This window comes from Legionella sp. JM-2024, from assembly GCF_055389095.1.
In genome coordinates this window covers 115,344-173,014 of sequence record NZ_AP039388.1, presented here as the reverse complement: position 1 = coordinate 173,014, position 57,671 = coordinate 115,344, and the positions used below count along the sequence as shown (strand labels likewise).

The window sequence follows — 57,671 nt, the reverse complement described above, 5'->3', positions numbered from 1 at the left end:
AAACTGGCCAGTCTTTGCGATGTTTTTGTAATGGATGCCTTTGGTACCGCACATAGAGCACAAGCTTCCACCTATGGTGTGGCTCAGTACGCTCCAATCGCAGTAGCAGGTCCCTTGTTAGTGAGAGAGCTTGACGCTTTAAATCAGGTTCTTAAAGAGCCTAAAAAACCTATCGTTGCTATTGTCGGAGGAGCCAAAGTGTCCTCCAAACTGAGTTTATTAAAGCAATTAGTTGGCATGGTAGACTTCCTGATTCCCGGAGGAGGCATTGCCAATACTTTTCTCAAAGCTCAAGGATTTGAAATTGGTGTTTCTCTTTACGAACCAGATTTATTAGATGAAGCACGTTATATTCTTAGCCTGGCAAAAGAAAAAGGTTGCCAAATTCCACTACCCATTGACGTAGTGGTGGGCAAAACCTTTAGTGAAACATGTCCAGCTTTCAACAAATCCCTCTCTAATGTTGCGGGGGACGATATGATCCTTGATATTGGTCCAGATACGATAGGAAATTATGTAGACATCATTAATGTGGCCAATACCATCATCTGGAATGGCCCAGTTGGTGTATTTGAGTTTCCGCAGTTTGCTTATGGCACAAGAGCGCTTGCTATTGCAATCGCAGAGAGTGACGCGTTTTCAGTTGCGGGAGGCGGCGATACATTGGCAGCCGTTGATCTCTATGATTTGAACCAACAAATTTCTTATATTTCCACAGGAGGTGGGGCATTTCTGGAATGTCTGGAAGGGAAAACCTTGCCTGCTGTTGCTATTTTGCAGGAGCGCGCAAAACATGTTACGACGAACTAAGATTGTTGCTACATTAGGACCAGCCAGTAATGAACCTGATATTTTACGTTCTTTGCTGACTGCTGGTGTCAATGTAGTACGTATTAACTTTTCTCATGCAGATTCTTCTGCTCAACAACTCATTTCCACAGTTCGCAAGATTGCCGAGGAATTAAATCATCCAATTGCTGTCATGGCAGACTTGCAAGGACCCAAAATAAGAGTTGGTCGTTTTCAAAACAAATCCATCACTTTAATTGATGGACAAAATTTTACTTTGGATTGTATGGCTCCAGATCTCCTGGGCGATATTAATGGAGTTTCAGTCGCTTATCCTGATTTGGCTAATGAGCTCAGCATTGGCGATCATTTGCTGATTAACGATGGGTTAATTGAATTGGAAGTCATCGAAATTTCAGGCTCAAAAATTCATTGTAAAGTCCTGGAAGGAGGAGTACTAAGTGATTTGAAGGGTTTAAATCGCAAAGGTGGTGGATTAGCTGCCAGAACTCTGACCGAAAAAGACAGAAATGATTTGCGCACTGCAATTGAAGCCGAAGTCGATTACATCAGCTTGTCTTTTGTAAAAGATGCTGAAGACATCCGACACGCACGTTCATTAATGAAAGAATATGGGGCAAAAATAACTCCTATTATCGCTAAAATTGAGCGCATGGAAGCGTTGGAGCATTTAAGCGATATTATTCAGGAAGCAGATGCCATAATGGTTGCCAGAGGGGATTTAGGTGTTGAGGTCGGTGCTGCTGAAGTACCTGCCATTCAAAAGCACATCATAGAGCAAACCCGTCTACTAGATAAAGTAGTGATTACTGCAACACAAATGATGGAATCCATGATAAACAACCCTCAGCCTACTCGAGCGGAAGTATCTGATGTCGCTAATGCCATTCTTGATGGAACCGACGCCGTCATGCTGTCTGCTGAGACAGCAAGTGGTCTATTCCCAGTTAAAGTTGTCACGATGGTCAATAAAATTTGCTTAAGCGCTGAGAAACACGCCAGCTTTTTTTATCCTGCCGATCCTGAAACTTGCCACTACCGACGTGCTGACCAGGCAATCGCTATGGCTACTATGCACGCTGCGAACCATTTTCCAATACAAGCGATTATCGCCTTGACAGAATCCGGGGATACCGCTTTGTGGATATCAAGACAACACAGTACCGTTCCTATTTTCGCCATATCTGCCAATAAACGGACCATAGGGCGCTTAAGCTTGGTAAACAATGTCTTTCCAATATATATTGATTTTCATCAATTCAACCCCGAAGGATTAAATCAACAAATTTTGCATGAATTAGTCCAATCAGGGCATCTTGAAAAGAAGGGCTATGTGTTATTAACACGTGGAACCAAAATCGGGATGCCTGGAGGCACCAACTGCATGGAAATTATACCTGTCGTCTGATAATCAGACGAGGAACTGTTGACGTTTCTTCTATCGTGGCTAAAGTCCTTAACCGCTGAAATGTCAACAGAATCAATGCATTATCCCCTTTGAATAACCTTCTGTTAACAAAGGCTCGTCTATTTTGTCTTCCACAGTTGGAAACAGCTTTTGATAGATATTTTTCCCACTTCCAACTCCCTTTTTTTGTGAAGACAATCTAGACTGGGTCATTTGGTGTTGCGGTCCAGATTCAATCCCTGGTTGTTCAGGAGTAGAAGTTTTGTTATCCAGAGGAATTCGTTCTTCTTTTTGTACGTCTGAGTTATCACACCAACTACTCAAAAGAAAACCACTTACACTACCAATAACAATGCCGGATAGTACAACGGCAAAAGGCACAGCAATATTAATAAATAACGGCCAGAAAATAATGCCAAGCGCAATACCTCCTAAAAGACCTGCCAGTCCACCAATTAAGCTCCCCCCAATGGATATTGAGCTTTTTTTGACATCACTCGATAGCAGGTTATTACTAATTTCCTCTCCACGCCCTTCAACAGGATCAGATTGTTTTAAAATGTCAGGAGCCGGTAAAGTAGTACTCTCAATAGTCACCTGTGGTGTTTCTTTTATATTAGGGAGTGTTTTTTTGCTTAAACTCTTAAATGAGTTATGCCTATGCCACTGCAATTTACGTAATATTTTGGCTGTGTCGTCTACCGCTAGCTCAACAGGCTTTGTTTCCGCAAACTCAGGCTCAGAGTTTACGGACAAAAACCCAACCCTCAAATTGCGAACACCATTTTTTCGCTGTAACGGAGGGCGAGTTATATTACTTAAAAGATCAATTTTGGAGGAATGTAACAATAGATCCTCAGCCTCCTTAATTTTTTTAGATTTATTGCCTTTGATAGAGGGGGTTAATTGATAACCGTAATCAATCCATTGTTTGAACTTCTGGAAATTGACCAGTTCCCTACCCTTTAGGGATTTTTCAGATGCCTTTTTCAGGAAATGATGCCAGCGAATAAAAAATTCTTCAGCCACATCGCAAATTTGTGCCAATTCGCGTTTATCGATCATACCCAAATCATAAGTACGCTTGGCATCAATAACTTGCTGTAAGGTGTCTCTTGCTTTTATAGTATGTCTTGGATAATCCAGCCCTTCTAAGGGTATTGTCATTTCATTCTTTCTGGGTTTTGTAGCCTTAAATGGATCCTTTTCCAATACTGATTTATAACCAGATACTTTGTCATGGGTAGTATAATTCTTGCCAACATGACGAACTGAACTATAAAACCCTATCAAGCGATCACTTTTATCAACAATTCCAGGCCTAATACCCGCTTCTAATAATGATGACTCAATCTCTTCCACAAGCTTATTGTATTCCTTTTCTTTTTCTTCAGGGATATAGATCGTTATTTGCATACCATGATGAACACGCAATATATCCTGAATTGCCTGTACTTTATCTTGTTTGAGCAGATGGTGTCCTAACAAAAATTCATCAGTAGTTCTTTCCATTCCTTGCAACAAAATTTTAGAAATTAATAACCTGCTTACTTTAAAATTTGGCACCTGAACTTTCAGTAAAATGGGATAAACTATATTCCAAGCCTTTCCAAGATCTTCGGGATGAATACTTAAGTGGATTTTCCAAGGGGACTCTTTGTAATTCATGTTTTTAGCAACAGGCGATAAAAAATTAGCGAACAGCACTGAATCAACAATGTGCTGGGGTGGCATTTCATTGCCGCTGATTTTCATATCATTTAAATCACTCCATGGTTTAGAGACACCTCCGATATAAGCCTCATGTTCATCTACCGAAACTTTTATTGAATCGGGATAAATCTGATTTAAATTTTCGTAAGATACACCTATCGTGTTACCCATTGGTTAACCTCCAAAGGTTTACAACCTCATACCAAATGAAATTACATTAGAATAAAAGAAAATCAATTGTATATTATTTGACTTAAATGATAAAGATTGGAACCTGATGGATGTCTATTAATTATCAAACTTAAAATGGTTGTTTAAATCTGTCACTGCTTTAAAACCATAAAATAGGCCTCGACATAATCCGGTAAATTGCGGGTCGCTTTATATAAAGCCCTTTGACCTGGGAAGCTGCCAGCCAAATAATCTATTTGATACAAATTAGTATTAAATGCTCCACCTGTATCGGCGAAGATACCCATTCGGGTCACTTTATTTCCCGATTTATCTTGGTATTGAATCATGAGTAATTTACCCAAACCAAACTGGTCTAAATCAGCTGCAAAGGTTACATTGGGATTAATTGTAATTTTGTATTCAGCATCCTTTCCATAGCCTTTAATCCCATCAACCTCCTTAAAATACCAGAAACGTTCTTGTTCATAAGGAGACTTCGTTCGATCGTAAGCTATGTTATTGCAACGATGCACATTAAATATTTTTTTACCAATAGTCGGCCCAAAGTCGGCAACAATAGTACCTTGTAGTAATGCCGCCTCCAGATCATCTCTGCTTAAGTAGGCCAATTTGGTGATAGGTTGATTTTTAAGGGCACCGGATAAAATGGCTTGTTTACCGTATTTGAAACGAGTTAACTCTGGTTTATTGTTTGCTTCTTCCAAAGTCAAATTCTTCTCATCATCAGGAAGAGCATACAAAGCATAGCGCATAGCGGAAGCAGGTTTTGTACTGGCTTTCGCCAGATGAACAAAATATTTAGTCATCAAAACCTTGTCCTTAGGTATATTTTGTAATAGTGGTTTATTGGCAGATAATTGTTTTGCCTTCTGTAAGTCAGGATACCAACGAATAAAATCAAAGTGTTGTTTTACAAAAGCAGGATCGTTTAATTTTTTTTGATTTTGGCAAATAAACCTTAATGTTTTTTTTATCCTGTCTAAAGAAATTTTAATTACTTTCCCATCATGAATAACAAGGGGATCATAATTTTTACCCTTATTTAAGTAGGCTAAAGTATGTTCTGCAGTGTTACATAATTTACTGCTCTTAATATCATATACTCCATAAAAAGCAGGTTGGGATACTATAAAATTTGGCGCAGCCCATGTTTGATAATTAAATAGTAGTCCTAAAAATAATATTGCGAGTCGCATTTATTCGGCCGTTTCTTTTTTATCTTCTGTTTTTCGAGACAACCCTAATTTTTCTTTCAAACGAGCTACGGCGTCAGGATCATACTGTTTTGATATTTTATGCTTAACAACTACGGGTTGCGATTTGACTGTCGGTGTTGCTGCATTTTGTGATGCGTAGGCTGAACTTCTAAGCGGATACACAGGCAAAAAATTCTCATTATGAGATTCAGTCGAATTCATCGACTTAATACCGGAAGACGTCATTTGCTGATTATTTGAGCTGGATTTCGCTGTTTTTCCACTTACTTGTTTACGAGCATTTTTGACACTTTTTTCTACCCGTTTTTTAATTTTGATGGAGGCATGTTCTGCCTCTTCCTCAGTAACTCCTGATACTGGTTTTCCTTGCAGATCAACCCGCATTTCACGAGCTTTCAAACAAGTCAGATAATCAAGGCGACGAGTAAAAAGAACAACTGCCTCTCTTAGTTTGCTTTTGGAAATTCCAACTTGCTCTGCTTTTTCTGCATGCTGCAATATATCAGACATAATACCAATCTTTAAAGGTCGAATACGTAATGAATTATCGAAGGCATCAGGGAAATTTGCAGCAAGCCACAATAGCGCATCAGAACGTGCTCGCTTGGATTGATTTTTTTGGGATCTATTGATAACAGCAGTTCGTGGGTGCAGCTCCTGTTTTCTCATTCTGGTGCCCTTATTGTATTTATTATAGTAGTGTGAAAATCATCAAAATTAGTTGATTTGAAAAAGTCTGTCGACCTTGAGTGTTTGATAGTCATATCCTGAAATTAGATAATATTATGCTATTAGTTACTCGAGAAATGAGCGCACAATGTACAATGTTTATTGGTTGTTTGCAAGCTTTCTCTAGTATTTCCCTTAGTTATTCTCACCCTGATTTGTATCCAATTAGCAAAATACATTATGATAAGCCTATAATTAACATGAGTTCGATAAAAATGAGCAGGCAATGCGTTTTACCTTGAACTGAATGAACTTTATCCTGTAACAAGGATCAGCCTTTTATACGAGCTTCGATTCAAAATAATTAAATTATGAGTGATCGCAAAATGAAACTGAAATTAAAAAGGACACTACTTTCAATTATCGCTATATTCATACCGTGGTTAGTTCTATTGATTAAAGATAATCCTGGAGGTGCTGTAGTCGCCTTAATTATGCAAGCTACCTTAATAGGATGGCCTTTTGCTTCAGTTTGGGCCTGGCGTACAGTCAATCCACTTGCGCATGCACATAAAACCAGACAATAATTATCCCAATCATATCTTCTATCCAATTTATAACTAATACTCTGGAGTATCAATGCAAACACGTGTCATTGTTAATGGCGCCAATGGAAAAATGGGCTCCCTTGCTTGTGAAACCTTGGACAACCATAGCCAATTTGAATTAGTTGCAAAACTAACAAAGCAGGATATTCTCGGTCAAAGTATATTGGATACCAAAGCGGAGATAGTGATTGATCTGACCCGAGCCGATTGCGTATATGAAAATTCCTTAACCATCATTAATCACGGAGCTCGGCCCGTTATTGGAACTTCAGGGCTACTTGAAACACAAATAAAGGAATTAACCAAGCTTTGTGAAATAAAGCAAATGGGGGGAATTATTGCACCCAATTTTTCGATTGGCGCTGTTTTAATGATGATGTTTGCTGCCAAAACGGCTGAATATTTTTCAGAGGTTGAAATTATTGAAGGTCATCATCAGCAGAAATTGGATGCTCCATCAGGCACCGCATTAAAAACAGCAGAAATGATCGCAGCGGCTCGGAAAAACCCTAAAAACAAACTTCCACTAAAAGAGTTAACCCCAGGGGCACGAGGAGGATCTCATCATGATGTTAATATCCATTCTCTGCGCTTGCCTGGTCTGCTGGCGCGGCAAGAAATAATGTTCGGTAATGTAGGTGAAACACTGTCTATTATACATAACAGCATTGATCGCCGCTGTTTTATGCCTGGTGTCGTATTAGCTTGCCAAAAGGTATTAGAGTTAAATACTCTCGTTTATGGTTTAGAGCATTTGCTTTAAATGAGAACGATTAAACGAGGCTGTAATCGTTCACATACCGTGTTTAAAAATATAGTTCATATATTGTGCTGCACAACGGGTTACTCTACGTATCAACTATATCCGCTCCCTTACGGTCGCAGCTCGGATTATAACGGTGCAAAAACCGAGCCGCGACCGTAAGGAAGCAGATATGTAATAACTTCCAGAATCCAGTATGAACAGTATACCAAATGGCATAATTAACTGAATAAATCACAGTCAAGGCTAATATTAAAATCTGCTATATTTTGACAGAATCGTGAACGATTACACGAGGCTTTAATTTAAACTCTTTAATATCAGCCCCGAATAACCAAGTCACAAATCTAAAGATTGTGAGGAAATAATACCTCACAATACATTATAAATTATATGTAAGACTATTTTCTCTTTTTGAACTCTCAAATATTGTAGACCACTCGTCAATAGTCTGCTCGACCAATAACTCTAAAGTATCCGAACCTTTTAAAGGTTGTAAGAATTTTCTGATCCGATCATATACCGAATTGGTAGCTTCAGTTCGAGATGGATCACTCTCAGGCCGCTCTGAGACAGCTGTAAATATTTTTCCTATGCGAAGCACATTATTTCCAGAGTTTTCATCAATCATTACATCCCGAATATTTTTTATTCCAGTTGGAGGTGAGACTGGTTCTTTGTCCGAAAACCAGCGCAATTTCCAAGAGTCTTTTGTTGATTTTTGGAATCGTTTTTCTTCATTTATTAAAGCGCTTAGCGTATCGTAAAGCTTTGTACACAATACCTCACCAAGTTGTTTGGCAATAAGCAAATAATTCAATACGTTTTCTGGTAAAAAATAGGTGCTTAAACCTTTGCTAATATTTTTTACTTCGTTATCTGTAGCTAATCTGTCGTCATAATCCAATGCCTTCTCCAGACCTAATCGATTGTTAATAGCCTCTGCAATATCCTCTGGCCAATACCAGGATGGTGTTTTAATTCCCTCAGAACCTGGCGCATTCTGTCCTGCAAGCTCATGTTGATGTCTGGAAATATAAAGATCTACAACGATATTAATAAAATTAATACGTTCCGTTTTTTCTTTAGGATCTCCAAATTTAGGCCAATTTCCATATTTTTCCTTATACAAAATCATGGCATCGGTATGCAATAACTCCACTGCTTTTCTATCTTTCCCACTGACACATGAGCCATAACTATAACCACCCATAGTCAGAATCATTAGTTCTTCTAACGAACTTAGAAACAATTCCCTGCCATCGTAATCCCAAAAAGTTGCTGTACCTAAAGGAGACGCTAAAACCGCTTTATAATCGTTTATCAGAGTCTGTAATCCTGGGCAGGTGGATGAGTGTTCCTGTGCGACTTGTAATAAAAACTCACTATCCTTATCAGTAGCCTGGGTATAATAAAAACGTTTGGCAATATTGAAAGGATGATTATGTTGAAATATTTCCTGCCGTCGCGTACTACGAACAACAGCATCTCGAGCGATTTTATACAGTTCCAGATCAGGAGGTAATTCAGGCAAGTAATCTGTCACCACAGTTGGAATATAATCCACTGCATGAATAGGGCTAATTAATGTTTGTAACAACAAAGGTTGTTCTGATTTAGCGTACTCCATAACCTTGGCCAGGTTGGAATCAACATGACGTTGTTGAACCGCTTCAGGGAAATTTAACGAATCACGACTTGCAATATGACTTGATCGATATCGTCTGCCATATAATAAAGTTTCCTTACCTTCACTATCAATTAGAAATAAACTATGTGCACCGTAATTAGCTGGAGCTGGTAAAGTTCGATGCCTGCTTGATAAAAAGGATACTACATCCTCTATCTTCTTTGAGTTTTTAAGAGCGTATTCCAAAAAATACTGTTGTTTTTCAGATAAGACCCAATACCATTGAGGAATTTTAGGTATTAATGCAATGGTTGAGGAATATTGTTCATTCTTGGTTTGCGCAACCATAAATTTTTTAAATTCTTTTAACCTGGATTTAATCTCATTTGGAGAAGCGGCAAGAACTCTCATCATAGCTTGCTGAGCTGGATTCAATTCATTAAACCAGGAAGGGTAAGGCGGTAAATTATTATGGATTTTATATAAATCCGGACTCAAACTAAGAGATTTTTTAGTAATCTCTCCCCAATTTATCAAGAATTGATTTAAATCTTGTCGTACTTTTCTTGCATCAATAGAACTTGAGCTCAAATTGCAATAATAAGCTTGCTGATATTCTGGAAGACTTTTAAACCAGGTGGGTGTTTTAGGATAGTTATTTATTTTTATTTGTTTTAATTCATTTAGCCATTGTTCATAAACGGGTGATAGAGACTCGTCGAATTGCAGAACATATCTGGTCTCACCTTCTATTTCTATAGGTGTTAAAGTCGCGATATCCTCGCGACCTTGGCTCATTAGTACATATTGCTCTGCTTCATTAAGGCAAGCTATTGCTTCTTTAACCTCTTTATTCTTGGGCCATTTCCATGCGATTGAAATAACCTCTACCAGTTTGGCAGTGTATCTTTCCAATTCAATATGCAACTCTTCCAAAGTCAGTTTTTTTAAATCACAGGCGGATTTGCATTCTGCTGCGTAGGTACTCAGAGTTTGAGCTGTCAAAGAGGTATGATTTGGATCCAGTGGATACGCTTTTAAGAGAAATGAAAAGGCCTCATGAAGACTGTCAATTCGGCGAGCAATGCTTCTATGATAATTTGGCTTTTCTTGAAAATATTCTAACTTATAATCAGGCAGGAGTCGCTTTAAAGATTCCAATATCTCAGGAGATAATGTTGTATTTTCCAAAACACGTAAAATTATACCTTTTCCCATAGCTTAATTCCCTTACTGCTTTAATTTCCTCATTATTGTATAAATAATTCAATGAGACAATAACTTAAATTAACAATTGAATTATATATTTAGCTTAAGATATCAGGAAGTTAATTGCCTTAATAGCATTACTTCATGCTAAACTACATCCTTTGGAGGAATAGTAAAAGGATAGCTATGAAAAGTATAGAGGATTTTACAGGTTTTTCAGAGTCCGGGATTGATGATGCCATTCAAAATGCTTTAAAAAAAGCAGGTGATCCTGCTCATTTTGAAGTAGTTGAAACATTGGGTTCGCAAGGCAGCCAATCCGATAGACAATATCGAGTAACACTTAAAACGTTCAGCGAATAAACATAAATAACGGCAATCTCCTGCTAGAAATAAACGCCAATATATAACGTGCGTTCTCGTTCTATTAATTTATCTAGCTACTGCCCTTGAATTAAAAGGAGTTTAAAAATGGGATACAATGTACCTCACTATATTGGTGGACAACTCATTAATGAAACCAATACTGAAGCTCAATCCATTTATAATCCAGCTTTAGGTGAAATTATTGGCCAAGTCCATTTTGCGTCTAAATCAAATTGTGATAAAGCAGTAGCTACTGCCAAAGAAGCAGGAAAAGAATGGGCACAAACCCCAGCGATAAAAAGAGCACGAATTTTATTCCGCTTTCGAGAGTTATTGGAAAAGCATCAAATGGATTTAGCACGCATTGTCACTCGAGAGCATGGCAAAACCCTGGATGATGCTAAAGGTTCAGTAGCCAGAGGCATTGAAGTAGTGGAGCTACACTGTGGGCTTGTCAATGAACTTAAGGGGGATTTTTCTGCTGAAGTGGCAAGTCATATTGATTGCCATACTTTCCGACAACCTTTAGGTGTATGTGCCGGGGTTTCTCCATTCAATTTTCCCGTCATGGTACCCATTTGGATGATGATCCCAGCCATTGCCTGTGGAAATACCTTTATCCTTAAACCTTCTGAGCAAGATCCTTCGGCACCTGTTCGTTTATTGGAACTCCTTAACGACGCAGGCCTGCCTCCTGGCGTTGCTAATTGTATTCAGGGTAACAAAGCCACTGTTGAGTATTTACTGGCTCATCCAGACATCTCAGCATTCACTGCAGTCGCTTCAACCCCTGTAGCAGAATCCATCTATGCTACTGCGACAGCCTATGGCAAACGAGCCCATACTTTTGGTGGAGCTAAAAACCATTGTGTAGTTATGCCTGATGCCGACCTGGATCAAGCAGCTAATGCTATTGTTGGAGCCGCTTATGGCTCAGCTGGAGAACGCTGCATGGCGTTATCTGTAGTTGTTACTGTTGGTCAGCACACTGCTGATGCCTTAGTTAACAAAATGGCACCTCTAATTCGTGCTATTCGTATAGATGCGGGAGATGTTGCGGGAACTGATATGGGGCCGCTTATCAGTCAAGCTCATCGTCAAAGGGTTTTGGCTGCTGTGGAAAAAGGGGTCAATGAGGGTGCTCGCTTAATCATTGATGGAAGAACTTTTCAACACGCTCAATACCCACAGGGCTTTTACCTGGGACCCTGTTTATTTGACGAAGTAACTGAAGAAATGTCTGTTTATCAAAATGAAATTTTTGGTCCTGTACTCGTTATAGTCCGTGTCAACCATTTTGAGGAAGCCCTTGCCTTAGTCAATAAACATCAATATGGGAATGGTACTGCTATTTTCACTCGAGATGGATTTACCGCACGTGAGTATAGTCAACAAGTTCAAGTGGGTCTGGTTGGAATTAATATTCCGATACCTGTTCCCATTGCCAATCATCCTTTCGGAGGATGGAAAAGATCTGTGTTTGGAGACACCAATATGCATGGAGAAGAAAGTGTGCATTTCTATACCAGACGCAAAACGGTTACCAGCAAATGGCCGATCACTGAGTTAAAGGACAATGCCTTTGCTATGCCTACCCATAGTTAACCTGGATTATTACGGAGAAATATATGGCTAAGATTGGATTTGTAGGTTTGGGTCATATGGGGTTGCCAATGGCCATCAATCTTCTCAAGGCAGGTCATAGTGTAATGGGTTATGATTTACAACCATCAGCTCTTGAACGATTTTCCGAATCAGGAGGTACCATTGCACACAACTTGCAAGAACTTGCAAAGGAAAAAGATGTCATCATCACCATGCTACAAACAGGGCAACAAGTGTTACATGTGTGTCTTGGGGTTGATGGATTATTTAATAAGTTAAACGCGGGATCCTTATACATTGATTGCTCTACAATTGATGTAAAAAGTGCGCGTGAAGTTCATCAAATTGCGAAAGAAAACCATCTTTTAGTTGTAGATGCCCCTGTTTCAGGGGGTGTAGCTGGAGCTGCTGCGGCTACCTTAACTTTTATGGTGGGTGGTGAAAGCGAAGCGTATACTGCGGCACGTCCTATCCTCTCCGCCATGGGGCAAAAAATCATCCATACAGGAGGGGCTGGCAGCGGACAGGCCGCTAAAATTTGCAATAATATGGTACTGGGCACCTCTATGATTGCTATATCAGAAGCTTTCATTCTGGCAAAAGAATTGGGACTATCCCCTGAAAAACTATTCGAAGTAGTCAATAACTCTTCTGGTCAATGTTGGGCTATGAGCAAATACGTCCCTGTTCCAGGGATCCTGGAAAACGTTCCTGCAAACAATGATTATAAACCAGGATTTGCAGCAAAAATGATGCTGAAAGATTTGTTATTAAGTCAAAATACTGCAAAATCAGTACATATTGAAACGCCTTTAGGAGCTAAGACAACCGAAATGTATCAGCAATTTGTTGATCAAGGACTTGGAGATACCGATTTTTCAGCCATCATTAAACAGATAGCCAAAACACATGAGGTATAGCATGCAGCCTGTCGATCTTGCTCATCCCCATTTAACACACACTGAAGATTCTTTAACTGAATTCTGGTCTGAAATTGCTGAACAGACAATTGATTGGATACAACCTTGGAATATTACTCTTGGCGGAGGTTTGCAACAGGGCGACGTCAAATGGTTTCAGGGGGGATTACTGAATGTCAGTGTTAATTGTCTGGACAGACATTTACGCCATAAAGCCAATCAAATTGCTATCATTTGGGAAGGTGATGATGAAAACCAGAATAGAACTCTGACGTTTGCACAGTTACATTCTGAAGTTTGTAAAATGAGTAATGTGCTGAAAAGCTTAAATATTCGTAAAGGCGATACGGTAGGCATTTATTTGCCCATGATCCCGGAAGCGGCCATTGCCATGCTTGCTTGTGCACGTATTGGAGCAATTCATACCGTTGTGTTTGCCGGTTTTTCTGCCCATGCCTTGGAGCAACGATTAATAGCCTCATCTTGCAAATGCTTAATCACTGCCGATGAGTTTCAGCGTGGTGGAAAAACAATCTTTTTAAAGAAACAAGCAGATGAAGCCAGTAAGGATTTAAATATCACCAGGCTAATTATTAAAAATGCTAATAACCCCATAGTACTGGATAAAAACAAAGATCATTGTTGGCATGAACTAAAACAAACAGCATCTGATCAATGCACCCCAGAGCCTATGGATGCGGAAGATCCACTGTTTATTCTCTATACCTCCGGCAGCACAGGCCAACCTAAAGGAGTGGTACATACCACAGGAGGATACCTGGTACAATCAGCTTATACACATCAACTGATATTTAATTGTCAGGAAGATGAGGTATTTTGGTGCACTGCTGATGTAGGCTGGATAACAGGCCATAGTTACGTGGTATACGGCCCTTTATGTAATGGCATTACAACATTGATGTTTGAAGGAATACCAACTTGGCCCGATGCCGCAAGAAATTGGCGTATCGTTGATAAACACCAAGTCAATGTGTTCTACACCGCACCCACAGCCATCCGTTCTTTAATGAGAGCTGGTGATCAGTGGCTAAACACAAGCTCAAGAAGCTCTCTTCGCTTACTAGGCTCAGTAGGTGAACCAATAAACCCGGAAGCATGGCATTGGTATCATCAACAAGTTGGACAAGGCCGATGTTCCATAGTGGACACCTGGTGGCAAACAGAAACTGGCTCCATTATGATTAGCCCGAGAGAAAGTGATGAAGCAATCAAACCCGGATCAGCTCGTAAGCCTATTCCAGGGATTGTGCCTGTCTTATTAAATGAACAAGGACATGAAATTAACGGTAGTGGGGAAGGTTTCTTAGCTATTAAATACCCATGGCCTTCTATGGCAAGAACGATTGCTGGAGATCACAAACGATACTGCATGACTTATTTGTCCAATGGTTATTACATTACAGGTGATGGAGCTAAACGAGATGAAGAAGGTGACTATTGGATTACTGGCCGTATTGATGATGTACTAAACGTTTCAGGCCATCGTTTAGGTACTGCAGAAATTGAATCCGCTCTGGTTAGTCATCCCAAGGTGGCAGAAGCGGGGGTTGTTGGCATCCCTCACGATTTGAAAGGACAGGGAATATTTGCCTTCGTTATTTTGAAACAAGGTAATAAGCCTGATGGCAACTTACAAGCGGAATTGATGGAGCGAGTGAAAGATGAAATTAGTGCCATAGCCAAACCAGACATCGTTCAGTTTGTGAATGATTTACCTAAGACCCGTTCAGGTAAAATTATGCGGCGAATATTAAGAAAAATTGCTTGCAAAGAAGTATCCCATATCGATGAGTTGGGAGATTTAACGACTCTGGCTAACCCTCAAATTGTTGAGGAATTGATGAACAATATGTTGAAGCAATAGAGCCGAGACTTGCAGAGTTTGTCCTTTTATAATCAAGATAAACTCTGCGAGGCCTCAGCTCATTGAAGCAATTTCAAATCAGGTACATCAAGATTTCACTTTAATAGTTTGTAACGATACTGAAAAATCGTTGACCACTTTTTCTGATCCCGTTTGAGCAGGAAATAATCTCCATCGTCCCGCATATAAATTAGCACCGCCGAGAGTAACCAAAGATAGTAACGCACCTGCTATGTCAGCAAAAACTTGTTTCCAGCCACGATGCTCTTGTAAAACAGGTAGGGCATCATTAATAGCTTTAGTACACTCTTTATGAAAATTTTTACATTTAATATCTTTAGGCATATTTGAATTGATGAAATTCGTTTCTGCTTCTAATAACTTATCATAAAGTAGTCTCGCTTTAGATGCAGCCAGTTCATAGTTTTCATTTTTTTCAGCTTTGGCTTCTAATCTTTCAGCCATTCGTTTAATAGTAGCCATGTGATCAGAAAACTTGATTTCTGCAATAACCATTAATGATTCTTCTTGAGATTTGATTTTATTTTGCGCCTCAATTTTCTTGGCAACTTCCTCAGCTTGAATACGAATGTCACGAATTTTATCTGTTATCGCTTCTGTTATATCAATATGATAATTTTCATTTAAAATTCCCAGCTGTTTCTGTGCCTTAGCCAAATCCGTCTTGTTAACGACTAAATTCCTAACTTTAAGTATTAGATCATATTTTCTAGCTTCAACTTGTTCCCCAGTTAGACACTGATCAAAAGTGACAGGAAATTGTCTGATTTGCTTTTCATAGTTTTTTACTACTTCTTTAGCATTTATTATAACGATCAGTTGATCCGCGACATCATTTATTCTTTGTTTTCTAACTTGGAGTGCTTTTGCAACTCCTTCAGGAATATCTGGAAAATCTAAAATACGCTGTGCTTTTAATAATTCCTGATTTCCGATGATTAACCGATCTAACTGTCTCAATAAATTATTTCTATGTGATTCTATCGCTGGCGAAAAATCTTTATCACTAAAATCAACAGGAAACCGCTCTATTTGCTCTTTAACTGCATTGATGATTTTCCTTGCATTTTCTGTAATTTCCTTTTGGAGCTCTTCAGCGCGAATGTTAATCTGGGTAATTTTATCCTGATAAGCTTTTTGTATTTTTTGATTTGCAGCTAACGATTGACCAAAGAGATCTTCGATTTTATAAATCGATTTTACTTGATTATTCAAATAAATTCGTTGCTCTTCAATAGACTCTATTGTACTTGCATTATGGAACTCTATCGAAATATCATTTATTTTTCTGACGCATTCGTCTATGTTACTTTCATTATCCTTGATTAAGTCAAGCTGATGGTTCGCGGCATTATCAATAAGTAGCAATTGAGTTTGCAAGGCTTCCTGCACTTTAGGATGCTTGCCATTTGAAAATCCCAGTTCCCTCGCCGCCTGTTGCAATTCATAAGAATTACTTATTTTTTCAAGTTGCTTCCTTAATTCAGTGGCATGAATTCCAACAAATTCCGCTGTTCTTAGATTTCTAAAACGCATCTCGATAGAATTAATTTTCTCAACACCACCTGAAATTATCTTAATATTTCTCTCACTTATTTCGTCAATAGCATTCTTCTTGTTTATTTCAATAATCAATTGTTCAGCTATCTCATTTACTCTTTGTTTTCTTGCTTGAAGTGCTTTTGCAATTTCCGAAGGAACACCTTGAATATCTAAAGTGCTTTGAGCTTTCAACAATTCCTGGTTTTCTTTAACCAGTTTATCCAGCTGTTGTAATAATTTATATCTCTGCAATTCTACTGCTGGATAAGAACTTATATCTTTGAAATCAATAGGAAATCGATCCACTTGATCTTTGATTGAACCAATCGTTTTCCTGGCTTTTTCTGCAATGTCTCTTTGGATCTCTTCAGCACGAGTATTGATTTGTTTGATTTTCTCTTGATAGACATTTTTTATTTTTTGATTTGTAATGAGCGATTGGCCAAAAAGATCTTCCGTTGGAAAAATTGCCTTAATTTGAGTATTCAAATGAATGCGGTGCTTTTCGATGACTTCTATTGAACCAAGATCATGAAACGTTACCGGGAACTCATTGATATTTCTGACGTATTTGTCTATGTTACTTTCATTATCCTTGATTAAGTCAAGCTGATGGTTCGTGGCATTTTCAATAAGTAGCAATTGAGTTTGCAAGGCTTCCTGCACTTTAGGATGCTTGCCATTTGAAAATCCCAATTCCCTCGCCGCCTGTTGCAATTCATAAGAATTACTTATTTTTTCAAGTTGCTTCCTTAATTCAGTGGCATGAATTCCAACAAATTCCGCTGTTCTTAGATTTCCAAAATGCACCTTGATGGAATAAATTTTCTCAACACCACCTGAAATTATCTTAATATTTCTCTCACTTGTTTCGTCAATAGCATTCTTCTTGTTTATTTCAATAATCAATTGTTCAGCTATCTCATTTACTCTTTGTTTTTTAGCTTGAAGTGCTTTTGCAATTTCTTCAGGAGTATCTGAAAAAGATAAAACACGCTGTGCCTTTAATAAATCTTGGTTTCCTATGACCAACCTATCTAGCTGTCTCAATAAATTATTTCTCTGTAATTCTACGGTTGACGAGGAAACTTTATCGCTAAAATCAACAGGAAATCGCTCTATTTGCTCTTTAACTGCACTGATCACTTTCCTGGCTTTTTCTTTCATATCTCTTTGGATCTCTTCAGTCCGAGTATTAATCTGTCTGATTTTGTCTTGATAGGCACTTTTAATTTTTTGATTAGCAATGAGCGATTGGCCAAAAAGATCTTCAGCTGGAAAAATTGCCTTTAATTGAGTCTGCAAATGAATGCGTTGCTTTTCGATAATATCTATTGAGCTTGTATCATGAAACGATATCGAAAATTCATTCATATTTCTGACGTATTTATCTATTTCCAGTTCATTTCTCTTGATTAAAGATAATTGTTGATTTTCAGCAAACTCAATCTTGCGAAGTTGCTCTTCCAAGACTTTCTGCATTTCCGGGTGCTGACCATTTGAAAATCCAAGTTCCCTTGCCGCTTTTTGCAATTCAGAGGAATTGCTTATTTTTTCAAGTTGTAATCGTAATTCTTTTGCATGGACTTCTACATATTCAGTCATTGTCAAATTACTAAAATCAATCTTGATAGAATTGATTTGTCGAATATTATTTGAAATGACCTCTTTAGCGGGTTCAAGGGCAACTGACTCCTCTTTTTCCCTGACTATGTTATCAATAACAGGAATTTTTGGGGCTAGATTTGGTTTCGATAAAGACTCAAACCATATTTTAAATTCACCGTCTTTCAAAGCCACATTTTCGGCATACTTATCGAAAGATATACCAAATAGAACATTAATTTTCTGAGATGCTAAAACAAATAAAGCCTTTGCTATTTCAGGATTAACCTGGCTCAATCTGTGCAAATTTGTAAACAATTCATCCGGATTTTTAAATTTTGTACCGGAGATAACCATGTTGAAAAACTCTTCATTAATCTGAGAGGCATCTTGGCTTTTTATGTGTTTAATCGTTGATTCTTGCGGGAAAAAGACAGTAAGATATGTAGTCACTGCTGTAGCTAAAATTTCTTTAGGAGAAAACAAAGTCTCGATTGCCTCTCTGCGAAATACATTAGCCATAAATAAAGCTCTTAATCCTGAGCTTCTAGTTAAATTATTAGAAACTCCACCTAAATAATAGTTTATTAGCCCTAACTCAATTTCCTGTTTTGCTTTTTCAGGATTATATCCAAATTGTTTGCTTTTATTGTTAATTGATGATTTAACAATTAAATCAAAAAACGCCTTGCTGCCAAAATCTATACTTAATTTAGAGCTTGGTTTGCTTTCTTTGACTATCCCTGTTGATGCTATTTCAGCTAAAACCTCCCCTAATAATTCTTGAGAGACTTCTTCATTAAGAACTAATTCAAGCAGATCCATTGCAGGAATATTAGTTATGAGTAATTTTAGGAACTCCTTTTTAGAACCATTAGCATTAGTTATGCAAGTGGCTAATTCTCTTCTTTCCTCTACTGAAAGTTTAAGGAAAATCTTTTCAAGATAAGGCATTTGTTTATGTAAACTAATACACGAAGAAATAGTCTTATTAGTGAGAAGACTATTTTCCTCCAAGGATATAAGCATTTTCTGCAAATCTGGATTGGCAAAAACATACCTTCCCTCATCGTCAGATAGTGTCAACAACTTTTTCGTCAAACTAGCCCGATGGACGTTGGTATTAAAAAGGCAAAACCGGCAACTTCGTTTGTTGAGATCATCTAAACTGTAAGTTTCTGTTTTAGAATTATCATGCGGATTTATTAGCACAAAATCATAGTTTCCAAACCCTTTAGGAATAATTTTGTCGATTCTTAAAGCATGACGGCCATGAAATTTCCCAAACGAATCAGACTTTCCATAGGACATACTGATATAAACAGGCTCATCGGGATTTATTAACTTCAACTTGATAATATCGTTAAGCTTTGAATATGGAATGTCTTCAGCCTGGATACCAAAGAATTTACCGACAAAAGCAGTAGAAGAGTAACCTGCAATTCTATCTGGTATATCATGAGCAATAACACTTGCCAAAGGATCGACATTACTCCAATCCCCTGGATAATAATAAGAAACCAGGCGTTCCAAAATTTTTATTGCCAGTGAATTACTTCTCACTCCACCATACAGGGTATCAATTTCCTTTAATCTTTCTGGACTTATCTCAAAAACATCCTCATTGTTTAATTCATCAACATAATGTGTATATTTTCCATGCATTTTATCCTTCTTTAAGTTGCCTTTTAATTCTTCATTGCGTTTAATTCTTACAATAACCCTGCCATCTTCCATTTGAGTGAAAAGTGATTTGATTAATTGCTCGCCTTCGTCTCCCAGATTTAAAATACAGTCTAAAGACGATAAAAGATAACAACTACCGCCAATACCTTGTTTAATAGTAATTGGCACTCCCTTTTGTGGAAATAAATCTGTCATTGTGGGCCTCTTAAATACATATGGATCATAATGAGAGCATTATAGCAGGAGAATATTATGTAATCCTTAAGAATACTCTATCAATTAAAGCACAATCCAACTGGCTAATGACTAAATCCATTCATACCAACTGTCTAACAAAGAAACCAACTCCTCTATCCCCTCTTTTTTCACAGAGGAAAATGATTGCACAGACACCAAATGTTCAGCCAACTCATAAAACTGTCGTACTTTAAGAACTGTGCTCTTAACCTCACTGCGACTCAATTTATCGGATTTGGTTAATAAAATATGCACGGGAAGCTCTCTGTCTATAGCCCAATTGATCATCATTTGATCCAGATCTTTCAAAGGGTGTCGCACATCCATTAATAAAATCAAACCTTTAAGGCATTGTCTTGTTTCCAGATAATGGGCTAAATTCTTTTGCCATTCCAATTTAACTCCCATTGCTACTTTGGCATAACCGTAGCCAGGCAAATCAACAAGCCGTCTTTGGGCATCAAGAGAAAATAAATTGATTAACTGGGTACGGCCAGGAGTTTTACTGGTCCGGGCTAAATTTTTATTCCCGGTAAGACAATTTAAGGCACTGGATTTTCCTGCATTGGAACGGCCAGCAAAGGCCACTTCATAGCCGAAATCTTCTGGTAATTGATTGACACGAGCTGCACTTTTTAAAAATAGTGCTTTAGAATATAAATTGATTGACATAAGATATCATTATAGTTTTGGGATTTTAACCTTGGCAGTGTACCATTAATTGACAAATTATTATGAGAAATTCATGAAAAAATTAGCACTCGTACTAATCCTGTGTTCCTCACCTGTTCTTTTTGCTCAGGAAAACCCACAAGAGCCAGCACAAAAAAAATCGGAAGTTTGTACGGCATGTCATGGTCCACAAGGTATTAGTATGAACCCTGAATGGCCTAACCTTGCTGGTCAGCATGAAAAATATTTCGTGAAACAGTTAAAAGATATAAAAGAAGGTAAATTACGTCCTGTTCCAACGATGACGGCAATAGTTGCAAACCTAAATGAGCAGGATATGGATGACTTGGCTGCCTATTATGCTAAAATGCCCATTACCGAAGGTTCGACTCCTAAAAAATATTTGCAAAGAGGCGAACAACTTTATAGAGGTGGTGATTTAAATAAGCATATTGCAGCCTGTATCGCCTGCCATGGCCCTAAAGGAACTGGAAATGCTCAAGCAGGCTTCCCGCTGCTCTCTGGCCAAAATGCGGCTTATACAGTGATGCAGTTGCAAGCATTTAAAGACGGTAAGCGAACCAATGATTTAAATCAAATTATGCAGGATATCAGCAGTAAAATGAGTTCAGAAGATATGGAAGCAGTCGCTTATTATATTCAAGGGCTATATTGAGGAATCAAACATGTTAAAAAAATTAATTTGCGTATTATTTCTTATACCAATGACCGCTTTGGCAGCTCAATTCACCGAGGGAAAAGATTATCAGGTTGTCCCCAGTATGCAATTAACCGCTAACAAAGATAAGACACCTGTGATTACAGAATTTTTTAGTTATGGTTGCCCATGGTGTTATAAAATTGATGCTCCATTGAATGATTGGGCAATCAAAATGGGAAACAGCGCCCATCTTGAACGAGTGCCAGTAGTTTTTAAACCTAACTGGGATTTGTACGCCAAAGCTTATTACACTGCAAAAACTCTGGCCATGTCCGATAAATTGAATCCCATATTATTCAAAGCAATCCAGGAAGATAGAAATCCTTTAGCAACGAAACAATCTATGATTGATTTCTTTGTTGCTCATGGGGTAGACAGAGAAATTGCCAAGAGCGCTTTTGAAAATTCACCTACAATAGACATGCGAGTTAACAATGGCATGTCATTAATGGCACATTATCAAATTAATGCCGTCCCAGCCTTTGTTGTAAACAATAAATACAAAACTGACTTACAAATGGCGGGGAATCAAGAACGTTTATTTGAAATCCTGGATTATTTAATAAGAAAATCGGCCTAAATTAAGAAAATGATGTTTAACTAATGCGGCTACCTCTTTTGGTTAGCCGTCAGTCTTTCCTAATTTTCAACTTAAGCACCTTTACCCGGGTTTTCCAGACTCAAAATACCCGTATTGAAATCATAAGCAAAAATCTCAGCGTAACGTCCCCAGTCAATCATCGTTTTTAAAACGCGATCCGCTTCTTTTTCGCTTAAATAATCTTCCAATTTACTTAAAAAGCGTTCTTCTGAAACGCGATGCCCTGCCTTTTCATCCAATATTCTTCGTATGTAACGTGCAAGAGGAACTTTTTCTAACAATCTTTGAGCGAACAACTGTTTACGTTCTTGCAAGTCGGCTTCTGAAAATTGTTTGCCTAATTCACTTAGCTGAATATCCCCAGCAGATACCTTTGCAAAACCCAGTATCTCCAAAGTTTCAAGAATTGGGAACAAATCGTCGATATTCATCATCAACTCATCTGCAAGCTCAGGCAGGTCAATGCGTTCTTCAAACGATTTCATAGTCTCAATCAGACCAGATAATTCGGAAGGCTCAACATCTGGAAGTCGGTAACCTAAACCTATTTGACGCTCTCTTTGCGCACGCTTGGCCTTTTCTTTGGGTCCAGTAGTCATTAAAGTATAAATCTTGTCAACCAAAGCCAGATATTCTGGGCTTTCAGGATCTCGTGGTTGGGGTAGGGTCACTGGTAGTTCGGCTCGAATATAGCCTGGGTCATTACCAAAAATAACTATTCTATCAGCCAATGTCGCTGCCTCTTCAATATTATGAGTTACTAATAAAATGCCATTGGTATTCGTTTTCTTTTCTTTCCATAATTCCAATAAATCTGATTTGAGATTTTCTGCAGTAAGCACATCCAGTGCGGAGAATGGCTCATCCATTAATAATACATCTGGATTAATGACCAATGCACGGGCAAAGCCAACCCTTTGTCGCATACCGCCAGATAATTCTTTGGGAAAGGCGGACTCAAAACCATCCAAGCCTATGATGTCGATAGCCTCGATCGCTCTGTGTCTTCTTTCTTCACGACTGATTCCTTGTGCCTCCAGACCAAGCTCAACATTCTCCAATACTGTGAGCCATGGCATAAGAGCAAACGATTGAAATACCATAGCAATACCTTCCACAGGCCTGGTAACTGATTTACCTCGATACGTCACAGTACCACCTGAAGGTGCAACAAGACCTGCAATAATCCTTAACAAGGTTGATTTTCCTGAGCCGGATTTACCTAATAAAGCAACTATTTCTCCTTCCTGTAACTTGAAATTGACATCTTCAAGGACAAGAAGATGCTGAGAAGGGGCTTTTTTAAAAGATTTGCTTAAATTTTCTATGTTAATAATAGTTTCCGTCATAGAAGTCTCAATTAAAATTAAATCGTTCTTCAGCTAAGCGATAAAGCGGGCGCCAAATAAGATGATTAAAAGCCAGTACATAGACACACATCATTGCTGTTCCCAAAGCAATTTGTGGGAAATCCCCTGTCGTTGTACTTGCCTGAATATACTCTCCCAGGCCCGTGGCCTTAAGAGTAATGTTTCCCCAGCTTACGTATTCGGCAACAATACTGGCGTTCCATGCTCCACCCGCTGCTGTAATGGCGCCAGTGATATAAAAAGGAAAAATACCCGGCAAAGCTAACCTTTTCCACCATATCCATCCCTTTAATCCGAAATTATCTGCCGCCAAATAGAGATCTCGCGGGATGCTTGAAGCGCCTGCAATCACATTAAATAAAATATACCATTGCGTACCCAAGATCATGAGTGGAGTCACCCAGATTTCTACACTCAAATTAAATTTTACGATGGCTATTACAAACAAAGGATAAAACAAATTAGCTGGAAATGCTGCTACGAACTGAATCACTGGTTGTATTTTTTGAGCCAGACCTGGCCTTAGTCCTATCCACACCCCTACCGGAATCCACAGCATAGAGCTTAATAAAATCAATATAATGACTCGAGTTCCTGTTGCAGCCCCTAATAAAAAGACGTGGAATATATCACTGACTTTCAATTCAGCAAGAATAAATTTCAATAAAAACCAGCCCCCAGTAATAACGAAGACCAGAACAAGTGCTCCCCACAATCGGTCCAGCCGCTTCTGTCTTTTAAAATTAATTTCCTTAACCGCCTTGACCTCTCCAATCCTAAGCCAGCGAGCATTTACAAAACCATTGGTGAATACAGCAAGTCCCTCGGTCACTCGTTTCATCAAACGACTACTGCGAATTAAATCAATTAACCAGGATTGATACTCGGACTCATCAGGTGACTGTTCCATTCTGAATTTTTCAGACCAGGCAATAAGAGGCCTAAAAAGTATTTGATCATATAAGAAAATAACAATAACCATAGTTAAGATAGCGTATCCTACGGCATGTAAATCTCTCTGAGCTATTGCCAATGCGATATAAGAACCCACACCAGGCAGTCTGATATTTTGATGCGCTACCGAAATGGCCTCAGACAAAACCACAAAAAACCAACTGGCAGACATCGAAACCATCATATTCCATAACAAACCGGACATGGAAAAAGGAACTTCTACTTTCCAAAAACGCTGCCAGGCCGACAATCGAAACATAGCAGAGGCTTCAATCAAATCATGTGGAACTGTTTTTAAAGATTGATAAAACCCAAAAGTCATATTCCATACCTGGGCGCTAAAAATGGCAAAAATTGAAGCGCATTCCGGGCCTAATAAACTATTTGGAAACAAATGAATAAACCCTGTGACCGTGATGGATAAAAAACTTAACACAGGGATGGATTGTAAAATGTCAATTGCCGGAATAATAATTTGCTCAGCCCTACGATTTTTAGCGGCTAAGGCACCAACAATAAAAGTAAACAGAATTGAAAAAATCAATGCGATAAACATTCGCAAAACAGTACGTAAAGCATAAAAGGGAAGATTCGATGGTTCCAAAGAAATGGGAATTTGATCTCCTAATTGATAAGGAGTCGTCATTTGCGAACCGGCCCAACCTAAAAAAAATAGCACGGAAAAAATTAATATTAGCAATAGCAGATCCCATCGATTAATAAATCGACTAAATTTATCGGGATTAGCAAAATAAAAGCGACTGTTGCCCACTATGCCTTCTCACAATTAATGTTCAGGTTTAGTTGTAATCTGTCCTGATGCCTAAAAAATACTGTCCTAGTCCTGAATATAAAATACCATAAATACCACCCTATCGATACCAGACACACCACCCTATATCGCACTAAATCACCCAACTTACGAAAAACTTCAATCTCTTCGTTAAAAGATTTTTAAATTCGATCATTTAGTTTATCGTTTCTCCTTTATTAAAAACTTTTTTGCCCCGACCTTAAAGTGCTTCGTAAGCCCTGTCATAAATAAATTCACTTAATTTTGAACTTTTTTACAGTTCATGTGTCTAATAAAGTGAGCATTCCCCCCGGATGCTCTACCCCGCTTTCCCCCTCTTTATGCGGGGTAATATCTGGATTACACCAAATCCAGATAAATGATTTTCCCCGGAATGTTTCCCGGGGATTTTTTTGTAATGAAAAAATGACTACACTGAAGTAAGATAAAATTGATGAGAATTTATTATGAACAAAACACTCACTATAGTACTTGGTTTACTCATAAGCATTACAACCAAATTAACCTATGCAGGCCCTGATAGAACACAATTAGCCGTTTGGGCTAATGAAGCCATTATTGCCACTTACACTTTTGACTATAAAAATTACACACAACAACAAAAGGAAATAGCCAAATATTTTACAGCCAATGGCTGGATATCCTATAGCAAAGCACTCAATGCATCAAAGCTGCCTGAAGCAGTTCAAAAAAACGCTTATTATGTAACCGCAGTTGCTACGGAACCCCCTAAACTCGTAACCTTAGATCCTACTCATTGGCAAGCCATCATGCCAATACTTGTTGTCTACGAGAATCCCCAATATCAACAGAAGCAAAACTTGAAAGTTGTATTAGGGTTTACACAAGCAGCGTCTGGCCAGGGCGTAAGAGGATTCAGCGTAACAAGTCTCCAATCGACTCCGATTAGTCCACCGTGCCAATGTAAAAATGACGATAACTCAAGTAATGCTAGCCAAGGAGGCGCCAAACAATAATACAGATATGCAACAAAATTAACACGCTAATTAAAGTTAAAATTAAAGTCAGTTTCTTTGGTATAGCAACATCTAAAGCAGATTGCTCAGGATGATTTGGATTGTAATAAACATCAATTTCTGAGTTATCTCTATATGCTAATGCCACTTTGTAGGCAATATCCCGGGAATATTTACTATTAGGCGTATTGAGTGAAGTATCTAAAAACAAATATTCCCCTATCAAATCTTTATCATAAACTTGATAAACATATTCTATTTTAGGCCAAATACTATGCCCTACTCTTGTCCATTCACATTGAGTGATGTGTCCTTTGGTTTTTAACCAGGATTTAGCTTCAATCAAATCTCCTCTTTTCTTCCAAAAATACCGAAAAAGAATCAAAAGAAAACACAACCATCCTAAATCGAGGATCCATCTCCAAATAATCGGCCAAACCATATTTTTTTCCCATAAATTTATATTATATGACATTTCCAAAGAGGATCATGCTAAAAATCAAATTGGAAACCTCGCAAAAATAATCCCAAGAGGTATAATCACATGCAATAAGTGATAAAAAAAGGAAATGCAATGACTGCTAAAACTCCTCTTCACGCTACGCACTTGGCTTGTGGGGCAAAAATGGTTGATTTCCATGGTTGGGATATGCCTCTGCATTATGGATCTCAGTTAAATGAACATCATGCTGTAAGAAATGACGCGGGAATGTTTGATGTCTCGCATATGACCATCGTTGATATCCTAGGTGCTGGTGGTCGCCAATTTCTTCGCAAGCTCCTGACAAATGATATCGACCAAATTACTCATAATGGTAAAGCACTATACAGTTGCATGTGCAATGAGCACGGCGGGATTATAGATGACCTGATTGTATACCAAAGAGCTTCAGACAATTATCGAGTGGTACTTAATTCAGCAACCAGGCAAAATGATATAGCCTGGATTCGCGCAAAAAGCGAGGGATTTGCTGTTGGCTTACAAGAACGACGAGAATTGTCTATGCTTGCCGTACAAGGTCCAAACGCCATAGCGAAAACATTAAGCATCCTTACTCCTGCTCATATTGATGCGGTTTCAACACTTACCTCGTTCGAGTGTGTTGACGTGGATCACTGGTTTTTTGCTCGCACTGGCTACACTGGAGAAGATGGTCTTGAAATCATAGTGCCCAATGAATTGATAACTCAACTTTGGAATGACTTATCAAATGCTGGAGTAACACCCTGTGGGCTTGGGGCCAGAGACACCCTCAGGCTGGAGGCTGGAATGCTCCTCTATGGCCAAGATATGGACGAAACGACGACTCCTTTGGAATCTGGATTAGCCTGGACTGTAAAATGGGAACCTGAAGACAGGGGATTTATTGGTATGGGTGCATTGGTTTCTCAAAAGCAACAAGGAGTCAAACGCAAGATGGTTGGTTTAACCTTGTTGGATAAAGGCATTATGCGCAGTGGTCAAAAGGTCATTATTGAAGATTGCCCTGATGGAATTATTACCAGCGGCAGTTATTCTCCGACCCTCCAACAATCAATAGCGTTGGCACGAGTCCCTGTAGAAACTGGAGAGCAAGTACTTGTTGACATACGTGGCAGGTTGATTCCCGCAAAGGTTGGGAAACCTCGTTTTGTCAAACAAGGAAAACCAGTGTAAATTTTGGTAATATTAATATAAGGATACAAAAAATGAATGATTTGAAATTCACATCAACCCATGAATGGTTAAAGAATGAACAAGAGGAAGTTACTGTAGGAATTACAGATCATGCTCAAGAATTACTAGGAGATATGGTATTTGTAGAACTACCTGAAATAGGTGATGAAGTGAACGCAGGTCAAGAATTAGGTGTGGTTGAATCGGTTAAGGCGGCCTCCGATTTTTATGCTCCCGTTAGTGGTGTTGTAACTGCTGTGAACGATGCTGTAGTTAAGAACCCTGCTATAGTCAATCATGACCCCTACCATGAAGGCTGGCTTGTAAAGCTAAAACCTACTCATCCAGATGAAATCAATGACTTGTTAAGCGCTGATCAATACCAAAATGAGATTGCTGAGGAAAATTAATTATGCCTTATATTCCACACACCCCCGATGATACCAAAGAGATGCTAACAGCAATTGGTGTTCAGGATATTCAGGATCTATTTGATGAAATACCTCACTCTTTGCAATACGCAGGATTTCAGAGTATTCCTCCTGGCCTCAATGAAATGGATATGCTGAAAGAAGCTCAGAATCAAGCACAAAAAAATCATAATGGTATCTGTTTTATTGGTGCAGGATGTTATGAACATCACATTCCAGCAGCAGTGTGGGATATTGCTTCTCGAGGTGAATTTTTAACAGCCTATACACCTTATCAAGCCGAAGCCAGCCAGGGAACTTTACAGTTACTGTATGAATATCAAACAATGATCTGCGAATTAACCGGCATGGAGGTGTCCAACGCTTCGATGTATGACGGTGCAACTGCTTTAGCCGAGGCAGTATTAATGGCTGTCCGAATTAATAAGCACAGCAAAACAAATAGGGTACTCATTGCAGGAACAGTTCATCCCCTTTATCGTGAAACAATTGAAACAGTAGTACGTAATCAGCACATTGAAGTCATCACACTTCCTTTTAATGAACAACAGGGGATCACTGATCTCACTTCTCTCAATCAATACACTGGGGAAGATATTACGGCTTTAGTCATTGCTCAACCGAATTTCTTTGGCTGTCTCGAACAAGTAGATAAATTGACGTCCTGGGCTCATCATAACAAAACGGCCAGTGTGGCTTGTGTTAACCCAATCTCTTTAGCTTTATTAAAGCCTCCAGGTTTATGGGGAGAGCACGGAGTTGATATCGTCTGTGGTGAAGGACAGCCTTTAGGCTCTCCTATGGCCTCTGGAGGTCCTTATTTTGGTTTCTTGAGTACTCGTATGGCTCATGTAAGACAAATGCCTGGAAGACTAATTGGCCGCACCGTAGACAAAGATGGAAAAACAGGTTTTAGCTTGACTCTCCAGGCAAGAGAGCAACATATTCGTCGTGCCAAAGCCACTTCAAATATTTGTACCAATCAAGGCTTATTAGTGACTGCGGCGACTATCTACATGAGTCTTTTAGGTCCTGAAGGACTATGCCAAGTTGCCACTCATTCCCACAAAAACACTCATGATTTGATAGCAGAGTTAACACAAATTGATGGAGTAGAACTGGTTTTTAAAGCGCCCTACTTTCATGAAGCCTTGATTAAATTAAATCAACCCGTTCAATTTGTATTACAACAACTAGCCGACGCTGGAATTGCAGGTGGGTATGCCCCTGAGCAACACTACCCCCAATTAGCGAATACGTTGTTGGTTTGTGCTACGGAAGTACGTACTGCAGAGGACATTGCAAAATATACTAAAGCACTAAGGACCATAATGTCCAAGCGAGGTGCCTGATGTTTATAGTGCAATTAACTTATTTAACTCCTATAAGTGAAGTCAATAAATATCTGCAAGCACATAGAGAGTTTCTTGATTATCACTACAAACAGGGCTTATTGGTTGCTTCTGGACCTATGAAACCTCGAACTGGTGGAATCATCATCGCTGCAACAAACGATAGAGCTTATTTGGAATCAGTTTTTAAAAAAGACCCGTACTATTTAGCAGAAATTGCGGATTACAAATTTATCGAGTTTACTCCTGTAAAACATCGGGATGAACTCAAGGAACTTATTCAAAAAACGGAAGGCAAATTATGTTGATTTTTGAATTATCTAAAACAGGTCGTCAGGCTAAGGCCCAAGCACTCAGAGTAGTAAACAGTCACTGCTCAATACCCGAAGAATTTCAACGAAAGTCTCCCCCAAGATTGCCTGCCTGTTCCGAATTGCAAGTAGTAAGGCACTTTACTCGCCTTTCTCAAAAGAATTTTTCTATCGACACGAATTTCTATCCTTTGGGTTCATGTACTATGAAATATAACCCTCGCGGTGTTCATAAAGCAGCCTCGCTACCTGGCTTTATAAACCGCCACCCATTAGCATTAGAACATGAGAGCCAAGGATTTTTAGAAACTCTTTATAAATTACAAAATTATATTGCTGAAATCACAGGAATGCCTGGAGTCTCATTAACCCCAATGGCAGGTTCACAAGGAGAATTTGCCGGGGTAGCGATGATTAAAGCCTATCATCAATCTCGTGGCGATAGTGCCCGGGATGAAATGCTCATTCCTGATGCAGCTCATGGAACCAATCCTGCCTCTGCTGTGATGTGTGGATTTAAAGTGGTAGAAATTGCAACCGCTCCAGATGGAGATATCGATCTGGAAGAATTAAAAAGCAAGGTTGGCCCCAGAACTGCAGGAATCATGTTAACCAATCCCTCTACTTTGGGATTATTTATGCGCCAGATAAAAGAAATAGCTGCTCTTGTGCATCAAGCAGGTGGGCTACTGTATTATGATGGGGCTAACCTTAATGCTATTTTAGGTAAAGTAAGGCCGGGTGACATGGGTTTTGATGTGATGCATCTTAATTTACATAAAACATTTGCCACCCCGCATGGTGGTGGAGGCCCAGGTGCAGGTCCAGTCGCTGTAGGTAAGCGTCTTATCCCCTATATGCCGCTGCCTATTGTGAAAAAGACCGAGACAGGATATCAATGGGCTACTCGCCAGGATTATCCACAAAGCATAGGACGATTATCAGGCTTTATGGGAAATGCAGGCATTTTATTACGTGCTTATTTTTATATGCTCGTGCTAGGTAAAGAAGGTTTATTACGTGTCTCTGAATTTGCGACACTAAATGCCAACTATTTACTTAAAGAATTAACTAAGGGCGGTTTTACTGCAGCCTATCCCGCCAGACGAGCTTCACACGAATTTATTATTACTTTAAACCCCGAAAAGAAAAATTACGAAATCACTGCAATGGATTTTGCAAAGAGATTATTGGATTATGGTTTCCATGCTCCCACCACCTATTTCCCTTTGCTAGTTCCAGAGTGTTTGCTTATTGAGCCAACAGAAACGGAAAGTAAGGAAGAGTTGGATGCTTTTGTTACAGTGATGAAAACCATCCGGGAAGAAGCCATCAATAAACCTGATTTACTCAAAAACGCACCACATACTTTGCCTGTCAAAAGGTTAGACGATGTGAAAGCAGCTCGCGAATTAGACTTAAATTATTTTGCGAATCATGAGTAAACAAACTATACCTGGGGTTATTGAGCAAAAACCTGAATTAATGGCACCTGATTAAAAGATTTTCCATTTAATATAGCCCCTGCCTTAAAAAGGCAGAGGCTATTTTTATCGTTTCATCTCTAATTGTTCCTTTTGCCTGCCCCTCTCGTTGGCAATTCGGATTAGCAACTCGCAAACCTCGCAATTATAAGAGGTTCAAACATCACATTATTTACTTTATAAAATAATGATATAATGTCATTTCAAGGGATTTAATAAACGGTTGTAGAATTGGATCAACCACCAATAAGAACATTGCTAGCTCGTCAGGGTATCTATGATAAAAACAGTTCCATCTGTGCCTATGAACTCTTGTATCGTAGTAATGAGGCACAAAGCTCAAATGTGGATAACATAAGTTCTTTGTCAGGCGATACTGCTACTTCATCTGTTCTATTACAATTATTTGCCAATCTTGATGTGAATACCATTATAGGTAATAAGCGGGCATTTATTAATTTCACCCATAATCATCTGGTACAACAAATACCCGCTTTGCTTCCAAAAAACAGAATTGTCATTGAAGTTCTGGAAACTGTAACTATTGACAAACCTCTAATATTCAATTTAACGGAATTAAAAAAACAAGGATATCAAGTTGCGCTTGACGATTTTATATTCAGAAATGAATTAATTCCTCTGGTTGAAATGGCCGATATTATTAAAATTGACGTGCTTAATCGTGATGAAAAGCAAATCTCCGAGCAATTATTGCCTCTGAAATCCTTTCGCGGGAAGTTGCTCGCAGAAAAAATTGAAGACAAGCGCCAATTCAATAACTGCATTAATCTGGGTTTTGACTATTTTCAGGGTTTTTTTCTCAACAAACCGGATTCATTAAAAGGGCAAGCCATTACCGAAAATAAAACACAACTTCTAAGGCTATTAACTGAATTAAATAATGAAAATGTGCCTATTGAGCGTATCGAAGAAATTATTTTGCAAATTCCTAAACTCAGCTATCGTATCTTGCGCTTAGCAAATTCTGCCTCTTTGTATATAAGTAAAAAAATAGAATCACTAATGGATGCGATTTCTCAATTAGGCCTAATTCAAATTCGCAATTGGTTAAACTTACTATTATTAGTAAGCCTTGATGATGTGGCACAGGATTTGTTAGAGCGAACATTAATTCGTGCGAAGATGTGTGAGTCCTTATCAAAATCAATCGGTTATCCTAATCCACATCAAGCCTATACTATTGGTATTCTTTCCACCTTAGATGGCATTTTAAATGAACCTATGCCCTCACTATTAGCAAAAATTCAATTAAGCGAAACTTTAAATGAAGCACTGTTAAATCATAAAGGGGATTTAGGTAAAATTCTGAAATTTACCATAGATTATGAACAAGCAAACTTTAATCAATTAGACAGCGCCACTGTCAATACTGAGGAACTCGCTCAATCCTACCTAAAAGGGATAGAATACGCCAATAACATAATTGATATTCTCAATAAATAATCTATGAACTGTTTACATTTTGTCAAGTTGAGTGCGCCAGGTTAGTAGAAATGTAAACAGCCCTCTAATCATTTTAGACCTAATTCAACTAAGCGCTCATGTAAATACTGCCCGGCTGTTTTTTCTGGCGATAATGCTACTTCTGGATAAGGATGTAAAAACAAAGGCATGGATAACCTGGACTGATGAACGTTTTCTGGATTAACTACTCTATGAGTAGTTGAACGATAATAGTGTTCTGTGGCCAGATCAAGCATATCGCCTACATTTACCACAATACTTTCTTTAGAACATGGCACTTCATGCCAATCACCATAATTATCCTTTACCTGCAAACCGGAACTGGTTGCCCCCACTAGCAAAGTAATCAAATTAATATCTTCATGAGCCGCTGCACGAACTGCCCCAACTGGTTCATTTCCTGATAAAGGAGGATAATGTAATATTCTCAACATGGTTTGCTCACTATGTTGAATCATTTTTGATAAAGGCATAGACAATTTACTCGCAATGAATGGTGGCAATTCACTTTCTAACCAATTTAACAAGGTTGATGCCAATTGATTTAAATACTCATACAATTTTTTAGTATTTAGGCTAAGCGATTTTGGATACTGTCCCCAAGGATAATATTGATAAAACTCCTTTAAATCTTTTACTGTAGCCCCTTTTGCCTTTTCAGAAATTGTAAATGGGAAATAACCATCCTGGGTTTCAACATGGAATTGATAATGATATTTTTCTTCACCATTAAAAAATGCCATCCACTCCTTATAAATTGTATCAATTAACTGAATATCTATTGGATGGTTTTCTAAAACAGCAAACCCGGTATCGTGTAATGAAGAAGCAAATAAACCACCAGCATCAGGCCCTTCAAAATCAATTTTCAATACATTCATCCATTGCTCCCTCATTTTTTATTAATAAAAAATTACTATTAAAATAAAGCAAAAACAATATGAATGTTTTGAATTTCAATTTGAAACCATCTTTTTTAAACATTATCTGATTAGCAATCCATCATCTTGTTAACTCAATACAAAGTAATTGATTTTATTATTGAAAATCTCTTTGCTATTAAAAAAAAATAAGTTATAACACTCTTAACTATATCAAGGATTGATAAGTGAAGACGTTGGGTCAACATCTAAGCCAATTAATGTTGAGTTAACTATATTATTTTCATGGAGTGAAAAATGAACAGTAAATTGTTTTCGCAGCGTTTCAATCGTGAACTGGCGGTACTGGGATTTCCCGAGGATTTAACAGAAAAAACCAAAGCGGTTTCAAAAGTCTTTGGAGTAACTCGCCATTTGGCCAACTCGATGATTTTTGGGCATGCTCTTCCTGATCAAAACCAGCTTGATAAAATTGCAGAAATTCTGGAAGTTTGTCCACAATGGCTATGTGGTATAACAGATAGAAAGAAAGCTTATTCAGGACGCGAAACCACCGAAAGTGTGTAATAACACAGAATTTACTGTATACTAACAGCCAATAGATGGCGTTTGCATAACACTCCAATTTCGCAGGCGCCTTTTTTTAATCGCAGGTTATTAAAATCATGGAATGCTTAAGTTTCTGTGTTGCCAAAACCATAGATTTAGCTCGTCTTGATCTTCATTTAAAAAATTTCTCTAATGAATTTAGTTCTGTAAAAACCAGAGACGTAATAAAACTTAACTCTCATAAAAACCGAAACCATACTGTGTTCATTTTTAAAAATGGAACGGTAGTGTCTTGGGGAATAAAACGATATCAAATTCAGGACTATTTAGACATTATTAAACTGCTTATTGATAAGCCAGTAGCTTTGTCGGTTCATGATGAATTTCATTATCAAATTGGTGATAAAACAGCAATAGAGCCTCATGGCTTTTATGATGTGGATTGTTTAACCATTGAACAAGACACTGATGAACTCAAGCTCAGCTTATCTTATGGTTTTTCCCAATCGGCAAAATTACAATATTTTGAAACCATTATCGATGCACTAATTGATAAATATAATCCTTTAATTCAATCCTTATCGCACAAAGGTGAAATGCCTATAAGCCGTAAACAAATCCAACAAATTATTGGTGAAATTTTAGGTGCCAAAAGTGAACTGAACTTAATCAGTAATTTTCTGTACCATCCCAAATATTTTTGGCAACATCCAACGTTAGAAGAACATTTTTCAATGCTTGAACGCTATTTACACATACAAAGACGCGTTAATGCGATTAATCATCGTCTTGATACGCTGAATGAAATTTTTGATATGTTTAATGGCTATTTAGAAAATCGTCATGGCCACCATTTAGAAGTAATTATTATTGTATTAATTACAGTAGAAATTATAATCGCTGTTATGAATTTTCATTTTTAGGATTTTTTCCTTAATTTATGACCACTTTAAAATCCTATTTTCTCAAAGATACCTCTTTGCGCACCGAAATACTTGCTGGTGTTACTACCTTCCTTACAATGGTCTATATTGCCTTTGTCAATCCAAAGATTCTACATAATGCAGGAATGGATCAAGGTGCGGTGTTTACTGCTACTTGTTTAATAACAGCTTTTGCCTGTACATTAACAGGACTTATAGCCAATACTCCAATAGGAGTAGCACCTAGTGTGGCTTTAAATATTTATTTTTCCTACAGTGTAGTCCAAGGAATGAAAATTGACTGGCAAAACGCCTTGGCCATGGTTTTCATTTCAGGCTTGCTTTTCCTGTTTTTTACCCTGACCAGATTAAGACGGCTTTTAATTGAAGCGATCCCGCATAATTTACAAATAGCAATTGTAATAGGCATCAGCTTGTTAATAGCATTAATTGCTTTACAAAATAATCAAATCATTATTAGTAATCAACATAATTTAATACAACTGGGGGATATCATTAGACCTGAAACAGGTTTATTTTTCCTGGGATTTATCCTTATCCTTACTCTGGATTACTATCAAGTTCCAGGTGCCATAATCATTGGAATACTAAGCATAAGTGTTTTAAGCTTGGTGCTGGGTTTAACAAGCTGGCAAGGACTGATTGCCCTGCCTCCTTCACTAGAACCTACCTTTATGAAGTTGGATTTTTCGGGTCTTTCCAGTATCGTAGCTTTAAAAACAATTTTTGCCTTTTTTCTAATTGCAGTATTTGATGCTACTGGATCATTAATTGGCTTGCTTAATCCAACCATTTTCAAACAACAAAAAAATTACTATAAACGTCTAAGCCAAAGCTTAACTGCAGATGCGGCAGCGTCTTCCCTGGCAGGTCTGCTGGGCTCAGCCAGTACTTCACCTTATATTGAATCAGCAACCGGAATTGAAGCTGGTGGAAGAACTGGATTGACTGCTTTGGTGATTGCAGCAGGATTTATTCTGATACTGTTCTTTTTTCCACTTGCCAAAATGATTCCAAGCTTTGCAGTAGGACCTGCATTGCTTTATGTAGCCTGTTGCATGATAAAGCAGGTTACCAATATGAAATTACAAGACATAACTGAAACCGCACCCTGTATGGTGACGATCATGATGATACCATTCACCTGGTCGATAGCAGACGGGATTGGTTTGGGAATTATTCTGTATACTCTTCTCAAATTATTTACCCGTCAAAAACTTAATCCTTTAATTATTGTTTTAAGTCTTGTTTTTGTAGTTTTCTTTTTGATTAGCTGATCGAGTGCTTGCTTTTAATCCCTGATATGCTGCAAGAGCAATTTTTCGAGCACTGGAATGCTCAACTATAGGTAGAGGGTAATCTTTTCCTAAAATCAATGATAAAGAGCTTTGGGGAGCTAACCAGGGTTTATGAATCCACTCCGTTGAAACAAACATCAGCTCTGGTAGCCAATGCCTGACATACTCTCCTTCAGGATCAAATTTTTCTCCCTGAAGAATGGGATTAAAAACTCTATAATAGGGCGCCGCGTCAGGACCACAACCTGCTACCCATTGCCAATTCATACAATTGTTAGCCAAGTCGGCATCCAGTAGAGTATCCCAAAACCAGGATGCGCCCTTACGCCAGTCAATCATTAAATCTTTAGTTAAAAAAGAAGCCACGATCATTCTTACTCTATTATGCATATAACCGGTACGCCATAACTCACGCATACCGGCATCCACAATAGGATAACCGGTTAACCCCTGTTGCCAACGCTGTAGAGCCAAATCATTGTCTTGCCAGGGAAAATAGTCAAATGTCCTGTTAAAATTGGTATCTGTTAAATTGGGATAATGATATAGCAAATAATAAGAGAACTCCCTCCAACCCAGCTCTGTTAAAAATTTTTGTGCCGACATAAGATCACAGCCTGGTTGCTGCATAGCCTCCTGAACTAATATCCAAATTTGCTGAGGGCTCATTTCGCCAAAATGTAGATGTGGTGATAATTTTGACGTCCATGATAACGCTGGAGCATTACGTAATTCATTATATCTTTGCAAATGAAATTCGAAAAAATTGTGTAATTTCCTTTTTGCACCCTCTTCTCCAGGCTGCCAATATTTTGAAAACTCATAAGCCCAATCAGGTTGTTTTGGTATCAAATTCCAATGTTCAAGTGATGAGGATTGAATCACTAAATTTTCAGGCCACTTATTGATTTGTTGAATTGGTTTCACTTCAAATTGACGTAGGCATTGCTGCCAGTAAGGTGTGAATACTTTAAAATAGCTACCACTTTGATTTAATACTTCCCAAGGTTCGTTCAATAAACTGCTATTACAACTGACAGTCTGAACCCCGTATCTCTTTAGATCATCTTTGATGAGTTGATCTCTATGAATATGTGCTGGTTCATAACATCTGTTCCAATAGATCACTTGAACTGAATGTTTTGCGATCAAATCTTTAAATAAATAAAGTGGATCGCCTTCCAAAAAATGCAAATCCAATTGAACCCGTTTTAATTTGTTTTTTAAAGATTGCAGGGAATGAAATAGCCACCATTGTTGTGCGCTTCCCATGGGCAAAACTGGATTTGGTTCTTTAACATAAACAAGAATTAGCTTTTGATGATTTTTACAAGCAAGAGCAAGAGCTGGGTTATCATCACATCGAAGATCTTGTCTAAACCAAAAAATTGCTGTGGACATAAGTTCCTTTAATTTATTACTCTAGTAGTATTTAATTAGCCAAACTACTGCCATCAATCCATGGTTGGCTCAAAGGCAGCGAATATTATGCTTGAACAATCGTTACGACATTATTATCAGCTTGTATTGGTAGATCCCATTCTACCCAATTTAAGTCATCGGATAACACCCTTATCAATTACCTGGCTATCAGGGGTATTTGGCTTATTATTTGTCCCTTTTGTTTTATTAGACAAACCCTTTTTTGCTATTAGTTTTCTATTAATTTCAGGATATCTGGATACCCTCGACGGTTCTTTAGCTCGTTTTCAAAATAAATCGTCTAATTTTGGATCCGTTATGGATATAGTAATGGATAGAATTGTAGAGTTCTCTACCGTTTTTGCTCTGTATCTTTTTGATCCACAACATCGAGCCACTTTAGTTATTTTAATGTTAGGCAGTATTTTACTTTGCATTACAAGTTTTCTGGTCGTTGGTATTTTTGCTGACAACAATTCTCATAAAAGTTTTTATTACAGTCCTGGCCTAATGGAGCGGGCTGAGGCGTTTATTTTTTTTATTTTTATGACATTATTTCCCAGCCATTTCAATTTTTTTGCGGTTGTATTTTGTTTTTTAGTCTGCTTAACCGCTTTGATAAGGCTCTTGGAGTTTAAAAAATGTGAGCTGTCACTTCAAACCAAAAAATAGCAAAACACACTCAAACTCTCTACTTCTTTTTATTTTGATTGTTCTTATTCTGATTTAAAATGCTGACTCAGCAGTAAAATCTTGTATAATTTTCATAATTCATATACGAGGTGATTATGTACCGTATTATTTTGTGCTTTCTACTATTCGCCAATACGACATTTGGTTTTGCAAAAACAGAAAAAGCTATTTTTGCTGGTGGGTGTTTTTGGTGTATGGAATCTGATTTTGATCATCTACCCGGAGTTATATCAACCACATCGGGATTCGATGGAGATACCCTTAAGAATCCAACCTATGCGCAGGTTTCTGCAGGAAATACTAACTATGCTGAATCCGTAATGGTACTATTTGATACTAATAAACTAACCTACAATCAATTAGTTGACTATTTTTTCAAGCACATTGATCCCATTACAAAGAACGCACAGTTTTGCGATCATGGACGTCAGTACCGTAGTGCCATTTTTTATTTAGATAATGAACAAAAGAAAATTGCTATAGAATACAAAAAAAAGTTAGAACAGAAATTTCCTACAGTTTATACTGAAATTGTTCCATCCACTGCCTTTTATCCAGCAGAGGAATATCACCAAAATTATTATAGAAAAAATCCTATCCGGTATAAGTATTATCGATATCGTTGCGGTCGGGATGCCCGAGTTCAGGAAGTTTGGAGTGATAAAAAAAATTCTGAAATTAATTAAACCCAATGTCTGTTTATGAAATGTCTTAATCGCTTTTTTAAAAAAGAATAAGCAATTCATGTGAAAACACGCTAATCTTAGAAATACTAATTATTAATTTTTTTACTAAAACAACCATGATTAATCAAGTTAACCAACTAGACGAAATTCAACTAAAAGACTTAAAAGAGTTGAGATCGGAGTGTAAAAAAAACGATGGCAGCATCCCTAATCTCTATATACATATATTAAAACAACACCGTTCTCTTCCCACAAATTTCCTTTATTATCAAAATGGCATTTTAATTGGTTTTTTAAGTGTCTATTTCTTTTATGACGATGCCGTAGAAGTCGCTGTGCTAGTTAACCCGCAATATCGAAAGCAAGGGGTGGCCAAACAATTAATGCAAGCCGCATTACCTTTAATTAAATCCCAAAACTACTTTAATTTAATTTTTTCATGTCCCTCTCGCCTCAATGATAAATGGTTGGCTGATAAAGGTTTTACTTATCTCCATAGTGAGTATTTCATGGAACGAGATGATTTAAATCCTATACTTGATTATAATCGCTCATTGTCTTTTCGCATGGCGACTCTTGATGATATTCCAATATTATGCGCCTTAGATGAAGTCTGCTTTCCTGATAAAAATCAAGATTTGGCTAATCGATTTCAGCAAATACTCAATGAAAGAGAATATGAAATTGTAATAACCTTATTAAATAACCATCCCATAGGTAAAGCACACATTCGCTGGCAATCAAAAAGAGCAACCTTGTCTGATATTGCTATATTGCCCAGAGAACAAGGGAAAGGGTATGGTTCTGCCCTAATTGCCTATTGCATCAATATGATATTGAGTGAAGGCAAATCTCGAGTTGATCTTGATGTTGAAACTCATAATAAAAAAGCATTAAATCTGTATATTCAACTAGGATTTCATATCCAAAATGCTTGTGATTATTGGACAATTAATCTGGGTAAACTTGAAAAATAAGGGCCTTATTCTTTATTTACAATTACATATTATAAATATGGCTTGACATAATTTAAACCTCACTATTAGTATTGCGAATGGCGATAGGGGAAGGCATATTTTATCAAAAATAAGGATAATTAATGAAAAAAAGGGTTGTTATTACTGGTATGGAAATAACGTCATCCATAGGGACGGGAATTGATAAATTTTGGCTTGCTGCATGCCAAGGTCAATGTGGGATTAGGCGCATCCAATCTTATGATCCATCACCATATTCTACCCAAATAGCAGGAGAAATTACTGACTTATCTCTTGACCATCTCCCTGAATTCAATAAAAGCAAACGTTACCCTCGAGCCGCTCAATACGCATTATTTTGTGCACATCATGCCATAGAGCAAGCCGGACTTAATCAAGTCGATTTGGATACGGCAGGCACCTTTATTGGAACAAGCATCGGTGGCCAACCTGAATTAGAAGTAGGCTACAGAGCATTTTTTACCGATAGTTGGAAAAAAATTCCTCCTCTCAGCGTCATCCGAGGAATGCCTAATTCAGTAGCCAATCATATCGCAATCGCTTTCGGTATTGGTGGGCAAAACTCTACCATTTCCAATGCCTGTGTTTCCTCTGGGGAAGCAATAGGCATGGCCTATCAGCAAATAGCCCATGGTAATTTAACAACGGCAATTTGTGGTGGAACAGAATCGTTAGTCTGGGAATCTGTTATGGCAGCTTGGTGTAAGTTAAGGGTCATGTCCACAAACAATGAAAACCCCTCACAAGCTAGTCGTCCGTTTGATCTCAATCGAGATGGGATGGTAATGGCCGACGGCGCTGGAATATTAATTCTTGAAGAGTTACAACAAGCCAAAGCAAGAGGGGCAGAAATCCTTGGAGAAATCATCGGCTTCGGAGCCAGCTGTGATGCATTTCATGTAACAGCCCCCAACTCACAAGGACAAGCAAGGGCTATTTTTGCTGCTTTAAATGATGCCAAGCTGTCTGTTAACGACATCCATTATATCAATGCACATGGCACAGGAACCCAGCTAAACGACAGCACTGAAACAGAAACAATAAAAAAGGTTTTTGGCAAAAAGGCTCACGATATTCCTATTACAGCTCAAAAAGCCATGACTGGGCATAGTATTGGAGCGGCAGGAGCGATGGAGATTATCGCAACAACTCTCAGTTTGCAAAAAAATATCTTGTTACCAACCATTAATCTCCATACTCCAGACCCTGCCTGTGATCTGGATTACGTACCTAATGTAGCTCGAGAAAAAACAATTGATATTGCGTTATCGAACCATTTCGCTTTCGGTGGAGCAAACGCCGCATTAGTTCTGCGTAAATATATTAGTTAAGAATATAAGTAACTGATGCTAAACAGTAATTGATTGTTATACAAATGGGTCAGTCTTGGCCCTTTGGTAATATTCACTCCATCTCCACCCAAATAACTTTTTCCTAAATCAGCAAATTCATAGCCAACACCAACCTGCCAGTTGCGATTCAGCATCTTTTGTACCCCAGCCCCAACACTATAAGCAAATGCATAAGTTGTGTTGGATGCGAACCATGGCGCAGGAAATAAAAATTGGTTTATAGAAAGAGTTCTGTAGTCATGGGCATTATTAAATGCTATACCAAAACTACCACTAAGATACGGTTGCACCGGTGTATACGCACTCCCTATCAGCTTACCTTTAAGCTCTACTCGCGCATGATTCACTTTATAATCATAAGTATATACATTGAGGAGGCCATTAAGATTGACATCACCAGTTATCTTGGCATCACTTACTCCAGCCACGCCTAAACCTAATTGTCCGATGATGCTGGGATTAAGCGCACGCTGCAACCCAAAAAACACCTCGCCATTGGCTAAGATAGTGGTTGGAGAATCACTTGTAAAATAGAGATAATAATTTGGCGGTAAATTAGGGTTAAAATTAATAATATAAACTGGGGAAAACGGATAAATATACTGGTTTTGTCCGGGAGTTGCCCAAGAGGGACCACCACTTACTGTAATAATGGAAGACCAAAGCAAAGGAATTTCTTCATCGTAAATTGGTTCTGAAGCAGAAAGATTCATACTAAATAAAACACCAAAACCAGAGAGCAATATTTTTTTTAGCATATCCCATTCCTTTGATTATGAATCAGTCTTCCTGATTTTCGCAGGTTTTGAACTGATTTTAATAGTAGTTATTTGATTTTATACCCTAAAAAATCCTATTTTTCTAGGGTGCATTGACAATTCGATGAAGCAATTCACCGCCACAGTAGAGTTGCCGAAGAAGTCTATTAAACTTAGAGCAATTTGAATGAAAACAATTCGCTCGAAAATGAAAGGTAACAGGTATATAATCGGTCTATTTTGCGGAATTAAAAGGTAAATCAATGAACACTTCACTTTGTGATATAGCAAACTTAGTTCAAGGGACTGTAATAGGTAATGATTCCATTACTGTTTCAACTTTATCGCCAATAGATAATATCATTCCTGGAGCATTAATTTTTGCTGATGGTGAAGAGAATTTTAAACTGGCTGAAAATTCTGAAGCCGCTGCTATTTTAGTTAGTCAAGCTATTATTGATTCTAAAAAACCATTAATTCAGGTACAAAATCCTTTTAAGGCATTTATTGCATTACTCAACCATTTTTACCCACAAAAAAAAATCACTCCAGGAATACATCCCACTGCTGTGATTGGTGAAAACGTCCGATTGGGCGACCAAGTCTATATTGGACCATACGTGGTCATTGAATCAGGAAGCATTATTGGCAACCATTCGGTGCTTAAAAGCCATATCCATATTGGACATAATGTAGTCGTTGGAAACCATACAATCATTCATCCGCAAGTGACTATTTATGACAACTGTCAAATTGGTTCAAATGTCACTATCCATGCCTCTACCGTAATTGGTTCCGATGGGTTTGGTTATACTTTTGTTGACGGACAACATCTCAAAGTACCTCATTCTGGACATGTAGTTATCGAAAACGATGTTGAAATAGGCGCTAACACAGCGATTGACAAGGCAACATTAGGTGCAACAGTGATAGGAGAGGGTACCAAAATTGATAATTTGGTACAAATTGCTCATTCTGTCAAATTAGGTAAACATAACATTATTTGTGCATTTACTGGCATTGCTGGCAGTACTACTACGGGCAATAATGTCATCTTTGCTGCCAACGTTGGTGTAAGTGATCACGTGCGCATTGAGGATGAGGTTATATTAGGGGCACGCACAGGTGTACCTCCACGCAAACACTTAAAGAAAGGAATGGTATATCTTGGTAATCCTGCGAAACCCAAAGATATTGCTATTAAACATGAATTATCAATAAATCGTATACCATTAATACGAAAAAATATTAAATCACTCACTGAGCAAGTGGCTGTCATTAATAAAAAATTAGACATTAAAGAGGTGGAGTGACTATGAAGCCACCATTGATTCTAATTGATGGCTCTTCCTACTTCTTTAGAGCGTTTCATGCACTTCCTCCATTGACAAACTCCAAAGGTCAGCCCACTGGCGCAATTTATGGGGTGGCCAATATGATCAAAAAAATAATCAAAGATTATCAGCCAGAAGAAATTGCCGTTGTTTTTGATGCCAAAGGTAAAACATTTAGAGATGAATGGTACCCGGAATATAAAGCACACAGACCACCCATGCCCCAAGAATTAAGTTCTCAATTTCAGCCCCTAATCCAATTGTTGCAAGCGATGGGTTTACCTTTACTGATCATCGATGGAGTCGAAGCGGATGATGTGATCGGTACTTTAGCAACACAAGCGACTGACAAAGGAATACCTGTTGTGGTATCGACCAGCGATAAAGACATGGCACAACTCGTCAATGAACATGTTTCTCTTATCAATACCATGAGCAATTACAGCATGGATATTAATGGCGTCAAAGAAAAGTTTGGCGTGTCACCTGAGCAAATCATTGACTATCTGACGCTCATTGGGGATACAGTGGATAACATCCCTGGTGTAACAAAGTGTGGTCCCAAGACCGCTGTAAAATGGCTTACAGAATATCAAACCCTCGATAATTTAATGTCACATGCCGATGATATCGGTGGCAAAGTCGGGGAGTATTTACGTGAGAGTATTCCTCATTTGCCACTCTCAAAGAAATTGGTAACGATTAAAACTGATTTGGACTTGCCACTCAATTTAAACCAATTAACTCCTAATCCGGCTGATAAAGATCAATTAATTGAACTCACTCGTGAGTTGGAATTTAAATCTTGGCTTAAAGAATTATTATCGCAAGAAGAAAATCAAAAATCACAAACTGAAAAAGAGAATGGTAATACCAATTCCTATGAAATTGTCACTACCAATCAACAATTAAACTTTTGGCTTAACAAGCTAGAACAATGTAAGCAATTCTGTATAGATACTGAAACAACTGACCTTGATGTTATGCGGGCTGAACTGGTAGGGATTTCTCTGGCCATTGAAGAAGAAAAAGCAGCATACATTCCTCTTGCACACAAAGACGGCAGTAAACAACTGGTTCGAGAAGAAGTTTTAACCGCATTAAAGCCCATTTTAGAAAACCCGGAGATAGGAAAAATAGGGCAGAATATTAAATACGATTATAGTGTACTAAAAGGTCATGACATTACGTTAAAAGGTATTGCCTATGACACCATGCTGGAATCCTACGTCCTCAACAGTGGTGCCGGACGACATGACATGGATTCATTAGCTTTAAAATATTTGGGTTATAAAACGATAAGTTATGAAGAAGTTGCCGGAAAAGGAGCAAAACAGCTTCGCTTTGATCAAATTTCTGTAAACAAGGCAGGAATTTATGCTGCTGAAGACGCAGACATTACCTTACGCCTGCATCATAAACTTTTTCCCATGATGGATAAATCATTGCGCGATGTCTTAGGTGACATAGAAGTTCCTTTAGTGACTGTTCTTGCCGATATGGAAATGCATGGGGTATTAATTGACCCAGATACACTGAAGCGCCATGGTAATCGCTTAAAAGAACAAATGAAAGCTTTGGAAGATGAAGCATTACAATTAGCTGGAAGACCATTTAACCTTAACTCCCCCAAGCAATTGCAAGAAATTTTATTCGATGAACAAAAGCTTCCTGTCGTGGCAAAAACACCCACAGGACAACCCTCAACTGCTGAATCGGTCTTGCAAGAATTGGCTTTTGACTATCGACTGCCCGCAGTCATTCTGGAATACCGAAGTTTATCAAAATTAGTCAGTACCTATATTGATGCGTTACCTAAAAAAATTAACCCCAAAACGCATAGAGTACACACATCTTATAATCAAGCAGTTGCGGCAACAGGGCGCTTGTCTTCCAGTGACCCCAATTTACAAAACATCCCCATACGTAGTGAAGAAGGAAGGCTTATTCGTACTGCTTTCATAGCTCCTTCAGGAAGTCTGATTATGGCGGCTGATTATTCGCAAATTGAACTACGTATAATGGCTCATTTATCCCAGGACGACAATCTTTTGCGAGCATTTGCTCATGGTTGGGACATTCATGCAGCAACAGCCAGCGAAATTTTTCAAACCAATCTGGAGAATGTCACTAAAGAACAAAGAAGGAGAGCGAAAGCAGTAAATTTTGGTTTGATTTATGGTATGTCTGCCTTTGGCTTAGCGAAACAAATTGGTGTAGAACGCCAGGATGCCCAGCTTTATATTGATACTTACTTCCAACGTTACCCTAAAGTACTCGAATACATGGAGCGCACCCGTAAGCAGGCTCATCAACTTGGCTATGTTGAAACTTTGTTTGGTCGTCGTCTCTACTTACCTGAAATTAATTCACGCAATATAATGAGGCAAAAAGCGGCTGAACGCACGGCCATCAATGGCCCTATGCAGGGTACTGCTGCTGATATTATTAAAAAAGCAATGTTGGCCATAGCTAATTGGGAGCGCTCTCAAAAGAATCCGCTTGCACAAATGATTATGCAAGTACACGATGAATTAGTATTTGAAGTCCGCAAAGAAGCGATTGAAGAATGCACAGACATTATCCATAAACTGATGGAACAAACTGTAAAATTATCCGTACCTCTCGTTGTTTCTATTGGTACGGGGTTAAATTGGGATGATGCTCATTAAGATAACTAGAAGATCCCTTAATTTAACGCCTTGTATTTAATAATAACTAACCGATGTCTGGCTTGCAAAAGCTGAATTTTGACAGCTCATAAATTCACCAAAATAATAGGTCCATGTTTTGTAAATACGCTCCAAGCCAATTACTTTGGTCCAGGTATTGTATTCGTTCAAAAGCCTGCCATAATTTTTAAAGACCTGAATAAAGTCTTCTCGCATGATATCAGAATCGGACCAGGCTATAATTGGAAGCTGAGGGTATTTTTGCATTAGAATTCCTGCAAGCTCAGGACCATTGCAATTCACTTCATCGTTGCTAGCACCCAGATCGCCATCCATAACGACAATATCAGGGCAATAATTATTCATAAATGATAAGGCTGCTTGACTATTATTAACAATAGTCACAGAAATTGATGTAACAACCGACTCCAACAACCGGCGTAAACAAAATGCATTGAAAGCATTGTCCTCGACAATTAATACACGCATCACTGCTCCCTTTAAACTACGAAAGAAGTATACTGCGCAAACCTTAAGAAAAACTTAAGAAAAGAAAATTAATTAGGTTAAAATTTTCAGTTTGTTTTATATTAAATTTTTTTAACAAATTGGGACTTTAATTTCATAGCACCAATTCCATCAATTTTACAATCGATATCATGGTCACCTTCTACTAATCGGATATTTTTTACTTTAGTGCCTACCTTAACAACCTGAGAAGAGCCTTTCACTTTTAAATCTTTAATAACTGTTACTGTATCTCCATCCTGAAGCAGGTTTCCATTGGCATCTTTGATTATTCGAACAGCTTCTTCACTATTTTCATGAATATTTTTTGGCCATTCATGCATGCATTCGGGACAAATAAATACGTTTCCATCCTCATAACTGTATTCAGAATGACATTTAGGACAATTTGGCAAACTGTTCATTTTTTGTTTATCCTTTCGTAATTTGTTAAGTAGAAGTATAACTCATTAGACTTTTTTCAAAATCATACTTTGACATTAGGGTAAAATCTAATCCTTCTGGAATTATTTTAAAAATTCCGGGAAAAGTCTGGCGAAATAAACCTGTTGAAATGGCCGAATAAACTGGGATTGATGCAATCAATCTTTTATCCGGCCAGCTAGAAGAACCATTATTTAGTAAATGGTTTACCTAACTCACTTTCTTCTTGATGAGTGTTGCCTTTCGCTGAACTCGGCTTTGATAGAACACCAGGGAAATGCGCTGTAGGAGGAGAATTTTTGGTATCTTGTGTCAATGAACCACCTAGTGCTCTCATGGTTCCATGACTGCTTTCATTAGCAACTGAACTCTCATCTTTACTTGTAGCAGACTGAGATTCAGTGCCTTTAGCAACCCCAAATCCAACAGCGCCCGACAGTGCCCCGCCGGCAATACCGATTAGAGAGCCAAGAGCCAAGGCACCTAATATACCAAGGCCAAATGGAGCAAAAACACCAGTAGCAACTAAAGTAATACCTAATACAAAACCGGCTATAAACCCAATACCAGAAAAAGATCCCATTATCTTAAAATTACGATTATGAGATGATGAATCCGATAAAGGTCTTGCTTGAAGATGCTGAACGTCATCTTCACTATGCACCAATAGTTCATCCTCTTTTTGCTTCACTTTAGGCGAGGCAATTTCCTCAATATCTTTTAAATATTGGGTCCATTTAAATTGTCCAGGCTGCAGATTATACCCACGAATTTCTTCTTCACCATATCCCTTGCCTTTGGCAGCACGCAGCATTTCGCTATAATCTGCTTCACTGTCGTCAAGAATATAGACACGACTTGCTTTATCTTTTTGCTGACCAAGCTGGGAGTTCACATCATCAAATTTATACCCTGAGTCCAAAATTGTTAATTGATTAATTTCCTTTTCAGAAAAGCCATGATATTTGAAAAGCGCTTTAATGTATTCAACCCTGTTTTTAGTAACAATATTTACTGTCACATCATCATTTTTTAATAATTTATGAAAAAATTCGACGGCATCAGGAGTCATAAGAAAATCGACGTCTTGTTGAGTATGATCAAAGTGTTCGTCGTATTTTCCAAATTTTGCTTCGAATAATGACTGAACTTCTTTCGGATCTTTCATCGGCGTGTGTTTGTAATCCTGCTCTACTTTTTCTTTATAACCTTGCAACAGCGATTGATAAAATTCTGTAAATACTGCTTGACTCCCTGGTCTTCTGGTCACGGTACCATCAAAATCAGTGTAAATAACAACTTTTGTCATTGTAGTTCCTTGCTCTTAATCTCACTTTAATACTTGGCCCAATATTTTACAATGATTGTATTAAGAAAATATTAAGTTTGAAAATATTGCAAAATAACCTAAGTACCTATTCAGATGGCTGTAATAAATTGAGCCAATAAGGCTAAGTATCATAATTATTTCTATTTTAATAGATTTATTTTCCTCTGCTTTTAATTTATAGTCAGATTCACTAAGATAGACTGGAGGTCTTGAAGAATGATTTCAATAATTCGTTTTGCTAAGGGAATAACTTTTCTTATTCTTTTTTCACTCTTTACTTCCTCTTTATCCCAAGCCCAACAAGGCAAAGTCAATATACCAGAATTAACCAAAACCATTTCAGTACATCCCATTTCTCAATTCAGAACCACCGCTTTGGAAGATGTAGGAACCATTCAAGTTATTGATGGGTCGGATTGTGGGGAATCAAATCGTTCTGGAAGTGAAAATGCCATTTCATTACAAGGCAGTTATGATTTACCAGACTATGCCACGGATGCGACTGTTTTTCTCAACGGTTGGGATACCCGGTATTTAAGTAGCGATCACCATATTGGTCGTGTGGCTTCCATCATTAGAAGCCCACAGCGAGTTGGAACGCGATTGACCTGGGAAGCGGTAGGTCTTTTAAGAGATAAAAATTTCGATGACGGATATCGCTGGTGTTATTATTATACAGTAGTCGCCTGGAACCGTGATCGGATCGACGCACGAGTTTTAGGTAGTCGTGATAATACTACTTTTTCTTTTTATAACGAGCATGAGCATGTTGCCCTGGTTTCGGCAGCCGGCTTTCTCAATAATGACTTTCTTTCTCGCGATGTAAAAGCGGCTGTGTTACCAAGAGGATTTGTTTATGGTTGGGAAGAAGGATTTAACCAAGCAGACCATCATCTTTTACAAATTGCCTATAACCTCGATCATAGTGATACTTTTTTGCAAGCCGGCCGGACATGGAGTGGCCCTCCGCCTAATGTGACTAATAGCCAGGCTTCACGTTTTGTGAGTTGGGAAACACAAGGTATTTTCAAAGACAACAGCACCAAACGTGATTTTCGTTTTGGATCAGCGGTGAGTATCCTTGCTGGTCGTGGTGTTGAAACCAAGCAACCTCCCTTTATTATCATTCCTAAAGAGGATTATGGTAATTGTGGGGAGCTGGGAGGCGACGTAATCACTCAAGAACATGTCATAGAAAACGTGCCTTATGATTACGCCATTCCTGTATTGACGGCATGGGAACTACGCTATCCATGTAAGGATCATCATGTAAAACGACTTGGAGTATGGTTACATGATATGAGTTATGAGAGGGCACCAAACAGTCAAGTAGGCACTCTTCGTTACAGTATATCCAGTATTTTACGAGATAAAGATCGTGTTCCTTTGCACATACCTCGCCACAAGGTAACAGTGCTAGGAATGAATATTACTCCTTCTCGCCCGATTCCTGTACCTGATTAAGAATCTTGTGCCTTTCATAAGGCACAAGCTCCATACATATCCACAGGATCTCACGCAATACCCCAATTTCTTCGTTAGAGAGTGCTTTTAATTCAGTCAATTAACCGATTTAAACTCACTCATTAAATTTTTTGCCTCGATCTGCTTTGCGTAAGCCAACCGAGTTTTTTCTAAAAAATTAAATTTCTATATCATGAGCCAATAATCGTCTGTTTGCCCGAAAATAGGTAATAGGAGAATGTTCTAACAAATCAGATAATTTTTCCATGTAAATGCACGCAAACCTATCCACCTGGTATGCAAAATAACTTTCCTCAGCTCCTGCCCTAAAGACTCTTTCCCATTTTGGATTATAAAAACCGCTTTGCTCTTGTAACAACCTTGAAATTTGTAAATCCACCGTGGATATTTGCAATTGCAAATCATGAATTTCCTGATCATATTTTTGAGAATCTTCATCAATGCTTCTGGTGCAGAGATCAACATATTTTTGTTCCAATTCTTTTTTAATATTCATGGTTTCAGCGATTTTCTCTTCAATTGGCAAAGCCTTTATCTGAGATGCAATTTCCTCACCCAGTTCTTCAACAACCAAAGCCGTACGCCAGTTACAATCTTTTTTCAATCGTAATATGTCACCATAAATATGATCCCCTATATAGAGAATTTCATCTCCACCCACACCTAAATCTTCAGTAAATTTTTTGGCATTACCTCCTTGGTAAACACCAGGAGCTATTTGACCACTAAGATTAACCATCATCCCATTTTCAGGATTAATCGATAAAAATCTTAAATTATCATAAAAGAAACGGGGTTTATTCGCTAAGGTAATAATGTATTCAAATAAATCTTGCCAAGTTTCCCCTTTATTAAGAAAAGGTGACAATGAATAGTCCAACAACAATTTGGAGTATGAATATTCAGAGTTGGTCAAAATAAATATTTTTTTCCCATATCGAATAAAATGTTTCAATCCATCGACGACTGCCTTTTCTCTAATCACATATTTTTTTAAGTTTTTAATAATAATATTTTTTAAGCTGCCATCAGAATGTACTTTATCTACACAATATTGCACATCCTGGGCCATTGTTTGATAGGTAGGCATTTGTTCGGGATAAATATCTTTTAAATCAACCAATTGCCCATATAAAACACAAAACGCTATGGAAAAAGAAGTATCTATTGCCATGTAATTAGGATCCCCTAAATCAACATAAATACTTCGATAAATTTTTTTTTGGTCGCCAAAGCTAATTTGTTTCGTGCCATGGTAACTTAGTCTAATAGCTCCGTATCGACTCAGTTTTAATATGTTGCCATTTTTACTATCAATAACCAAACCACGGATGGCATCATTAAAATTAAATTTGAACTTTTTAATTTCTTCAGGGTAATGAAAATTCTCTACCAGCCTTTCTTTAATCAGGTCGTAAACCAATGACTCAAAATTCTTCGAATTATACCGAATTAAGGTGTGGTCCATATCCAAACCAATCAGTTTAATTTTTTTCATATTTATAATTCGATTTACAAAAACCTTGTGTGAATCCATTTTTTAAAACCTATAAAATTATTGACAGTTGTCTTTGGGGGTGAATAATGCCATTGGCCTTCTTTCCAAACACTCTGGAGTGGGAAATTGCTTCGTCGCCTCATGTACCGGCGTGTACACTTCGGTTCTGCATTCCATTTCTCCTCGCACCCACCCCAACTTCAGCGAGTTTGGAAAGAAGTCTATTATTTTAAATTGCTCACTCCGGTTTCAGAGGCAACTAATATTTTGTCTGCTAATCGTTTTGCAAATACTCCATTTTCAACAACGCCAGGGATCACATTAATACTGTCTTCCAAAGCCACAGGTGTCGAGAAATCCCAATTAAACACATCAAGAATAATATTGCCATTATCAGTGACAAAACCTTCTCTGTATTCAGGATCTCCCCCTAATTTAACAATTTGTCTTGCAACAAAACTGCGTGCCATTGGAATCACTTCCACCGCTACAGGAAATTCACCTAACCGTTTCACAATTTTGGATTCATCGACAATACAAATGAATTGGGTAGCCACACTTGCCACAATTTTTTCTCGGGTCAGCGCTCCACCACCTCCTTTAATCATTTCACCACGCTCATTGACTTCATCAGCACCATCAACATAGATAGGTAAATCCTGGACTGAATTTAAATCAATAACAGGGATTCCGGCTTCCCTAAGTAATGACTCGGTAGCTTTTGAACTCGCCACGCAAGCCTCTATCTTATGCTTAATTACAGCCAACTCCTTTATAAAAAAATTAACTGTCGAACCGGTACCAACACCGATTATCATATCGTCTTCAATATAAGCTATAGCTGCTTTGGCTGCTTTGATTTTTAATTCACTCACGAAATTGCCCTCTTTGCCTAATCACTTCATACAATGAGACCCCAGTAGCCACTGACACATTCAAACTTTCTACACTTCCCAACATGGGTAAGGAAAATAACCCGTCACAATGTTCACGAGTCAACCTCCTCAATCCCTCTCCTTCGGCCCCCATAGCAATAGCTATAGTTCCAGAACAATCCGTTTGATAAAGCGAATGATCAGCTTCACCTGCTGCACCATAGATCCAAACACCCTGCTGTTTTAAAATATCCATAGCCCTCACTAAATTTGTTACTCTCACCAAGGGTATGGATTCCGTAGCTCCGCATGCTACTTTACTAACGGTAGGGGTAATCCCCGCACTTTTATCTTTAGGAATTACAACAAAATCAACACCTGTTGCATCTGCCGAACGCAAACAAGCACCTAAATTATGAGGGTCGGTAATGCCATCCAGGATAAGAATCAAGGCGGGTTTTTTACTCGCCTCTAATAAATTAACAAGATCGCTTTCCCCATATTCAGGCAAGGAGGAAGCAAGCGCAACGATTCCTTGATGAGTCAATTCAGCAAATCGCTGATTCATTTTCTGGGCGCTTAATTTTTCTATATCGATATGAGCTTTTTCGGCCTTCACTAAAAATTCATGAAGCCTTTTATCAAGTCTGTCTTGATTAATAAAGAGCTTTTTTATCATTCGATGTGGATTGGCCAGTAAAGCGGAAACTGCATGTAAGCCGTAAACATATTGCTCACTCATTACTAACTTCTTCCTCGACAGGCTCAAAATCTATTTTACGCTCATCTAAATCAACACGAGCTACCAAAATGGTCATTTTATCTCCTAAACGATAAACCTGGCCACCACGAGCTCCTATTAAACGATGTTTTGCGGAGTCAAAGGTATAATAATCATTCTTCAAAGAAGTAACGTGGACTAATCCTTCAACATAAATTTCGTCTAACTCCACAAAAATACCAAAGCTCGTAACAGCCGATATCCGGCCTTTAAATACCTGGCCCAATTTATCTTGCATATATTCACATTTTAACCAGGTAATGACTTCTCTTGTCGCTTCATCGGCACGGCGCTCTGTCATAGAGGAGTGTTTCCCCAAGCGATTCATGTCTTCGTGACTGTAGTCAAATTCATATACTGGTTGATTATCTAATAAATGACCTATTGCTCTATGAATTAATAAATCAGGAAATCGTCTGATTGGTGACGTAAAATGCGTATAGGCGGAATAAGCCAAACCAAAATGACCCTCATTTGCTTCTACGTATTGAGCTTGTTTTAATGAACGAAGCATCACCGTTTCAATAAGATGTTTCTCCGGTCGGTCACCAATCATATTCATAGTACGCTGAAAATCTTTAGGTCCAGGTTTTCTTCCACCACTCAATTGCAATCCTAACTCGCCCAAAAATTGCCTTAAGCCAGTAATTTTATCTTCTTCTGGGGCAGCATGCACTCGATATAGAGCAGGAATTTCCGCTTTTTCTAAAAATCTGGCCGTTGCAACATTAGCAGCTAACATGCATTCTTCTATTAATTTATGAGCATCGTTCCTTATGACAGGCACGATGCATTTTATTTTCTTATTTTCATCAAATTCGATTCGCGTTTCAGTAGTCTCGAAATCCATGGCGCCTCTAAGCCTGCGTGTATCCAGCAGAACATGATACAAATCATAAAGCGCTTCCAGCATTGGCCACAACGCTTGATGCTTTTCATCTGCCTTTCCTTGCTCTAACCACGATCCAACCTGGGTGTAAGTCAACCGCGCATGAGAATGAATTACCGCCCGATAGAAACGTGAACGAGATATTTTGCCTTCTTGGCTAATGGACAACTCGGCTACCATACATAATCGATCGACCGCTGGGTTTAATGAACAAACCCCATTAGATAAGGCCTCCGGTAACATAGGCACCACTTTACCTGGGAAATAAACTGAATTTCCTCGCCTTGCAGCTTCCTTATCCAAGACAGAATCTTTAGCCACATAATGACTTACATCGGCTATAGCAACATAAAGTTGAAAACCGTTTTTTTCTTTTTTATAACAATAAACAGCGTCATCAAAATCCTTGGCATCTTCACCATCAATAGTCACAAAGGGGAGATTACGCAAATCCGTTCTTCCTTTCAGTTGATCTTCAGAGATCTGCTGTGGAATTTTTGCGACTTCGACAAGGACATCATCCGGCCATTCGAAAGGAATACCATGCGCATGAATTGCAACCTGAATTTCCATACCCGGAGCCATATGCTCACCCAGAATATGGATTACTCTACCAATAGCCTGGGAACGTTTATTGGGGTATGCAATTAATTCAACCAGTACTATTTGGCCATTTTTAGCATGGCCAAGGAATTCTTGTGGAATTGAAATATCTTGAGTCAGGCGTTTGCTATCGGGAATAACAAAACTCACGCCATGATCGGTAAAAAATCGACCTACAACTGTTGCATTAACGTGTTCGAGGACCTCATGAATTTTAGCTTCAGGCCTTCCCCTTCTATCCAAACCTGCCTGATAGGCAAGTACTATGTCCCCATGCATGACTGCTTTCATTTCTTTAGCAGAGAGCACCATATCTTCTGAGCCATCATCAGGAATGAAAAATCCAAAACCATCAGGATGACCTTGCACAGTCCCACGCAATAAATTAATTTTTTGCAATAAACAAAAGCGTCCTCTTCGATCCTGCATGATTTGACCATCGCGCAACATGGCTTTCAAACGAAAGCCCAAGGACTCCTGCTGACTCTCAGAATCCAAATCCAATTTATCAAACAATTTATTGCGCGACATGGGCCTACCATATTCATCAAGAATTTCCATGATGAACTCTCGGCTTGGAATTGGTTCGGCGTATTTTTCACGTTCCCTTTTATAAAAGGGGTCTTTGGATTTTTTACTCACCTTTCACCATTTTTATCTTAGCACTTAATAATTACTTAAACATATTTCAGTCTGTTCTACCACTTATCTGTGTAAGTAGCAAGGATAGGCTTGCCAAGCTTGTGAAGAATTAATCCTGGGTTCGGTTCATTTTTTTATTCTAATCGAAACTGTTCACACTGAGGACTGAGGTATCCCCGCATAAATTATTAATACTGGTTTAAGTTGATTTATGAGGGGATTTATCAGCACTAAGGAGGAGCTGTTTTGGGATAATTTCATTCTAAAATTCGTGGGGATAAGGCAGATCACGAACGTATAGGAAAATATAGAGAGTCCCCCATAGAGTGCTATGGCGGCTACTACAAAAAATTTTGTGAGGACCCTTAGAGGAACAATCACATGTAGATTTAAGCAATGAAACAGTCATAAGTTAAGAATTTTGCAGAAGTGATGTCATTGGAGTTGAGCTCTTCCTTAGTCAAGGGAAACTCTGTGAGGCTCAACACCAACCTAAATTTCATATAGAAATGAGGGACTAGACTCTGAGGCTCTCCATAGCAAATTAATCCTCAGGCAATACAAAACCTCTTCCACCTGCAGCAGCAGTTAATCCATCTAATGACAAGTCCTCTGCCACCCAGAAGGTACCTTGAGCACTGGCAGGAATTTTTACCCCCTTCCATTTACATACAGCAATAACCCCTTCACAGGGTACCTGTTGCTCATGTCCAGGCCTTGATTCAATGCAATTTAAAATAAAAGTAGGTTTATCTACAACCAACGCCGACCATTTGCCTGCTTGCAATCGACTTGTCCAGCCAGCACTGGCTCCAGGATCCGTCACTGGATGGGTAATCCATAGATCCAAATTGCTAATGTTATGAATAAATACCAACTTATTCTTTTTTGCTTTTAAGGTGACTGATTCACCTTGTACCGGAATAGCCTGGCAACCCTTGGGAAGGGTTGATTCTGCAAAAAGTGCGGTAGAAAGCAATAAAAGACAAACAGAGAGTAAAATTCTCATACTTCACCCCATAATTTTTAATAATTAGACAGCTATTAGTTCTTTAATAGTGAAGCCATTGTTGCACATCCAATTTGTAATCTCATCCAAGTCTTCGTCAAATGAAAACTATGTTTATTTTGCCTGTGTTAGTTAATTGATGTAAGTGCTCCGGTTCCGTTACGACAGACTTTGCAAAAAAATTAACCCTCAATCCATTTGAGGTAAATTGTATATGAGCTTGCCTATGATAAAAAGACCTATACGGCTCAATCAGTAAAACAGATAAAATATTTACTGTCCAGCAAGAAAACCAAAATCATGGATTATAAAATGCTCTATGATATTTGCCCATTAAAAAACCAGCAATATGCTACTATTTAATTAATTGAGGCATTCACAATATTATCCTTACAACAATTTCTTTAATTAATCGTTTCTATCTTGTAATAAATCAAGGATAGGGTTATGAAGACATCAAAAAAGGACGTTGCAAACAAAAAAAGAAAAAAAATAACTCCAATTGATGGAGAAATTTGTTGCTGCGATGATACCGGCATGAACGATGCAAGTCATTTTTTCAGATTTATTGATAAATTCTTTCAAGCCAATCTTGCTAAATTATCGGCAGGAATTAGTCCAGCTTCTATGCGAAATGCCTATTTTATATGGCTTTCGCAATTAGCAGAAGCACCAGGATTACTGTTGGAATTAGCATGGTACCCTGTTATGCATACTCATGACTGTATTAATAACGTTCTTTGTGCTGATCTTGTAGCAGGCGGGAAAGATGTTCGCTTTCATAAAGAAAGCTGGCAATATATGCCTTGGCGTTTCTGGGCAGAAAATTTTCTTCAAGCAGAAGATTGGTGGCGTCGAGCTACCCACGATGTTCCAGGGCTACCTCAGCCAGTGAAACGCACAGTGTCTTTTTGGGCACGACAATTCCTTGATGCCTTCTCCCCTTCAAATTTCGTCTTGACCAACCCAGATTTGTTTAATGAAACCATTAATTCAAATGGAGAAAATCTGGTTCATGGAACTGAAGTTGCTTTTGAAGACCTGTTTGAAAGGTTAGCTGGTTTACCACCAACTGGTGCTGAAAATTTTATACCTGGGAAAGA

The 57,671-nt window shown here is 38.3% G+C and carries 48 protein-coding genes (2 of these 48 cut by a window edge); 28 read left to right on the top strand and 20 right to left on the bottom strand.

Annotated features, from left to right (window positions below; genetic code table 11):
* Together ACZ5EK_RS00745 and pyk are read left to right on the top strand one after the other, a co-directional pair.
* A protein-coding gene (locus ACZ5EK_RS00745) for a phosphoglycerate kinase (RefSeq protein WP_464430891.1) crosses the window boundary here: on the top strand, nt 1–810 show its 3' portion. The gene continues 381 nt to the left of window position 1, outside the view; 810 of the gene's 1,191 nt are visible here — the last part of the coding sequence; its start codon lies off the left edge, out of view; it ends in the stop codon at nt 808–810.
* Nucleotides 794–2,218: a pyruvate kinase gene (pyk, locus tag ACZ5EK_RS00740; RefSeq protein WP_464430890.1), complete on the top strand. Its 1,425-nt coding sequence runs from the start codon at nt 794–796 to the stop codon at nt 2,216–2,218. Before ACZ5EK_RS00745 ends, pyk begins: the two co-directional genes overlap by 17 nt.
* A gap of 72 nt (nt 2,219–2,290) precedes the next feature.
* On the opposite strand, the gene ACZ5EK_RS00735 is transcribed toward pyk, so the two are convergent.
* From ACZ5EK_RS00735 to ACZ5EK_RS00725, 3 genes are all read right to left on the bottom strand, one after another.
* Nucleotides 2,291–4,102 (bottom strand): hypothetical protein, encoded by a 1,812-nt coding sequence (locus ACZ5EK_RS00735; RefSeq protein ID WP_464430889.1) that lies wholly within the window; start codon nt 4,100–4,102, stop codon nt 2,291–2,293.
* A gap of 152 nt (nt 4,103–4,254) precedes the next feature.
* Nucleotides 4,255–5,322, bottom strand: coding sequence for a hypothetical protein (locus tag ACZ5EK_RS00730; RefSeq protein ID WP_464430888.1), 1,068 nt, complete (start codon nt 5,320–5,322; stop codon nt 4,255–4,257).
* The gene (locus ACZ5EK_RS00725; protein WP_464430887.1) at nt 5,323–6,012 is read right to left on the bottom strand and encodes a ProQ/FinO family protein; all 690 of its coding nucleotides are present in this window, start codon (nt 6,010–6,012) and stop codon (nt 5,323–5,325) included.
* Between the two features lie 386 nt (nt 6,013–6,398).
* On the opposite strand from ACZ5EK_RS00725, the gene ACZ5EK_RS00720 reads away from it, so the two are divergent.
* Nucleotides 6,399–6,599, top strand: a complete 201-nt coding sequence (locus ACZ5EK_RS00720; protein WP_464430886.1) for a hypothetical protein — start codon at nt 6,399–6,401, stop codon at nt 6,597–6,599.
* A 52-nt stretch (nt 6,600–6,651) separates the two neighbouring features.
* Entirely contained in the window at nt 6,652–7,383 is a 732-nt protein-coding gene (gene dapB, locus ACZ5EK_RS00715; RefSeq protein WP_464430885.1) for a 4-hydroxy-tetrahydrodipicolinate reductase, read from the top strand.
* Nucleotides 7,384–7,765: 382 nt separating this feature from the next.
* Here the strand turns inward: dapB and ACZ5EK_RS00710 are convergent, their stop codons facing one another.
* Nucleotides 7,766–10,231, bottom strand: coding sequence for an oxidoreductase (locus ACZ5EK_RS00710; protein ID WP_464430884.1), 2,466 nt, complete (start codon nt 10,229–10,231; stop codon nt 7,766–7,768).
* 177 nt (nt 10,232–10,408) lie between these two features.
* Here ACZ5EK_RS00710 and ACZ5EK_RS00705 point away from each other — a divergent pair, with 177 nt between their 5' ends.
* The 4 genes from ACZ5EK_RS00705 (at nt 10,409) to acs (ending at nt 14,998) form a co-directional block, all read left to right on the top strand.
* Entirely contained in the window at nt 10,409–10,585 is a 177-nt protein-coding gene (locus ACZ5EK_RS00705) for a dodecin domain-containing protein (RefSeq protein ID WP_464430883.1), read from the top strand.
* Nucleotides 10,586–10,693: 108 nt separating this feature from the next.
* Nucleotides 10,694–12,193, top strand: a complete 1,500-nt coding sequence (locus ACZ5EK_RS00700; RefSeq protein ID WP_464430882.1) for a CoA-acylating methylmalonate-semialdehyde dehydrogenase — start codon at nt 10,694–10,696, stop codon at nt 12,191–12,193.
* A gap of 23 nt (nt 12,194–12,216) precedes the next feature.
* Nucleotides 12,217–13,113, top strand: a complete 897-nt coding sequence (mmsB, locus tag ACZ5EK_RS00695; protein WP_464430881.1) for a 3-hydroxyisobutyrate dehydrogenase — start codon at nt 12,217–12,219, stop codon at nt 13,111–13,113.
* A gap of 1 nt (nt 13,114) precedes the next feature.
* Nucleotides 13,115–14,998, top strand: a complete 1,884-nt coding sequence (gene acs, locus ACZ5EK_RS00690; protein WP_464430880.1) for an acetate--CoA ligase — start codon at nt 13,115–13,117, stop codon at nt 14,996–14,998.
* An 87-nt stretch (nt 14,999–15,085) separates the two neighbouring features.
* On the opposite strand, the gene ACZ5EK_RS00685 is transcribed toward acs, so the two are convergent.
* Nucleotides 15,086–20,047: a hypothetical protein gene (locus tag ACZ5EK_RS00685; protein WP_464430879.1), complete on the bottom strand. Its 4,962-nt coding sequence runs from the start codon at nt 20,045–20,047 to the stop codon at nt 15,086–15,088.
* Nucleotides 20,048–20,158: 111 nt separating this feature from the next.
* On the bottom strand, nt 20,159–20,761 hold the full coding sequence (yihA, locus tag ACZ5EK_RS00680; protein ID WP_464430878.1) for a ribosome biogenesis GTP-binding protein YihA/YsxC: 603 nt from the start codon (nt 20,759–20,761) through the stop codon (nt 20,159–20,161).
* 73 nt (nt 20,762–20,834) lie between these two features.
* Here yihA and ACZ5EK_RS00675 point away from each other — a divergent pair, with 73 nt between their 5' ends.
* Nucleotides 20,835–21,437: a c-type cytochrome gene (locus tag ACZ5EK_RS00675; RefSeq protein WP_464430877.1), complete on the top strand. Its 603-nt coding sequence runs from the start codon at nt 20,835–20,837 to the stop codon at nt 21,435–21,437.
* A gap of 10 nt (nt 21,438–21,447) precedes the next feature.
* Complete coding sequence (locus tag ACZ5EK_RS00670; protein ID WP_464430876.1) at nt 21,448–22,062, top strand: thiol:disulfide interchange protein DsbA/DsbL; 615 nt, start codon at nt 21,448–21,450, stop codon at nt 22,060–22,062.
* A 71-nt stretch (nt 22,063–22,133) separates the two neighbouring features.
* Here the strand turns inward: ACZ5EK_RS00670 and ACZ5EK_RS00665 are convergent, their stop codons facing one another.
* Entirely contained in the window at nt 22,134–23,432 is a 1,299-nt protein-coding gene (locus ACZ5EK_RS00665; protein ID WP_464430875.1) for an ABC transporter ATP-binding protein, read from the bottom strand.
* A gap of 7 nt (nt 23,433–23,439) precedes the next feature.
* The gene (locus ACZ5EK_RS00660) at nt 23,440–25,179 is read right to left on the bottom strand and encodes an ABC transporter permease (protein ID WP_464426050.1); all 1,740 of its coding nucleotides are present in this window, start codon (nt 25,177–25,179) and stop codon (nt 23,440–23,442) included.
* Between the two features lie 488 nt (nt 25,180–25,667).
* Between ACZ5EK_RS00660 and ACZ5EK_RS00655 the strand changes: the two genes are divergently transcribed.
* Entirely contained in the window at nt 25,668–26,198 is a 531-nt protein-coding gene (locus ACZ5EK_RS00655) for a DotI/IcmL family type IV secretion protein (RefSeq protein WP_464430874.1), read from the top strand.
* Here the strand turns inward: ACZ5EK_RS00655 and ACZ5EK_RS00650 are convergent.
* On the bottom strand, nt 26,173–26,640 hold the full coding sequence (locus tag ACZ5EK_RS00650; protein WP_464432429.1) for a DUF3592 domain-containing protein: 468 nt from the start codon (nt 26,638–26,640) through the stop codon (nt 26,173–26,175). The genes ACZ5EK_RS00655 and ACZ5EK_RS00650 overlap by 26 nt on opposite strands.
* A gap of 132 nt (nt 26,641–26,772) precedes the next feature.
* Here ACZ5EK_RS00650 and gcvT point away from each other — a divergent pair, with 132 nt between their 5' ends.
* The 6 genes from gcvT to ACZ5EK_RS00620 all read left to right on the top strand — a co-directional run bounded on the left by gcvT (nt 26,773) and on the right by ACZ5EK_RS00620 (nt 32,897).
* On the top strand, nt 26,773–27,855 hold the full coding sequence (gene gcvT, locus ACZ5EK_RS00645) for a glycine cleavage system aminomethyltransferase GcvT (protein ID WP_464430873.1): 1,083 nt from the start codon (nt 26,773–26,775) through the stop codon (nt 27,853–27,855).
* A gap of 32 nt (nt 27,856–27,887) precedes the next feature.
* The gene (gcvH, locus tag ACZ5EK_RS00640; protein ID WP_464430872.1) at nt 27,888–28,265 is read left to right on the top strand and encodes a glycine cleavage system protein GcvH; all 378 of its coding nucleotides are present in this window, start codon (nt 27,888–27,890) and stop codon (nt 28,263–28,265) included.
* Nucleotides 28,266–28,267: 2 nt separating this feature from the next.
* The gene (gene gcvPA / locus ACZ5EK_RS00635) at nt 28,268–29,638 is read left to right on the top strand and encodes an aminomethyl-transferring glycine dehydrogenase subunit GcvPA (RefSeq protein ID WP_464430871.1); all 1,371 of its coding nucleotides are present in this window, start codon (nt 28,268–28,270) and stop codon (nt 29,636–29,638) included.
* On the top strand, nt 29,638–29,946 hold the full coding sequence (locus tag ACZ5EK_RS00630) for a YciI family protein (protein ID WP_464426044.1): 309 nt from the start codon (nt 29,638–29,640) through the stop codon (nt 29,944–29,946). The genes gcvPA and ACZ5EK_RS00630 overlap by 1 nt, the downstream gene beginning before the upstream one ends.
* Nucleotides 29,940–31,394 carry an aminomethyl-transferring glycine dehydrogenase subunit GcvPB gene (gene gcvPB / locus ACZ5EK_RS00625; RefSeq protein WP_464430870.1) on the top strand — a complete coding sequence of 485 codons (1,455 nt, stop codon included), beginning with the start codon at nt 29,940–29,942 and terminating at the stop codon, nt 31,392–31,394. The genes ACZ5EK_RS00630 and gcvPB overlap by 7 nt, the downstream gene beginning before the upstream one ends.
* A 270-nt stretch (nt 31,395–31,664) precedes the next feature.
* Complete coding sequence (locus tag ACZ5EK_RS00620) at nt 31,665–32,897, top strand: EAL and HDOD domain-containing protein (protein WP_464430869.1); 1,233 nt, start codon at nt 31,665–31,667, stop codon at nt 32,895–32,897.
* 68 nt (nt 32,898–32,965) lie between these two features.
* Here the strand turns inward: ACZ5EK_RS00620 and ACZ5EK_RS00615 are convergent, their stop codons facing one another.
* Complete coding sequence (locus ACZ5EK_RS00615; RefSeq protein WP_464430868.1) at nt 32,966–33,799, bottom strand: 2OG-Fe(II) oxygenase family protein; 834 nt, start codon at nt 33,797–33,799, stop codon at nt 32,966–32,968.
* Nucleotides 33,800–34,096: 297 nt separating this feature from the next.
* On the opposite strand from ACZ5EK_RS00615, the gene ACZ5EK_RS00610 reads away from it, so the two are divergent.
* From ACZ5EK_RS00610 to ACZ5EK_RS00600, 3 genes are all read left to right on the top strand, one after another.
* Complete coding sequence (locus ACZ5EK_RS00610) at nt 34,097–34,366, top strand: hypothetical protein (RefSeq protein WP_464430867.1); 270 nt, start codon at nt 34,097–34,099, stop codon at nt 34,364–34,366.
* Between the two features lie 98 nt (nt 34,367–34,464).
* Nucleotides 34,465–35,271: an RMD1 family protein gene (locus ACZ5EK_RS00605; protein ID WP_464430866.1), complete on the top strand. Its 807-nt coding sequence runs from the start codon at nt 34,465–34,467 to the stop codon at nt 35,269–35,271.
* A 17-nt stretch (nt 35,272–35,288) separates the two neighbouring features.
* Nucleotides 35,289–36,569, top strand: a complete 1,281-nt coding sequence (locus tag ACZ5EK_RS00600; RefSeq protein ID WP_464430865.1) for an NCS2 family permease — start codon at nt 35,289–35,291, stop codon at nt 36,567–36,569.
* Here ACZ5EK_RS00600 and ACZ5EK_RS00595 read toward each other — a convergent pair.
* Entirely contained in the window at nt 36,531–37,991 is a 1,461-nt protein-coding gene (locus tag ACZ5EK_RS00595) for a cryptochrome/photolyase family protein (protein ID WP_464430864.1), read from the bottom strand. The two genes, ACZ5EK_RS00600 and ACZ5EK_RS00595, sit on opposite strands and share 39 nt — an antisense overlap.
* An 87-nt stretch (nt 37,992–38,078) precedes the next feature.
* On the opposite strand from ACZ5EK_RS00595, the gene ACZ5EK_RS00590 reads away from it, so the two are divergent.
* The 4 genes from ACZ5EK_RS00590 to ACZ5EK_RS00575 all read left to right on the top strand — a co-directional run bounded on the left by ACZ5EK_RS00590 (nt 38,079) and on the right by ACZ5EK_RS00575 (nt 41,720).
* Entirely contained in the window at nt 38,079–38,684 is a 606-nt protein-coding gene (locus ACZ5EK_RS00590; protein WP_464430863.1) for a CDP-alcohol phosphatidyltransferase family protein, read from the top strand.
* 116 nt (nt 38,685–38,800) lie between these two features.
* Nucleotides 38,801–39,391: a peptide-methionine (S)-S-oxide reductase MsrA gene (gene msrA / locus ACZ5EK_RS00585; RefSeq protein ID WP_464430862.1), complete on the top strand. Its 591-nt coding sequence runs from the start codon at nt 38,801–38,803 to the stop codon at nt 39,389–39,391.
* Nucleotides 39,392–39,507: 116 nt separating this feature from the next.
* Nucleotides 39,508–40,368, top strand: a complete 861-nt coding sequence (locus tag ACZ5EK_RS00580; protein WP_464430861.1) for a GNAT family N-acetyltransferase — start codon at nt 39,508–39,510, stop codon at nt 40,366–40,368.
* A 122-nt stretch (nt 40,369–40,490) separates the two neighbouring features.
* Nucleotides 40,491–41,720 carry a beta-ketoacyl-[acyl-carrier-protein] synthase family protein gene (locus ACZ5EK_RS00575; RefSeq protein ID WP_464430860.1) on the top strand — a complete coding sequence of 410 codons (1,230 nt, stop codon included), beginning with the start codon at nt 40,491–40,493 and terminating at the stop codon, nt 41,718–41,720.
* Here ACZ5EK_RS00575 and ACZ5EK_RS00570 read toward each other — a convergent pair.
* Nucleotides 41,717–42,499, bottom strand: a complete 783-nt coding sequence (locus tag ACZ5EK_RS00570) for an outer membrane protein (protein WP_464426032.1) — start codon at nt 42,497–42,499, stop codon at nt 41,717–41,719. The genes ACZ5EK_RS00575 and ACZ5EK_RS00570 overlap by 4 nt on opposite strands.
* Before the next feature lie 263 nt (nt 42,500–42,762).
* Between ACZ5EK_RS00570 and lpxD the strand changes: the two genes are divergently transcribed.
* Both lpxD and polA read left to right on the top strand, forming a co-directional pair.
* Nucleotides 42,763–43,812, top strand: a complete 1,050-nt coding sequence (gene lpxD / locus ACZ5EK_RS00565) for a UDP-3-O-(3-hydroxymyristoyl)glucosamine N-acyltransferase (protein WP_464430859.1) — start codon at nt 42,763–42,765, stop codon at nt 43,810–43,812.
* 2 nt (nt 43,813–43,814) lie between these two features.
* Nucleotides 43,815–46,505 (top strand): DNA polymerase I, encoded by a 2,691-nt coding sequence (gene polA / locus ACZ5EK_RS00560; protein WP_464430858.1) that lies wholly within the window; start codon nt 43,815–43,817, stop codon nt 46,503–46,505.
* 36 nt (nt 46,506–46,541) lie between these two features.
* Here the strand turns inward: polA and ACZ5EK_RS00555 are convergent, their stop codons facing one another.
* The 3 genes from ACZ5EK_RS00555 to ACZ5EK_RS00545 all read right to left on the bottom strand — a co-directional run bounded on the left by ACZ5EK_RS00555 (nt 46,542) and on the right by ACZ5EK_RS00545 (nt 48,765).
* The gene (locus ACZ5EK_RS00555; RefSeq protein WP_464430857.1) at nt 46,542–46,994 is read right to left on the bottom strand and encodes a response regulator; all 453 of its coding nucleotides are present in this window, start codon (nt 46,992–46,994) and stop codon (nt 46,542–46,544) included.
* A 101-nt stretch (nt 46,995–47,095) separates the two neighbouring features.
* A complete protein-coding gene (locus tag ACZ5EK_RS00550) occupies nt 47,096–47,437 on the bottom strand; it encodes a zinc ribbon domain-containing protein YjdM (RefSeq protein WP_464430856.1) in 342 nt (113 codons plus the stop codon).
* Nucleotides 47,438–47,646: 209 nt separating this feature from the next.
* A complete protein-coding gene (locus ACZ5EK_RS00545) occupies nt 47,647–48,765 on the bottom strand; it encodes a DUF1700 domain-containing protein (protein ID WP_464430855.1) in 1,119 nt (372 codons plus the stop codon).
* A 237-nt stretch (nt 48,766–49,002) separates the two neighbouring features.
* Here ACZ5EK_RS00545 and ACZ5EK_RS00540 point away from each other — a divergent pair, with 237 nt between their 5' ends.
* On the top strand, nt 49,003–50,250 hold the full coding sequence (locus ACZ5EK_RS00540; RefSeq protein WP_464430854.1) for a hypothetical protein: 1,248 nt from the start codon (nt 49,003–49,005) through the stop codon (nt 50,248–50,250).
* 178 nt (nt 50,251–50,428) lie between these two features.
* Here the strand turns inward: ACZ5EK_RS00540 and ACZ5EK_RS00535 are convergent, their stop codons facing one another.
* The 5 genes from ACZ5EK_RS00535 to ACZ5EK_RS00515 all read right to left on the bottom strand — a co-directional run bounded on the left by ACZ5EK_RS00535 (nt 50,429) and on the right by ACZ5EK_RS00515 (nt 56,568).
* The gene (locus tag ACZ5EK_RS00535) at nt 50,429–51,808 is read right to left on the bottom strand and encodes an HAD-IG family 5'-nucleotidase (RefSeq protein WP_464430853.1); all 1,380 of its coding nucleotides are present in this window, start codon (nt 51,806–51,808) and stop codon (nt 50,429–50,431) included.
* Between the two features lie 185 nt (nt 51,809–51,993).
* Entirely contained in the window at nt 51,994–52,644 is a 651-nt protein-coding gene (rpiA, locus tag ACZ5EK_RS00530) for a ribose-5-phosphate isomerase RpiA (RefSeq protein WP_464430852.1), read from the bottom strand.
* Nucleotides 52,637–53,386 (bottom strand): 23S rRNA (guanosine(2251)-2'-O)-methyltransferase RlmB, encoded by a 750-nt coding sequence (gene rlmB, locus ACZ5EK_RS00525; RefSeq protein ID WP_464430851.1) that lies wholly within the window; start codon nt 53,384–53,386, stop codon nt 52,637–52,639. The genes rpiA and rlmB overlap by 8 nt, the downstream gene beginning before the upstream one ends.
* Nucleotides 53,379–55,559, bottom strand: a complete 2,181-nt coding sequence (gene rnr, locus ACZ5EK_RS00520; protein WP_464430850.1) for a ribonuclease R — start codon at nt 55,557–55,559, stop codon at nt 53,379–53,381. Before rnr ends, rlmB begins: the two co-directional genes overlap by 8 nt.
* 544 nt (nt 55,560–56,103) lie before the next feature.
* Nucleotides 56,104–56,568, bottom strand: a complete 465-nt coding sequence (locus ACZ5EK_RS00515) for a hypothetical protein (protein WP_464430849.1) — start codon at nt 56,566–56,568, stop codon at nt 56,104–56,106.
* Between the two features lie 447 nt (nt 56,569–57,015).
* Between ACZ5EK_RS00515 and ACZ5EK_RS00510 the strand changes: the two genes are divergently transcribed.
* Nucleotides 57,016–57,671, top strand: the 5' end (the start) of a protein-coding gene (locus ACZ5EK_RS00510; protein WP_464430848.1) for a PHA/PHB synthase family protein. Its footprint extends 1,126 nt past the window's final position; only the first 656 of its 1,782 coding nucleotides appear in the window; it begins with the start codon at nt 57,016–57,018; its stop codon lies off the right edge, out of view.

Bases quoted from the DNA above. Each gene is read 5' to 3' on its own strand.
- ACZ5EK_RS00545 (WP_464430855.1), bottom strand. From the start codon at position 48,765: ATGACAAAAGTTGTTATTTACACTGATTTTGATGGTACCGTGACCAGA.
- ACZ5EK_RS00710 (WP_464430884.1), bottom strand. From the start codon at position 10,231: ATGGGAAAAGGTATAATTTTACGTGTTTTGGAAAATACAACATTATCT.
- ACZ5EK_RS00670 (WP_464430876.1), top strand. From the start codon at position 21,448: ATGTTAAAAAAATTAATTTGCGTATTATTTCTTATACCAATGACCGCT.
- acs (WP_464430880.1), top strand. From the start codon at position 13,115: ATGCAGCCTGTCGATCTTGCTCATCCCCATTTAACACACACTGAAGAT.
- ACZ5EK_RS00595 (WP_464430864.1), bottom strand. From the start codon at position 37,991: ATGTCCACAGCAATTTTTTGGTTTAGACAAGATCTTCGATGTGATGAT.
- ACZ5EK_RS00675 (WP_464430877.1), top strand. From the start codon at position 20,835: ATGAAAAAATTAGCACTCGTACTAATCCTGTGTTCCTCACCTGTTCTT.
- msrA (WP_464430862.1), top strand. From the start codon at position 38,801: ATGTACCGTATTATTTTGTGCTTTCTACTATTCGCCAATACGACATTT.
- ACZ5EK_RS00725 (WP_464430887.1), bottom strand. From the start codon at position 6,012: ATGAGAAAACAGGAGCTGCACCCACGAACTGCTGTTATCAATAGATCC.
- ACZ5EK_RS00555 (WP_464430857.1), bottom strand. From the start codon at position 46,994: ATGCGTGTATTAATTGTCGAGGACAATGCTTTCAATGCATTTTGTTTA.
- ACZ5EK_RS00615 (WP_464430868.1), bottom strand. From the start codon at position 33,799: ATGAATGTATTGAAAATTGATTTTGAAGGGCCTGATGCTGGTGGTTTA.
- ACZ5EK_RS00575 (WP_464430860.1), top strand. From the start codon at position 40,491: ATGAAAAAAAGGGTTGTTATTACTGGTATGGAAATAACGTCATCCATA.
- ACZ5EK_RS00550 (WP_464430856.1), bottom strand. From the start codon at position 47,437: ATGAACAGTTTGCCAAATTGTCCTAAATGTCATTCTGAATACAGTTAT.
- ACZ5EK_RS00535 (WP_464430853.1), bottom strand. From the start codon at position 51,808: ATGGATTCACACAAGGTTTTTGTAAATCGAATTATAAATATGAAAAAA.
- ACZ5EK_RS00540 (WP_464430854.1), top strand. From the start codon at position 49,003: ATGATTTCAATAATTCGTTTTGCTAAGGGAATAACTTTTCTTATTCTT.
- ACZ5EK_RS00600 (WP_464430865.1), top strand. From the start codon at position 35,289: ATGACCACTTTAAAATCCTATTTTCTCAAAGATACCTCTTTGCGCACC.
- ACZ5EK_RS00735 (WP_464430889.1), bottom strand. From the start codon at position 4,102: ATGGGTAACACGATAGGTGTATCTTACGAAAATTTAAATCAGATTTAT.
- ACZ5EK_RS00570 (WP_464426032.1), bottom strand. From the start codon at position 42,499: ATGCTAAAAAAAATATTGCTCTCTGGTTTTGGTGTTTTATTTAGTATG.
- ACZ5EK_RS00685 (WP_464430879.1), bottom strand. From the start codon at position 20,047: ATGACAGATTTATTTCCACAAAAGGGAGTGCCAATTACTATTAAACAA.
- ACZ5EK_RS00610 (WP_464430867.1), top strand. From the start codon at position 34,097: ATGAACAGTAAATTGTTTTCGCAGCGTTTCAATCGTGAACTGGCGGTA.
- pyk (WP_464430890.1), top strand. From the start codon at position 794: ATGTTACGACGAACTAAGATTGTTGCTACATTAGGACCAGCCAGTAAT.
- ACZ5EK_RS00655 (WP_464430874.1), top strand. From the start codon at position 25,668: ATGAACAAAACACTCACTATAGTACTTGGTTTACTCATAAGCATTACA.
- rlmB (WP_464430851.1), bottom strand. From the start codon at position 53,386: ATGAGTGAGCAATATGTTTACGGCTTACATGCAGTTTCCGCTTTACTG.
- ACZ5EK_RS00630 (WP_464426044.1), top strand. From the start codon at position 29,638: ATGTTTATAGTGCAATTAACTTATTTAACTCCTATAAGTGAAGTCAAT.
- gcvT (WP_464430873.1), top strand. From the start codon at position 26,773: ATGACTGCTAAAACTCCTCTTCACGCTACGCACTTGGCTTGTGGGGCA.
- ACZ5EK_RS00605 (WP_464430866.1), top strand. From the start codon at position 34,465: ATGGAATGCTTAAGTTTCTGTGTTGCCAAAACCATAGATTTAGCTCGT.
- yihA (WP_464430878.1), bottom strand. From the start codon at position 20,761: ATGTCAATCAATTTATATTCTAAAGCACTATTTTTAAAAAGTGCAGCT.
- ACZ5EK_RS00700 (WP_464430882.1), top strand. From the start codon at position 10,694: ATGGGATACAATGTACCTCACTATATTGGTGGACAACTCATTAATGAA.
- gcvPA (WP_464430871.1), top strand. From the start codon at position 28,268: ATGCCTTATATTCCACACACCCCCGATGATACCAAAGAGATGCTAACA.
- ACZ5EK_RS00650 (WP_464432429.1), bottom strand. From the start codon at position 26,640: ATGGTTTGGCCGATTATTTGGAGATGGATCCTCGATTTAGGATGGTTG.
- gcvH (WP_464430872.1), top strand. From the start codon at position 27,888: ATGAATGATTTGAAATTCACATCAACCCATGAATGGTTAAAGAATGAA.
- dapB (WP_464430885.1), top strand. From the start codon at position 6,652: ATGCAAACACGTGTCATTGTTAATGGCGCCAATGGAAAAATGGGCTCC.
- ACZ5EK_RS00730 (WP_464430888.1), bottom strand. From the start codon at position 5,322: ATGCGACTCGCAATATTATTTTTAGGACTACTATTTAATTATCAAACA.
- gcvPB (WP_464430870.1), top strand. From the start codon at position 29,940: ATGTTGATTTTTGAATTATCTAAAACAGGTCGTCAGGCTAAGGCCCAA.
- polA (WP_464430858.1), top strand. From the start codon at position 43,815: ATGAAGCCACCATTGATTCTAATTGATGGCTCTTCCTACTTCTTTAGA.
- mmsB (WP_464430881.1), top strand. From the start codon at position 12,217: ATGGCTAAGATTGGATTTGTAGGTTTGGGTCATATGGGGTTGCCAATG.
- ACZ5EK_RS00665 (WP_464430875.1), bottom strand. From the start codon at position 23,432: ATGACGGAAACTATTATTAACATAGAAAATTTAAGCAAATCTTTTAAA.
- ACZ5EK_RS00580 (WP_464430861.1), top strand. From the start codon at position 39,508: ATGATTAATCAAGTTAACCAACTAGACGAAATTCAACTAAAAGACTTA.
- ACZ5EK_RS00705 (WP_464430883.1), top strand. From the start codon at position 10,409: ATGAAAAGTATAGAGGATTTTACAGGTTTTTCAGAGTCCGGGATTGAT.
- ACZ5EK_RS00515 (WP_464430849.1), bottom strand. From the start codon at position 56,568: ATGAGAATTTTACTCTCTGTTTGTCTTTTATTGCTTTCTACCGCACTT.
- lpxD (WP_464430859.1), top strand. From the start codon at position 42,763: ATGAACACTTCACTTTGTGATATAGCAAACTTAGTTCAAGGGACTGTA.
- ACZ5EK_RS00720 (WP_464430886.1), top strand. From the start codon at position 6,399: ATGAAACTGAAATTAAAAAGGACACTACTTTCAATTATCGCTATATTC.
- ACZ5EK_RS00590 (WP_464430863.1), top strand. From the start codon at position 38,079: ATGCTTGAACAATCGTTACGACATTATTATCAGCTTGTATTGGTAGAT.